General features: G+C 49.5%; 49 protein-coding genes and 1 other RNA gene (1 of these 50 running past the window's edge). 43 read left to right on the plus strand and 7 right to left on the minus strand.

Annotation, left to right across the window (positions count from 1 at the left end):
- Window positions 1-108 (plus strand): IS3 family transposase (locus AACQ95_RS20695; RefSeq protein ID WP_139703210.1); only part of this gene is annotated, 108 nt, incomplete at its 5' end.
- Here AACQ95_RS20695 and AACQ95_RS20700 read toward each other — a convergent pair.
- From AACQ95_RS20700 to smpB, 3 genes are all read right to left on the minus strand, one after another.
- Complete coding sequence (locus AACQ95_RS20700; protein ID WP_241279907.1) at window positions 95-1,303, minus strand: integrase domain-containing protein; 1,209 nt, start codon at window positions 1,301-1,303, stop codon at window positions 95-97. The two genes, AACQ95_RS20695 and AACQ95_RS20700, sit on opposite strands and share 14 nt — an antisense overlap.
- 172 nt (window positions 1,304-1,475) lie before the next feature.
- Window positions 1,476-1,835, minus strand: a transfer-messenger RNA (tmRNA) gene (gene ssrA, locus AACQ95_RS20705).
- 122 nt (window positions 1,836-1,957) lie between these two features.
- Window positions 1,958-2,446, minus strand: a complete 489-nt coding sequence (smpB, locus tag AACQ95_RS20710) for an SsrA-binding protein SmpB (protein WP_042036966.1) — start codon at window positions 2,444-2,446, stop codon at window positions 1,958-1,960.
- A gap of 157 nt (window positions 2,447-2,603) precedes the next feature.
- On the opposite strand from smpB, the gene AACQ95_RS20715 reads away from it, so the two are divergent.
- The 3 genes from AACQ95_RS20715 to tesB all read left to right on the plus strand — a co-directional run bounded on the left by AACQ95_RS20715 (window position 2,604) and on the right by tesB (window position 4,405).
- The gene (locus AACQ95_RS20715) at window positions 2,604-3,038 is read left to right on the plus strand and encodes an SRPBCC family protein (protein WP_042873080.1); all 435 of its coding nucleotides are present in this window, start codon (window positions 2,604-2,606) and stop codon (window positions 3,036-3,038) included.
- Complete coding sequence (locus tag AACQ95_RS20720) at window positions 3,031-3,369, plus strand: RnfH family protein (protein WP_241279696.1); 339 nt, start codon at window positions 3,031-3,033, stop codon at window positions 3,367-3,369. Before AACQ95_RS20715 ends, AACQ95_RS20720 begins: the two co-directional genes overlap by 8 nt.
- Before the next feature lie 172 nt (window positions 3,370-3,541).
- A complete protein-coding gene (gene tesB, locus AACQ95_RS20725) occupies window positions 3,542-4,405 on the plus strand; it encodes an acyl-CoA thioesterase II (RefSeq protein WP_043134214.1) in 864 nt (287 codons plus the stop codon).
- 66 nt (window positions 4,406-4,471) lie between these two features.
- Here the strand turns inward: tesB and AACQ95_RS20730 are convergent, their stop codons facing one another.
- The 3 genes from AACQ95_RS20730 to AACQ95_RS20740 all read right to left on the minus strand — a co-directional run bounded on the left by AACQ95_RS20730 (window position 4,472) and on the right by AACQ95_RS20740 (window position 7,323).
- Window positions 4,472-5,650 (minus strand): dicarboxylate/amino acid:cation symporter, encoded by a 1,179-nt coding sequence (locus AACQ95_RS20730; protein WP_241279699.1) that lies wholly within the window; start codon window positions 5,648-5,650, stop codon window positions 4,472-4,474.
- A 117-nt stretch (window positions 5,651-5,767) separates the two neighbouring features.
- Window positions 5,768-6,340, minus strand: a complete 573-nt coding sequence (locus AACQ95_RS20735; RefSeq protein WP_435301923.1) for a class I SAM-dependent methyltransferase — start codon at window positions 6,338-6,340, stop codon at window positions 5,768-5,770.
- Window positions 6,341-6,681: 341 nt separating this feature from the next.
- The gene (locus AACQ95_RS20740; protein WP_241279703.1) at window positions 6,682-7,323 is read right to left on the minus strand and encodes a TetR family transcriptional regulator; all 642 of its coding nucleotides are present in this window, start codon (window positions 7,321-7,323) and stop codon (window positions 6,682-6,684) included.
- Between the two features lie 143 nt (window positions 7,324-7,466).
- Here AACQ95_RS20740 and AACQ95_RS20745 point away from each other — a divergent pair, with 143 nt between their 5' ends.
- From AACQ95_RS20745 to AACQ95_RS20755, 3 genes are read left to right on the plus strand one after another with little or no spacing between them, the layout of a single operon-like run.
- The gene (locus AACQ95_RS20745; protein ID WP_043134209.1) at window positions 7,467-8,648 is read left to right on the plus strand and encodes an efflux RND transporter periplasmic adaptor subunit; all 1,182 of its coding nucleotides are present in this window, start codon (window positions 7,467-7,469) and stop codon (window positions 8,646-8,648) included.
- 17 nt (window positions 8,649-8,665) lie between these two features.
- A complete protein-coding gene (locus AACQ95_RS20750; RefSeq protein ID WP_042870633.1) occupies window positions 8,666-11,815 on the plus strand; it encodes an efflux RND transporter permease subunit in 3,150 nt (1,049 codons plus the stop codon).
- Window positions 11,808-13,226 (plus strand): efflux transporter outer membrane subunit, encoded by a 1,419-nt coding sequence (locus tag AACQ95_RS20755; RefSeq protein WP_241279705.1) that lies wholly within the window; start codon window positions 11,808-11,810, stop codon window positions 13,224-13,226. The genes AACQ95_RS20750 and AACQ95_RS20755 overlap by 8 nt, the downstream gene beginning before the upstream one ends.
- A gap of 3 nt (window positions 13,227-13,229) precedes the next feature.
- On the opposite strand, the gene AACQ95_RS20760 is transcribed toward AACQ95_RS20755, so the two are convergent.
- Window positions 13,230-13,493, minus strand: coding sequence for a hypothetical protein (locus AACQ95_RS20760; protein WP_241279706.1), 264 nt, complete (start codon window positions 13,491-13,493; stop codon window positions 13,230-13,232).
- 506 nt (window positions 13,494-13,999) lie between these two features.
- On the opposite strand from AACQ95_RS20760, the gene rfbB reads away from it, so the two are divergent.
- From rfbB to AACQ95_RS20940, 36 genes are all read left to right on the plus strand, one after another.
- Window positions 14,000-15,085: a dTDP-glucose 4,6-dehydratase gene (gene rfbB, locus AACQ95_RS20765; protein WP_241279708.1), complete on the plus strand. Its 1,086-nt coding sequence runs from the start codon at window positions 14,000-14,002 to the stop codon at window positions 15,083-15,085.
- Window positions 15,085-15,972, plus strand: coding sequence for a dTDP-4-dehydrorhamnose reductase (gene rfbD / locus AACQ95_RS20770; RefSeq protein WP_241279711.1), 888 nt, complete (start codon window positions 15,085-15,087; stop codon window positions 15,970-15,972). Before rfbB ends, rfbD begins: the two co-directional genes overlap by 1 nt.
- Before the next feature lie 113 nt (window positions 15,973-16,085).
- Window positions 16,086-16,964, plus strand: a complete 879-nt coding sequence (gene rfbA / locus AACQ95_RS20775; protein WP_241279713.1) for a glucose-1-phosphate thymidylyltransferase RfbA — start codon at window positions 16,086-16,088, stop codon at window positions 16,962-16,964.
- Between the two features lie 62 nt (window positions 16,965-17,026).
- Complete coding sequence (gene rfbC, locus AACQ95_RS20780) at window positions 17,027-17,572, plus strand: dTDP-4-dehydrorhamnose 3,5-epimerase (protein WP_241279715.1); 546 nt, start codon at window positions 17,027-17,029, stop codon at window positions 17,570-17,572.
- Between the two features lie 71 nt (window positions 17,573-17,643).
- Entirely contained in the window at window positions 17,644-18,471 is an 828-nt protein-coding gene (locus tag AACQ95_RS20785; RefSeq protein WP_241279716.1) for an ABC transporter permease, read from the plus strand.
- A gap of 40 nt (window positions 18,472-18,511) precedes the next feature.
- Window positions 18,512-19,759 (plus strand): ABC transporter ATP-binding protein, encoded by a 1,248-nt coding sequence (locus AACQ95_RS20790; protein ID WP_241279718.1) that lies wholly within the window; start codon window positions 18,512-18,514, stop codon window positions 19,757-19,759.
- Window positions 19,760-19,776: 17 nt separating this feature from the next.
- On the plus strand, window positions 19,777-21,198 hold the full coding sequence (locus AACQ95_RS20795; RefSeq protein ID WP_241279721.1) for a glycosyltransferase: 1,422 nt from the start codon (window positions 19,777-19,779) through the stop codon (window positions 21,196-21,198).
- Between the two features lie 46 nt (window positions 21,199-21,244).
- Window positions 21,245-23,254 carry a glycosyltransferase gene (locus AACQ95_RS20800; RefSeq protein ID WP_241279723.1) on the plus strand — a complete coding sequence of 670 codons (2,010 nt, stop codon included), beginning with the start codon at window positions 21,245-21,247 and terminating at the stop codon, window positions 23,252-23,254.
- 4 nt (window positions 23,255-23,258) lie between these two features.
- Entirely contained in the window at window positions 23,259-24,368 is a 1,110-nt protein-coding gene (wecB, locus tag AACQ95_RS20805) for a non-hydrolyzing UDP-N-acetylglucosamine 2-epimerase (RefSeq protein ID WP_241279725.1), read from the plus strand.
- Complete coding sequence (locus AACQ95_RS20810; protein WP_241279728.1) at window positions 24,365-25,450, plus strand: glycosyl transferase; 1,086 nt, start codon at window positions 24,365-24,367, stop codon at window positions 25,448-25,450. Before wecB ends, AACQ95_RS20810 begins: the two co-directional genes overlap by 4 nt.
- Window positions 25,441-26,250 (plus strand): glycosyltransferase family 2 protein, encoded by an 810-nt coding sequence (locus AACQ95_RS20815; protein WP_241279729.1) that lies wholly within the window; start codon window positions 25,441-25,443, stop codon window positions 26,248-26,250. Before AACQ95_RS20810 ends, AACQ95_RS20815 begins: the two co-directional genes overlap by 10 nt.
- Complete coding sequence (locus AACQ95_RS20820; protein ID WP_241279731.1) at window positions 26,250-27,206, plus strand: NAD-dependent epimerase/dehydratase family protein; 957 nt, start codon at window positions 26,250-26,252, stop codon at window positions 27,204-27,206. The genes AACQ95_RS20815 and AACQ95_RS20820 overlap by 1 nt, the downstream gene beginning before the upstream one ends.
- Window positions 27,206-28,231: an MraY family glycosyltransferase gene (locus AACQ95_RS20825; RefSeq protein WP_241279733.1), complete on the plus strand. Its 1,026-nt coding sequence runs from the start codon at window positions 27,206-27,208 to the stop codon at window positions 28,229-28,231. The genes AACQ95_RS20820 and AACQ95_RS20825 overlap by 1 nt, the downstream gene beginning before the upstream one ends.
- Complete coding sequence (locus AACQ95_RS20830) at window positions 28,228-30,213, plus strand: nucleoside-diphosphate sugar epimerase/dehydratase (RefSeq protein WP_241279735.1); 1,986 nt, start codon at window positions 28,228-28,230, stop codon at window positions 30,211-30,213. Before AACQ95_RS20825 ends, AACQ95_RS20830 begins: the two co-directional genes overlap by 4 nt.
- An 881-nt stretch (window positions 30,214-31,094) precedes the next feature.
- Window positions 31,095-32,165 (plus strand): UDP-N-acetylglucosamine--undecaprenyl-phosphate N-acetylglucosaminephosphotransferase, encoded by a 1,071-nt coding sequence (wecA, locus tag AACQ95_RS20835; RefSeq protein WP_339357917.1) that lies wholly within the window; start codon window positions 31,095-31,097, stop codon window positions 32,163-32,165.
- 186 nt (window positions 32,166-32,351) lie between these two features.
- Window positions 32,352-33,668 (plus strand): flippase, encoded by a 1,317-nt coding sequence (locus AACQ95_RS20840; RefSeq protein ID WP_241279740.1) that lies wholly within the window; start codon window positions 32,352-32,354, stop codon window positions 33,666-33,668.
- Window positions 33,658-35,988: a polysaccharide pyruvyl transferase family protein gene (locus tag AACQ95_RS20845; RefSeq protein ID WP_241279741.1), complete on the plus strand. Its 2,331-nt coding sequence runs from the start codon at window positions 33,658-33,660 to the stop codon at window positions 35,986-35,988. Before AACQ95_RS20840 ends, AACQ95_RS20845 begins: the two co-directional genes overlap by 11 nt.
- Window positions 35,985-37,208: a glycosyltransferase gene (locus AACQ95_RS20850; protein WP_241279743.1), complete on the plus strand. Its 1,224-nt coding sequence runs from the start codon at window positions 35,985-35,987 to the stop codon at window positions 37,206-37,208. Before AACQ95_RS20845 ends, AACQ95_RS20850 begins: the two co-directional genes overlap by 4 nt.
- On the plus strand, window positions 37,205-37,978 hold the full coding sequence (locus AACQ95_RS20855; RefSeq protein WP_241279745.1) for a glycosyltransferase family 2 protein: 774 nt from the start codon (window positions 37,205-37,207) through the stop codon (window positions 37,976-37,978). The genes AACQ95_RS20850 and AACQ95_RS20855 overlap by 4 nt, the downstream gene beginning before the upstream one ends.
- Window positions 37,975-39,078, plus strand: a complete 1,104-nt coding sequence (locus tag AACQ95_RS20860; protein ID WP_241279747.1) for a glycosyltransferase — start codon at window positions 37,975-37,977, stop codon at window positions 39,076-39,078. Before AACQ95_RS20855 ends, AACQ95_RS20860 begins: the two co-directional genes overlap by 4 nt.
- Window positions 39,079-39,602: 524 nt before the next feature.
- The gene (locus AACQ95_RS20865) at window positions 39,603-40,439 is read left to right on the plus strand and encodes a hypothetical protein (protein ID WP_241279749.1); all 837 of its coding nucleotides are present in this window, start codon (window positions 39,603-39,605) and stop codon (window positions 40,437-40,439) included.
- A 38-nt stretch (window positions 40,440-40,477) separates the two neighbouring features.
- Window positions 40,478-41,452, plus strand: a complete 975-nt coding sequence (locus AACQ95_RS20870; protein WP_241279750.1) for a glycosyltransferase family 4 protein — start codon at window positions 40,478-40,480, stop codon at window positions 41,450-41,452.
- 26 nt (window positions 41,453-41,478) lie between these two features.
- A complete protein-coding gene (gene gmd / locus AACQ95_RS20875; protein WP_241279752.1) occupies window positions 41,479-42,603 on the plus strand; it encodes a GDP-mannose 4,6-dehydratase in 1,125 nt (374 codons plus the stop codon).
- Window positions 42,604-42,606: 3 nt separating this feature from the next.
- Window positions 42,607-43,587, plus strand: coding sequence for a GDP-L-fucose synthase (gene fcl, locus AACQ95_RS20880; RefSeq protein ID WP_241279754.1), 981 nt, complete (start codon window positions 42,607-42,609; stop codon window positions 43,585-43,587).
- Window positions 43,571-44,053, plus strand: a complete 483-nt coding sequence (locus AACQ95_RS20885; protein WP_241279756.1) for a GDP-mannose mannosyl hydrolase — start codon at window positions 43,571-43,573, stop codon at window positions 44,051-44,053. The genes fcl and AACQ95_RS20885 overlap by 17 nt, the downstream gene beginning before the upstream one ends.
- A gap of 4 nt (window positions 44,054-44,057) precedes the next feature.
- Window positions 44,058-45,464, plus strand: coding sequence for a mannose-1-phosphate guanylyltransferase/mannose-6-phosphate isomerase (locus AACQ95_RS20890; protein WP_241279759.1), 1,407 nt, complete (start codon window positions 44,058-44,060; stop codon window positions 45,462-45,464).
- Window positions 45,464-46,216, plus strand: a complete 753-nt coding sequence (locus AACQ95_RS20895) for a glycosyltransferase family 2 protein (RefSeq protein ID WP_241279760.1) — start codon at window positions 45,464-45,466, stop codon at window positions 46,214-46,216. The genes AACQ95_RS20890 and AACQ95_RS20895 overlap by 1 nt, the downstream gene beginning before the upstream one ends.
- Window positions 46,213-47,631 carry a phosphomannomutase gene (locus AACQ95_RS20900; protein WP_241279762.1) on the plus strand — a complete coding sequence of 473 codons (1,419 nt, stop codon included), beginning with the start codon at window positions 46,213-46,215 and terminating at the stop codon, window positions 47,629-47,631. The genes AACQ95_RS20895 and AACQ95_RS20900 overlap by 4 nt, the downstream gene beginning before the upstream one ends.
- Before the next feature lie 357 nt (window positions 47,632-47,988).
- Window positions 47,989-50,613, plus strand: coding sequence for an SLBB domain-containing protein (locus tag AACQ95_RS20905; RefSeq protein ID WP_241279764.1), 2,625 nt, complete (start codon window positions 47,989-47,991; stop codon window positions 50,611-50,613).
- Window positions 50,614-50,686: 73 nt separating this feature from the next.
- On the plus strand, window positions 50,687-51,652 hold the full coding sequence (locus AACQ95_RS20910) for a Wzz/FepE/Etk N-terminal domain-containing protein (RefSeq protein ID WP_241279766.1): 966 nt from the start codon (window positions 50,687-50,689) through the stop codon (window positions 51,650-51,652).
- Between the two features lie 96 nt (window positions 51,653-51,748).
- Window positions 51,749-51,985 (plus strand): hypothetical protein, encoded by a 237-nt coding sequence (locus tag AACQ95_RS20915; protein WP_241279768.1) that lies wholly within the window; start codon window positions 51,749-51,751, stop codon window positions 51,983-51,985.
- A 90-nt stretch (window positions 51,986-52,075) separates the two neighbouring features.
- Window positions 52,076-52,747, plus strand: a complete 672-nt coding sequence (locus AACQ95_RS20920; protein ID WP_241279769.1) for a YjbF family lipoprotein — start codon at window positions 52,076-52,078, stop codon at window positions 52,745-52,747.
- 11 nt (window positions 52,748-52,758) lie between these two features.
- Complete coding sequence (locus AACQ95_RS20925; protein ID WP_241279771.1) at window positions 52,759-53,490, plus strand: capsule biosynthesis GfcC family protein; 732 nt, start codon at window positions 52,759-52,761, stop codon at window positions 53,488-53,490.
- Window positions 53,490-55,565 carry a YjbH domain-containing protein gene (locus AACQ95_RS20930; protein WP_241279773.1) on the plus strand — a complete coding sequence of 692 codons (2,076 nt, stop codon included), beginning with the start codon at window positions 53,490-53,492 and terminating at the stop codon, window positions 55,563-55,565. Before AACQ95_RS20925 ends, AACQ95_RS20930 begins: the two co-directional genes overlap by 1 nt.
- Window positions 55,566-55,690: 125 nt before the next feature.
- On the plus strand, window positions 55,691-57,412 hold the full coding sequence (locus AACQ95_RS20935; RefSeq protein WP_241279775.1) for a PglL family O-oligosaccharyltransferase: 1,722 nt from the start codon (window positions 55,691-55,693) through the stop codon (window positions 57,410-57,412).
- 145 nt (window positions 57,413-57,557) lie between these two features.
- Window positions 57,558-57,671 carry the beginning of a YceH family protein gene (locus tag AACQ95_RS20940; RefSeq protein ID WP_241279778.1) on the plus strand. The gene runs 540 nt beyond the window's last position, so 114 of the gene's 654 nt are visible here — the first part of the coding sequence; the start codon lies at window positions 57,558-57,560; its stop codon lies beyond the right edge, outside the window.

Genomic DNA, 57,671 nt, shown 5'->3' on the forward strand with positions numbered 1-57,671 from the left:
GATTACATTGAAATGTTTTACAACCCCAAGCGCCGGCACAGTTTCAACAATGGGCTATCGCCAGTAGAGTGTGAAAAGCAATATTTCGAACGGCTCAAAAGTGTCTAGAGAAGCCGGGGCGATTCACCCGCTGCTCGAAGTAGTCCGAGCGGTTGTAAGCGCGGCGGATCTCGTTCTCGTCGGCGTGGGATAACGCCGCCTCGATGGCATCAGGGTTGAAGCCCTGCTCATTGAGAGTGGTACTCCCCAGCGAGCGCAAGCCATGGGCCACCAGTCGCCCACCATAGCCAAGCCGTTTCAAGGCTGCATTGGCGGTTTGATCGTTGATATGACTCAGGGGATCGCGGCGGCCAGGGAACACAAAGGGACGGTGACCGCTAATCGGTTTCATACGCTCCAACAGGGAGATAGCTTGCGGGGTGAGTGGGATACTGTGGGGGCGATCCATCTTCATGCGATCTGCTGGGATCTTCCACACCTTGTCTTCCAGATCGATTTCATCCCAACGAGTACCCGCTGATTCACCGGGGCGCACCAGGGTGTGTAGGCTCCATTCAATCAGGCAGCGGGTGGTGTGTTCCAAACGACCGTTGGCAATGTCTGCCATCAACAAAGGCAACTCATCTGGCTTGAGGGTGGGCATGTGTTTCTTGGTGGGCTTCCTGAACACTTTGCGAATGGCCGAGCAAGGGTTGGCCGCGAGCAATCCGTGATTCACGCTGTAGTCCAGAATCTCGTTTATTCGCTGGCAGAGGCGGCGAACGGTCTCATGCTTGCCGTCTGCCTCCAATGGACGCAGTAACTCGATCACCTTGGGGGCGCGGATTTTATCGATGGGCATGGAGCCGATGAATGGCAGCACATACATCTCAAGGGATCGCCACGAATCTGTAGCATATTCCTCGCTCACGCTATGGCGTTTGAGATCCAGCCACTTGGCGGCCATGCGCTCGAAGGTGCTCTGGCTGGCCTCATGCTCTGCTTGGGCAATGGTTGCCTGTTCTTCTTTGTGAGCCTTGGGATCAATCCCTTGGGCAAGCAGGGCGCGAGCCTCCCTACGTCGCTCTCTAGCTATGGCCAGCGTGACTTCTGGATAAGTGCCAAAGCCTATATTGGTGCGTTTTTTGTCGGCAGGGCTTTGGTACTTGAACACCCACCGTTTCTTGTCCTTTGACTTGACTCTCAGCTCGAGCCCCTGGCCGTCTGACAAGGTGTACTCCTTGCCATCGTCGTTGGCCTTGGCATCCTTCACTGTTGTGGGGGACAGCCAGTCTGATCCTGTTCTGCGTGGCTTTCTATCCATAACGTCCATTTGTACCACCAAAAATTAGTACCACAGCCTTGTGGTACATCTGATGGTACTAAACAAGCTGGATTTTGGCGACTATCTCGGATTGCTACGGACAACAAAAAACCCGCAAGACGTTGAATCTTGCGGGTTTCTGTACTTCTTCGTTCCCGGCCGGAACATTGTTTGGTGGAGCTGGGGGGATTTGAACCCCCGTCCAAAATTACTACATCCTCGGTACTACATGCTTAGTCACTCTTTACATTCGCCAACCCGCTGCGGAGAGACACGCCACGAATTGACTAGCTCGATTGGTTTTAATGCTTCCGCCCCGAGCAGGACTTCCACACGATCCTGTGAAGGATGACCTTCCGATTCCCTAGGACACAGGCAAGCTAGGGTAGAAGGGCTCAGCGCAGGTTATTAAGCTGCGAGTGCGTAGTTTTCGTCGTTTGCGACTATTTTTTTGCGGTTTGTTAACGAGGCCTACCGCACCTCGGCATGCACCTTGGGTTTCGTGAATCTTGTCGAATCCAGAATCAGCCCCAAGTTGTCAAAGCCGATTGTACGCAAAAATCCTGTCATGGCAAGGCGTTGATGGCAATCGACCGGCCTTGGCCGGTCGATTGCTGGTTTATTGGACGCCGCACGGCTGCATGCGGCGCACAATCAGCCGCGATGCTTGTTCTTCATGATGCGGGCTTTCTCCCGATCCCATTCGCGGGCCTTGGTGTCTTCCCGTTTGTCGTGCTCTTTCTTGCCTTTGACCAGACCGATCTCGACCTTGACCCAGCACTCTTTCCAGTAGAGTGCCAGCGGCACTATGGTGTAACCCTGACGGGCGGTCAGGCTCTCCAGCTTGTCGAGTTCACGGCGGCTCAGCAGGAGCTTGCGGGTGCGGGTCGGATCACACACCACGTGGCTGGAGGCGGCGTTCAGTGGCAGGAAAGTGGAGCCGAACAGGAAGGCTTCGCCCTGCAAGAAGATGACATAGGCTTCGCTGATGTTGGCCTTGCCCGCCCGCAGGGATTTGACTTCCCACCCTTGCAGGGACAGACCGGCTTCCACGCGCTCTTCGATGAAGTACTCGTGACGGGCGGTTCTGTTGAGTGCAATGGTGCTGGACCCGGCTTTGTTTTTACTGTTCTTTTTGCTCATGACGGGCGCCTTTGGCAATGATTAGGAAGGCGCATTATACGTGGGTGGCGGCGGCTGTAAAACGCGCAACTGCTCGAGTGGCGGCTTTGTGAGCGGTTTTGGGGATGATCTTGGCTGACAAGGTGATAAAATCGGCCCGATTGGATGAGGAAAGCCCATGCCCCGTATTACTCGCAGTGCCCTGGTGATGTTCAGCGCAGAACAAATGTTCAGGCTGGTCAATGATGTTCACGCTTATCCGGAGTTTCTGCCCGGTTGTGTCGGCAGCCGTGTCCATGAGACAGGCGATGACTATATGACTGCCTCGGTCGATGTGGCCAAGGCGGGGATTGCCAAGACGTTTACCACCCGCAACCTGCTCGATGCCAACCGGCAGATCAAGATGGAGCTGGTGGAGGGGCCCTTCAGCAAGCTGGCCGGCTGGTGGACCTTTACGCCGCTGGATGTGGATGCCTGCAAGGTCGAATTCGACCTCGATTTCGAGTTCACCTCCAAGCTGATCGAGCTGGCGTTTGGCCAGATTTTCCGCGATCTGGTGGGCTCCATGGTGCTCGCCTTCTCCAACCGCGCCAAGGTGGTGTACGGTGTCTGATCTGCTCAATATCGAAGTCGTGTATGCCCTGCCCGAGCGCCAGACTGTGCTGCGCATCCGGGTTGCTCCCGCCACCAGCGTGCTGGCAGCCATCGAGCAGTCCGGCATAGTGCAGAAGCACCCGGAGATCGATCTGTCGGTCAACAAGTTCGGCATCTACAGCCGGCCGGTCAAGGGGACTGAACTGCTGCAGGACGGGGATCGCATCGAGATCTATCGCCCGCTCATCGCCGATCCGAAAGAGATGCGCAAGAAGCGGGCCGAGAAGGCCAAGGAGGAGGGGCGTGCCGATGTGGTGACCGGCGGCCGGCCCAATGCCAACCGCAAGTGAGGGGACACAGAGCCGGCCTGATGCCGCACTCTGGCATGAAAAAGGCGCCTTGGCGCCTTTTTCATCACCTTGCTGAATTAAACCACCCGGCGGATCCACTGCGGGGGAGGGGCAAGGTTGCTCTGCCAGAGCGGGCTTGTTAGCCTTTGCGGCACTGATACAGGAGATAATAATGAGCAAGGTACTTGATGAGCTGCTGGCACTGCTGGCGCTCGAGAAAATCGAGGAGGGCCTGTTTCGGGGCCAGAGCCAGGATCTCGGTCTGCGGGCCGTGTTTGGCGGACAGGTAATGGGGCAGGCCTTGTCAGCCGCCAAACAGACGGTGGCCGCCGATCGTCAGGTGCACAGTTTCCACTCCTACTTCCTGCGCCCCGGTGATGCCAATCGTCCCATCATCTACGACGTGGAGAATATCCGTGACGGCCAGACCGTCTCCACCCGCCGGGTCAAGGCCATTCAGGGCGGCAAGCCCATCTTCTATCTCAACGCCTCCTTCCAGGTCGAGGCCGAGGGGTTCGAGCATCAGATCGCCATGCCGGCGGGGATCACCCCGCCCGAGCAGCTCAAGAGCGAGCTGGAGCTGGTGCGCCCCTACGAGCAGCAGATCCCGTCCGCCCTGCGCGACAAGATCATGTGCGAGAAGCCCATCGAAATTCGCCCCGTGACCCTGGTCGATCCGATCCGCCCGGATGTGCACGAGCCGCTGCGCCACGTCTGGTTCAGGGCCAACGGCCAGATGCCGGACGATCAGCGGGTCCACAAGTACCTGCTGGCCTATGCCTCCGATTTCCACTTCCTGTTTACCGCCCTGCAGCCCCATGGCGTCTCGTACTGGGAGCCGGACATGCAGGTGGCCACCATAGATCACTCCATGTGGTTCCACCGGGACTTCCGGTTGGATGACTGGCTGCTCTACGTGGTGGACAGCCCGAGCGCCAGCGCAGGTCGTGGTCTGGTGCGCGGCCAGTTCTTCACCCGCGAGGGTGTGCTGGTGGCGAGCACGGCGCAGGAGGGGGTGATCCGCCGGCGCGGTTGACCTCGGATGCCAGCCATAAAAAAAGGGAGCCACTGGCTCCCTTTTTTTATGTGCTTGCTTGCCGTATCAGGCTGCGTCCTGCTCGGCGCCGAGCGCAGTCTCGCCGCGCTGGGCGAAGCGGTCGGCCCACAGGGCGATGACGCCGTCACCTGTGACGTTGCAGGCGGTGCCGAAGCTGTCCTGCGCCAGGTAGAGGGCGATCATCAGGGCGATGGAGGCCTCACCGAAGCCGAGCATGGAGGTGAGCAGGCCCAGGGCGGACATGACGCCGCCACCCGGGGCACCCGGCGCGGCTATCATGATGACGCCCAGCATCATGATGAAGGGCAGCATGGTGTCCAGTCCCGGAATGGCCAGGTGCTCGGAGAGGAACATCACCGCGGTGGCACAGGTCACCAGGGTGATGGTGGAGCCACACAGGTGAATGGTGGCACACAGCGGCACGGTGAAGTTGGCGATGCCGTCGCTCACGCCGTTGTTCTTGCTGGCCTGCAGGGCGACCGGGATGGTGGCGGCGCTGGACATGGTGCCGAGGGCGGTGAAGTAGGCGGGCAGCATGTTCTTGATGAGCATGACGGGTGAGCGACCCAGCGCCAGCCCGGTGCCGACGAACAGCACGGAGAGCCAGAGCCAGTGCATGACGATGGCCATCACCAGCACCACGCCGAAGGTCTTCAGGGTGGCGAAGACGGTGCCCTCGACCGTCATCTCGACGAAGACGCCGGCGATGTAGAAGGGCAGCAGCGGGATGATCACCTTGGCCAGCAGGCGGTCTATGATGTCGCGGCCCTGATCGGCGACCCGGCGCAGATCTGTGGCCTGGGTGGCGCTGATGCCGATGCCGAACACGAAGGCGGCGGCCAGGGCCGACATGACCCCGAACAGCGGCGGTATCTCCAGATTGACGTAGGAAGTGAGCTTGATGGCGGCGGCGGCCGTGGGCTCGGCGGCTGTGGTCAGGCGCGGGATCAGGTTGCTGGCCACGGCAAAGGCGAACAGGCCCGCCAGTATGGTGGAGCAGTAGGAGAGGGCGACCGTCTTGCCCAGCAGCTTGCCGGAGTTCTTCGGCAGGCTGGCGATGCCGCTCATGATGAAGAACAGGATGATGAGCGGAATGGTGAAGGTGATCAGCTGACCTATGACTGTCTTGGCCGTAAACAGCACGCGTGCGACCCATTCGGGGGCGTAGAGACCGAGCAAGAGACCGGCCAGGATGCCGGCAACCAGTTTGAGGACAAGTTTCATAAGTAAATCCAGGTGTTAGTGTCTGATTTGTTATTTAATTTTGATTTTAATGCCGCTTTTTAACACAAACGCCGCATCTTGTCTGCCATCACCTGGTTAACTCCGAGTTAAATATTGTTATCTGGATGATGGATCACGGGGAATGGGTCCCTTGAAGCGACGGCGGCGATATTGATGCAGGGTGGGAGCGAGCTCGGGGAGTCGGATCAGCAGGGCATGCAGCCAGCGGCCGTGCACGGCATCCTCGCTGCACCAGCTCTGATGCAGGGCAAACGGCAGGGGGGCGATCAGTTGTTGCAGGCGGGCCTCATCGAGCCGGGTCTGCAGCGGATATTCGTCTTGTGAGGAGGCCACGGCGCAGCTGTGCTCGCCCTCGCCATAAGGGAAGGAGCAGTAGAGCGGTGCCCGGGGTTTGAGCAGGCCGGCGAGATGCATCAGGGCGGGGGCAAGCTCTCCCTCGGCCAGGCAGGGCAGCGAGCCGCTGGCCCAGATGCCGTCAAAGGGCAAGGCGCTGTGCATCTGCTCGAGGCGGCAGACCCGCACCGGTTGGCCGCTGCGGCGCGAGGCGAGCCTGGCCTGGGCCAGGCTGGCATCAAAGGCGGTGACCATGAGGCCTTGTTGCCGGAAAAAGAGCAGATCCTCGCCCGCTCCGCAGCCCGCCTCCAGCAGATGGGCCCCGCTTGCCAGCAATATCAGAAAGCGCTGACGGGCAGACAGGGTGTCGGCATCCGCCACAGATGGCAGACTGGGGGAGGCATTGTGACCGGGCAGCGGCGATGCAGATGATTGACTGATGGAGGCATCATGACTGGGCTGTGGCGATGCAGATGGTTGACTGGGAGAGGCATCGTGGTCGGGCAGTGGAGATATGGACATGGCAGGCACCTTCTTTCGGGGGCGCTACTCTAGCAAATTTGGCGACGGGCTACCAAAGCGTCGTGCCGTGAATCTGTACTGCCAGGCAGGAGAGCGGTTCTGTGGTGGCGTGCAGGAGCAAGGAGCGGGGCCAGCGGCGGGCTGGCCCTCGGCTATCAGGTGCGGCGGGCGGCCGGGCCGGTTGGCAGGGCTATCAGGGCAAACAGGCTGTCGAGCAGGAAGTCGGCCTCCCGGGTCAGATCGATGCGCTCCGGGAAGTGCAGCCAGTTGATGATGTAGCCATCCAGGGTGCAGTGCAGCAGGGTGGCGGCCCGCTGCAGATCCAGTCCCTGGGGCAGTTGGCCGAGGCGCACCGCATTGGCCAGGGTGGTCTCCAGATCCCGGAAGAAGTTGGCGGACTGGCTGCGCATGTGCTCGCGCAGCGAGATGGCTTCCCCTTCCAGCGACTCGAGATTGAACATGATGGTGAACATCTGCTGGTGGGCAGGATTGGTGCTGATCTTCACCAGCACCTCCTTGAGGAAGCTGCGCAGCTTGCCGAGGGGGTCCGGCTCCTGTTCGGCGACACAGGCGTCGAGCTGATGGGAGAGCGGTTGACACAGCTCCTCCCACAGGGAGACGAACAGCTCCTCCTTGTTCTTGAAGTGCCAATAGATGGCGCCACGGGTCAGATCGGCGGCCCTGGCAATATCGGTCAGGCTGGTCTTGGCCAATCCTTGCGAACAGAACAGATTCAGGGCCGTACTCATGATGTGGCAGCGGGTCTGCTGCGCCTCTTCTTTGGTTCTTCTGGCCATCGACATCTGCGCCTTGTAAAAGTAAAAAAAGTCACTTACATACATTTATGAATGTATGTATATTGCCTCATCTTTCCGATTTTACCAACAGGGTCATACAAAACCTGTGGTTATTCATTGATTGACAGAGGCTCAGGTTCTTCATGCATAAACATATTCTCGCACGTTCGGTCGGCCTTGCCCTGCTGGCAAGCGGTCTGCTGACAGCTTGTGGCGAACAGGGCAGTGCCCAGCAAGGGCCGGGTGAGATGCCACCCGCCGCCGTGGATGTCGTCACCCTGCACACAATGCCGTTGCAGCTCACCTCGGAGCTGACCGGCCGCAGTGCCCCGCTGCGGGTCGCCGAGGTGCGTCCCCAGGTGAGCGGCATCATTCTCAAGCGCCTCTTTACGGAAGGCAGCGACGTCAAGGCCGGCCAACTGCTGTACCAGATAGACCCCGCCGTCTATCAGGCCAGCGTGGCCAGTGCCAAGGCCAATCTGGCCAAGGCGCAGGCCAACGAGCAGAGCGCCCGCCTCAAGGCCAAGCGTTATGCCGAGCTGGTGAAAGTGAAGGCCATCAGCAGCCAGGAGTACGACGATGCCGACGCCGCCTGGAAGCAGCAGCTGGCCGAGATAGGGGCCGCCAAGGCCGCCGTGCAGAGCGCCAACATCAATCTGGCCTATACCCGCATCACGGCCCCCATCAGCGGTCGCATCGGCAAGTCTGCGGTGACCGAGGGTGCCCTGGTGACGGCCCAGCAGGCCGACAGCCTCACCTCCATCCAGCAGCTCGACCCCATGTATGTGGATGTGCGTCAGTCCACCGCCGATCTGCTGCGCCTCAAGCGTCAGGTCGCCGCCGGCAAGCTGACCCAGGGCCAGCAGGATGGCGCCAAGGTGCGCTTCCAGCTGGAAGATGGCAGCAGCTACAGCGAAGAGGGCTCGTTGCAGTTCTCCGACGTGACCGTGGATGAGACCACCGGCATGGTGACCCTGCGGGTGATAGTCCCCAACCCTCACCAGCTGCTGCTGCCCGGCATGTTCATGCGCGCCACCCTGCAAGAGGGCGAGCGGGCCGAGGGGCTGCTGGTGCCGCAAACCGCCGTGACCCGCACCCCGAAAGGCGGTGCCACCGTCATGGTGGTGACCGCGGACAACAAGGTCGAGCTGCGGGAAGTGCAGTTGAGCCGCATCGTCGGCAGTGACTGGGTGGTGGAATCCGGTCTCAAGACGGGCGAGCGGGTGATCGTCGCCGGTCTGCAAAAGGTAAAACCCGGGGTTGTCGTGGCGCCCACTGAACAGGCTGCCACCGAGCTGTCTGCCCAGACCCCGGCCAACAAGTAGGATGGAGTAGTCGCCTCATGGCACGATTTTTCATAGACAGACCCATTTTCGCCTGGGTGATCGCCCTGGTGATCATGCTGGCGGGGAGCCTGGCCATCATAGGCCTGCCGATCGCCCAGTATCCCAGCATAGCGCCACCCGCCGTCGGCATCTCCGCCAGCTATCCGGGCGCCTCCGCCAAGACGGTGGAAGACTCGGTGACCCAGATCATCGAGCAGAACATGACGGGGCTGGATCACCTGCTCTACATGTCTTCCCAGTCTGATTCGTCCGGCAATGTGTCGGTGACCCTCACCTTCCAGGCCGGTACCGATCCCGATATCGCCCAGGTACAGGTGCAGAACAAGCTGCAGCAGGCGATGTCGTTGCTGCCGCAGGAAGTACAACAGCAGGGGATCCGGGTTCAGAAGACCTCCAGCAGCTTCCTGATGGTGGCGGCCTTCATCTCCAGCGATGGCTCCATGAACAACGATGACCTGGCCGACTACGTGGTGGCCAACATCAAGGAGCCGCTGAGCCGTCTGGACGGGGTCGGGGACATCACCTTGTTCGGCAGCCAGTACTCCATGCGGGTCTGGCTCGATCCCAACAAGCTCAACCGGGTACAGATGACCCCGATTGATGTGCAGACCGCCATCAAGGCGCAGAATGCCCAGGTGGCGTTCGGCAAGCTGGGCGGCACGCCTTCCGTGACCGATCAGCAGTTCACCGCCACCATCATGGGGCAGACCCGTCTCTCCAGCGTGGCCGAGTTCAACAATATCTTGCTGCGGGTGAATCAGGACGGCTCCAAGGTACGGCTGCAGGATGTAGCCCGGGTTGAGCTGGCGGGCGAAAACTACGACGCCGATGCGCTCTATAACGGCCAGTCCACCGCGGCTGTCGCCATCAAGCTGGCGACCGGTGCCAACGCGCTGGATACCGCCGAGAAGATCCGCGGCAAGCTGGATGAGCTCTCCGCCTATTTCCCGGCCAACATGGAAATCGTCTATCCGTACGACACCACGCCGTTCGTGAAGATCTCCATCGAGGAGGTGGCGCAGACCCTGATCGAGGCGATCTTCCTGGTGTTCTGCGTCATGTATCTGTTCCTGCAGAACTTCCGCGCCACCCTGATCCCGACCATAGCCGTGCCCGTGGTGCTGCTGGGGACCTTCGGCGTCATGTCGGCGTTCGGTTTCTCCATCAACACCCTGACCATGTTCGGTCTGGTGCTGGCCATAGGCCTGCTGGTGGATGATGCCATCGTCGTGGTGGAGAACGTGGAGCGGCTGATGAGCGAGGAGGATCTCTCCCCGCTGGAAGCGACCCGCAAGTCCATGACCCAGATCACGGGTGCCCTGGTGGGTATCGCCCTGGTGCTGTCCGCCGTGTTCGTGCCGATGGCCTTCTTCGGCGGCTCGACGGGTGCCATTTATCGCCAGTTCTCCCTGACCATAGTCTCGGCCATGGTGCTGTCGGTGCTGGTGGCGCTGATCCTGACCCCGGCGCTCTGTGCCACCCTGCTCAAGCCGATCAAGCACGGCGAGTTCGGTGCCCAGCGCGGCTTCTTCGGCTGGTTCAACCGGGCCTTCGATGCCGGAGCCAACCGTTACCAGAACGGCGTGCGCAAGGTGGTCAAGCAGGGGGTGCGTTACGGTATCATTTATGCCGCCATGCTTGCGGTGCTGGCCATCCTGTTCATGCGCATGCCCACCTCCTTCCTGCCGGAAGAGGATCAGGGGGTCATCATGTCCATGGTGCAACTGCCGGTCGGTGCTACCAAGCAGCGAACCGAGGTGGTGCTGGCGGACATGCGCGACTACTTCCTGAAGAACGAGAAGGATAACGTCGAGGCCGTGCTGACGGTGGCGGGCTTCAGCTTCGCCGGTAGCGGTCAGAATAGCGGCATGGCGTTTATCAAGCTGAAAGACTGGAAAGAGCGCGACACGCCGGAGCGCAGTGCCAATGCCATCATAGGCCGCGCCATGGGCTATCTGTTCAGCATCAAGGAAGCCCAGGTGTTTGCCTTCAACCTGCCTCCCATTCCTGAGCTCGGGACGGCCACCGGTTTTGACTTCTACCTGCAGGATCGCGGCGGGCTGGGGCACGAGAAGCTGATGGCGGCGCGCAACCAGCTGCTCGGCATGGCGGCGCAGGATCCCAACCTGGTGCGGGTGCGCCCGAACGGGATGGAAGACACACCGCAGCTCGACGTCAAGATTGACTACGAGAAGGCGCTGGCGCAGGGGCTCTCCATCAGCGACATCAACAACACGCTGGCGGCGGCCTGGGGCTCTTCCTACGTGAACGACTTCGTCGATCGCGGTCGGGTCAAGAAGGTCTACCTGCAGGCGGATGCGCCGTTCCGGATGAACCCGGAAGATCTCAAGCTCTGGTATGTGCGCAACAGCGCGGGCCAGATGGTGCCCTTCTCCGCCTTTGCCAGCACGGAGTGGAGCTTTGGCTCGCCCCGTCTGGAGCGCTACAACGGTGTCTCCGCCATGGAGATAGTGGGTGAAGCGGCGCCCGGCAAGAGTACCGGTGATGCCATGGCGGCCATAGAGCAGATGGTGAAACAGCTGCCGGAAGGCATCGGCATCGAGTGGACAGGTCTCTCCCTGCAGGAGCGCCAGGCGGGCTCCCAGGCGCCAGCCTTGTACGCCATCTCCCTGCTGGTGGTATTCCTCTGTCTGGCTGCCCTGTACGAGAGCTGGAGCATTCCCTTCTCGGTGATGCTGGTAGTGCCGCTCGGGGTGTTGGGCGCCATTCTGGCGGCGACCATGCGCGGGCTGGAGAACGACGTCTACTTCCAGGTGGGCTTGCTCACCACCATAGGGCTGTCGGCCAAGAACGCGATCCTGATCGTCGAATTTGCCAAGGAGCTGTATGACAAGGGGATGGGTGTCAGCGAAGCCGTGGTGGAGGCAGCCCGGTTGCGGTTGCGTCCGATCCTGATGACCTCGCTCGCCTTCATCCTCGGCGTGCTGCCGCTGGCCATCAGCTCGGGCGCGGGTGCCAGCAGCCGCAACGCCATAGGTACCGGTGTGATGGGAGGCATGATCAGCGCGACCGTGCTGGCCATCTTCTTCGTGCCGCTGTTCTTCGTGCTGGTGACGCGCTACTTCACCAAACACAGTACACGGGAAGAGCGGGCCGCCCTTGCCAAGGAGACTCATCATGACTAAGACGATCGTCGCCTTGAGCGTGACACTGCTGCTGGGGGGCTGTTCCATGGCCCCTGACTATCAAAGACCCGCGCTGCCGCAAGGCGCCTCCTGGCAGAGCAATCAGGCGGAAGGGGAGGCGGTTGCCTCCCCCTGGCAGCAGCAGTTCCTTGATCCTGCCCTGCAGAAACTGATCGCCACTGCGCTGGAGAACAACCGGGATCTGCGTATCGCGGCCCTCAACGTCGAGGCCTATGAGGCCAGATACCGCATCCAGCGGGCGGCCCAGCTGCCGACCCTGGCGGCGAATGGCTCAGGCACCCGCCAGCAGGGATCGGACGATCTCAGCAGCACGGGGCAGGGGACTATCAGCAGCCAGTACGATGCCAACATCGGCATCACAGCCTATGAGCTGGACCTGTTCGGCCGGATCCAGAGCCTGAAGGATCAGGCGCTGGAGACCTATCTTGGTCAGATCGAGACCCAGCGCAGCACCCAGATTGCGCTGGTCGCCTCGGTGGCCAACGCCTATCTCACCCTGCTGGCGGATCAGGAGTTGCTGGCGCTGAGCGAGGCAACCCTGTCGACCGAGCAAGAGAGCTATGGCCTGACCGAGCACAAGTATCGCCTGGGCGTGGCCTCAGAGATGGAGCTGGCGCAGGGGCGTACCGCGCTGGAGAGTGCCCGGGTCAGCCTGGCCCAGTACCAGCGCCAGGTGAAGCAGGATCGCAACGGTCTGGCCCTGCTGCTTGGCAGCCAGGTACCGGCACTGGACGGTCAGCCAGCGACCCTGGCCGAGGTGCAACTGGCGGCCATCCCGGTCGGCGCACCTTCCAGCCTGCTGCAGCAGCGCCCGGATATTCTGGCCGCCGAGCACAGTCTGAAGGCGGCCAATGCCAATATAGGTGCGGCGCGCGCGGCCTTCTTCCCGACCATCTCGCTGACCGCGACGGCGGGCACTGCCAGCAATCAGCTGAGTGGCCTGTTTGATGGCGGGACCGGGACCTGGTCGTTTATCCCCCAGATCAACCTGCCCATCTTCGATGGCGGCAAGCGTATTGCCGATCTCGATGTGGCCGAGGTGAGCACCAGGCAGGCGGTGGCCAGCTATGAGAAGAGCATCCAGACCGCCTTCAAGGAGGTTGCGGATACGCTCGGCACCCAGGCTGATTACCAGCAGCAGTTGCAGGCGCAGCAGGCACTGGTCGAGGCCAACCAGACCTACTTCAAGCTGGCGGAGTTCCGCTATGAGCAAGGTGTGGACAGCTATCTGACCCGGCTCGATGCCCAGCGTTCGTTGTTCAGTGCCAAGCAGGGGCTGATCAGCACCCGTCTGGCCCAGCTGACCAACCAGGTGGCGCTTTACAAGGCCGTGGGTGGTGGTTGGCAAGCCCCCGGGGCGAGCGCGACGGCGAGTGTTCAGCAGCAGTAGCCATCACCTCCCAGCTTGCGTTATCGTATAGCCACAGGGCGAACCATCCGGTTCGCCCTGTTTGTTTTCATACACATATGAAACCTTGATGACATAATACGTCGTGCGGGTGTTGCCGCTGCCAAGTGCCGAGTGGGCAGGAACGCCGGCAAGCAAGGTAAATGGACCTGTAGTCGTTACTGTAAAAACGATGGCACACTTGCCATAAACCACCGAGGTGCGGATCGACATCATGACCTGAATTAGTGCTAACGTTCTGTTTGCCACACCTTTTACTTCAGTATTGATGGGACCAAGGCTAAGGTGGGTAACTTATGAATCCGATCTGTAGGCTGAAGCAGGACATTTCCTGCCAGGTTTTACCCTGGTGGATTAATGAACAGATGGCAGATCCGACACTTTTAGGAGTGTTGTTTTGACTGTTCAAGCTGCCGGGAAAGGCGCTAGAATCCAGACTTTGCCTTTGTGGTACTGTGATATTGCATGGCTGCTTCTGGCAAGACCGCCAGATTGAATTTGTAAAACAAGTCGAGATCTTGTCATCAGGGACGGTGGCAGACTTATCCCACGCTGGAGGGCATCATGGCCAACAGCAGACACAATCTGGTTAAAAGCAGCAAACTGGGGGCTGTAACTCAGGGGCGGTAGCTAATGTGGTTCTCCTGATTAGAGTGAGATATCTGCTTGTCAGCGACATTCAATCTCAATGTTTCCGCCATTTTAATTATTTTTATCTAAAAAATAACTTTTCTATTAATTTCAATGGCATGCCTATGAAAACTCTTGTCACTGGTGGCGCTGGCTTTATCGGGTCGGCGGTTGTTCGTCACATCATTGGGCATACCCAGGATTCAGTCATCAACCTCGATAAACTCACTTATGCAGGTAACCTGGAATCGCTGGCCGACGTGGCAACCAGTACTCGCTATGCCTTTGAACAGGTGGATATCTGCAACCGTGGTGAACTGGACCGGGTGTTTGCCCTGCATCAACCGGATGCCGTGATGCACCTAGCGGCAGAAAGCCACGTCGATCGCTCTATCACAGGGCCCGCTGATTTCATCGAGACCAATATCGTCGGCACCTATGTGTTGCTGGAAGCCGCCCGCGCTTACTGGAACGATCTGGATGAGGTCCGCAAGGCGGCCTTCCGTTTCCACCATATCTCCACCGACGAGGTGTATGGCGACCTGCCCCATCTGGATGAGGTGAGCGCAGGTGAGGCGCTGCCGCTGTTTACCGAAACCACTCCTTACGCCCCCAGCAGCCCCTATTCTGCTTCCAAGGCTTCCAGCGACCATCTGGTGCGCGCCTGGCGCCGTACTTACGGTCTGCCGACCATGGTCACCAACTGCTCCAATAACTACGGCCCTTATCATTTCCCCGAAAAGTTGATCCCGCTGGTGATCCTGAATGCGCTGGATGGCAAGCCGCTGCCGGTGTATGGCAAGGGCGATCAAATCCGCGACTGGCTCTATGTGGAAGACCATGCTCGCGCGCTCTACAAGGTGGTGACCACTGGTGTGGTGGGGGAGACCTACAACATTGGCGGTCACAACGAGAAGCAGAATCTGGATGTGGTCTACACCATCTGCGATTTGCTCGATGATATGGTGCCCAAGGCTGGTTCTTACCGCGATCAAATCACCTATGTGGCGGATCGCCCCGGCCATGATCGCCGCTATGCCATCGACGCCAGCAAGATGAGCGTCGAGCTGAACTGGCAACCGCAAGAGACTTTCGAGTCGGGCATTCGCAAGACAGTGCAGTGGTATCTGGATAACCAGCAGTGGGTGAACAACGTCAAGAGTGGTGCTTACCAATCCTGGATTGAACTGAACTACGGGGAACGTGCCTGATGCATATCCTGCTGTTTGGTAAAAATGGCCAAGTAGGTTGGGAGCTGCAGCGTGCACTGGCTCCGCTAGGGCATATTACTGCCGTCGATTTTGATTCTGCGGACTATTGTGGCGATTTCAGCAATCCGGCGGGCGTGGCTGAAACGGTACGGCTGGTCAAGCCGGATGTGATTGTCAATGCGGCTGCCCATACGGCAGTCGACAAGGCGGAGAGCGAGCGGGAGTTTGCCGAACTGCTCAACGCTACCAGCGTGGCGTCGATCGCTAATGAGGCGGAAGCCTTGGGCGCCTGGCTGGTGCACTACTCGACCGACTACGTATTCGACGGTAGCGGCGAACGCCCCTGGGTCGAGAGCGATCAGACCGCCCCGCTCAACGTCTACGGCGAAACCAAGCTGGCAGGGGAACAAGGCGCAGCCCTCTGCTCTCGTCACCTGATCTTCCGCACCAGCTGGGTCTACGCCGCCCGTGGGGCAAACTTTGCCAAGACCATGTTGCGTTTTGGCACAGAGCGTAGCGAGATGTCAATCATCAATGACCAGTTCGGCGCCCCGACCGGTGCCGAGTTGCTGGCCGATTGCACGGCCCATGCGATCCGTGTAGCGCAGCACAAACCTGAAGTTGCCGGGCTATACCATCTGATCGCCTCTGGGACTACCACCTGGTTTGACTACGCCCAGCTGGTGTTTACCAAAGCCAGAGAGGCCGGCGTTGAACTGGCGGTTACGCAACTCAATGCGGTGCCGACCAGCGCCTTCCCGACTCCGGCCAAACGCCCCCATAACTCCCGCCTTGATACCAGCAAATTCCAGCGCACCTTCGATCTGGTGCTGCCGGACTGGACGATCGGTGTAGAGCGGATGTTGACCGAGATCTTGGGCAAGTAAATCACTGGCCAGGGATGTATTCAATGCATCCCTGGCTGGCAGGGATAAAACAGAAAGTTGTGGCCTCAAGCTACCCTTTTCTTTTGAAGTTTAAAAAGTAAGAAACAAGCATCATGACCAAACGTAAAGGTATTATTCTGGCCGGTGGCTCTGGCACCCGTCTCTATCCGGTCACCATGGCGGTGAGCAAGCAGCTGCTGCCCATCTATGACAAGCCGATGATCTACTACCCGTTGAGCACCCAGATGCTGGCCGGTATTCGCGATATTTTGATCATCAGCACGCCGCAAGATACCCCCCGCTTTGAGCAATTGCTGGGTGATGGCAGTCAGTGGGGCCTGAACCTGCAATATAAAGTACAGCCAAGCCCGGACGGGTTGGCACAAGCCTTTATTCTGGGTGAAGAGTTCATCGGTTCAGACCCTTGTGCGCTGGTGCTGGGTGACAACATATTCTACGGTCACGATTTGCAGAAACAGCTGGAGGCGGCTGCGGCCAAAGAGAGCGGCGCCACCGTCTTTGCCTATCACGTGAATAACCCTGAGCGTTATGGGGTGGTGGAATTTGATAAGCAGGGCATCGCTATTTCACTGGAGGAGAAGCCGTTGGAGCCCAAGAGCAATTATGCAGTGACGGGCCTCTATTTCTACGACAACAGCGTGGTGGAGATCGCCAAGGGCCTGAAGCCGTCGCCGCGTGGTGAACTGGAAATCACCGATGTGAACCGTATCTACCTGGAGCAAGGCAATCTGTCGGTGGCGATGATGGGCCGTGGTTATGCCTGGCTTGATACCGGCACCCATGAAAGCATGATTGAAGCGAGTAACTTTATTCAGACTATTGAGACACGTCAGGGGTTGAAAGTCGCGTGTCCAGAAGAGATTGCCTATCGCCAGAAGTTTATCAATGCCGACCAGGTCCGTGAACTTGCCGCACCGTTGGCAAAGAATGCATATGGGCAATATTTGTTAAGAATGGTTGCCAAAGCCTGATGTTATATGGGGGGAGGGAATATGCTCCCCTAATCAAGATTGAATTTGGTGTGGATACACAGATGAATGTAATCAAGACCGCTATTCCTGACGTGCTTATCTTTGAGCCAAATGTATTTGGCGACGAGCGTGGTTTTTTCTTTGAAAGTTTCAATCATAAACTATTTGAAGAGGCGGTAGGATATCTGGTGACTTTCGTGCAGGATAATCACTCTAAGTCTTCAAAAGGGGTATTACGTGGCTTGCACTATCAGTTGCCTCCCCATGCTCAGGGTAAGCTGGTTCGCTGTGTTGTGGGTGAAGTGTTTGATGTAGCGGTAGATATTCGCAAAAGCTCGTCGACCTTTGGGCAATGGGTTGGCGTTACTCTATCAGCTGATAACAAACGACAGCTATGGATCCCAGAAGGATTTGCACATGGCTTTCTTACAATGAGCGAAATAGCCGAGGTGCTTTATAAGGTCACTAATTATTATTCATCTCAATCAGAGCGTATAGTAAGTTGGTGTGATGAAAAAATTTCTATTAGCTGGCCTGAACTGAAGAATGTTAGTTCTTATATAATGTCAGAAAAGGATGCCAATCCAATTTATTACAATAGTCAATAAAGGTGTTAAAATGTTTTCAGTAAGTGAAAAATGCGACAATATATTTCCTATAGTGGAGTTTGATAAGAGTTATGAATAATAGGAAAAAAGAAAATTATAATTTATTTGATTTCTTTCATATTATATATAAATACAGAGAGCTTTTTTTTAATTTAGCAAAAAGGGATGTGTTTTCTAAGTACCAAGGGTCAATTATAGGTATTCTCTGGTCATTAATAACTCCTATTGTGATGTTAGCTGTATATACCTTCGTATTTAGTGTTGTTTTTAAGGCCAGGTGGCCTGGGGGGAGTGATTCAAAGACAGAGTTTGCTCTAGTATTATTTTCCGGACTTATTGTTTATAACCTTTTTTCAGAATGTGTAAATCGAGCTCCTGGGCTAATAGTCTCCAATGCTAACTTTGTCAAGAAAGTTATATTCCCATTAGAACTTTTACCACCAGTAGTGTTGTTATCATCTTTGTTTAATTTTTGTGCAAGCTTGGTGGTTTGGATTACGTTTTATGTTATGGTATTTGGGTATGTAAACCCGTCAATATTATTGGTTCCTATCGCAATAGTTCCCTTGATATTCATTACATTGGGTATTTCATTTTTTCTAGCCTCACTAGGGACGTATCTGAGAGATATAGGCCAAGTGGTTGTATTAATCACAACAATGATGATGTTTTTGTCTCCAATTTTTTATCCTGTATCATCTTTACCTATTGACTATCAATTTGTTATGAAGATGAATCCATTGACATTTATTGTTGAGCAGGTAAGGGCCCTGATGATTGTTGGGGTTGGCATTGACTGGATCGCATGGTTTGGATGGCTGTGTTTTTCACTATTTCTGTTTTACTTAGGATATTTTTGGTTTAAAAAAACAAGAGACGGTTTTGCTGATGTCATATAATCCATCCATAGTTGTTTCAAGTATCTCAAAATGTTATGAGATGTATACCAATCCGAAAGATCGGCTGAAGCAGATCTTTTCTCGTTCGGGGAAAAAATACTATAATGAGTTTTGGGCATTAAAAGATGTTTCATTTGAGCTCCAAAAAGGAGAAACTGTTGGGATTTTAGGACGAAATGGAAGTGGTAAAAGCACACTGCTGCAAATAATAACCGGGACACTGCAACCCTCTTTAGGGCATGTGCAAACCAACGGTATTGTTGCTGCGCTTTTAGAATTAGGATCTGGCTTTAATCCGGAGTTTTCAGGGCGAGAAAATATATATTTAAATGGCTCAATATTAGGTATCTCCCGTGAAAAAATGGAACGTAAACTGCCCGAAATAATAGAGTTTGCTGATATAGGGGAACATCTAGAGCAACCAGTAAAGACGTATTCAAGTGGTATGGCTGTCAGACTTGCCTTTGCTGTTCAAGCATGCATTGAACCAGAAATACTGATAGTTGATGAAGCCCTTGCTGTCGGAGATGAGAAGTTCCAGAGAAAATGTTATGACTATATAGAAAGGCTACGTCTCAATGGTTGTAGCATATTGCTTGTGACTCATTCGACCGCAACTATAGAAAAATTCTGTCAAAGAGCAATATTGTTACATAAAGGCGTTGTTCATGGTATTGGGCAGACGAAAGATATAATAGATCAATACCATGCATTGCTCTATTCAGATGAAAGTACTTATTTAAGGTTTTTGAACCAATCCAACAGTTCCGAATATGGAAAATTAGAATCCTATTCTGAGGATAAAGTAATACAGCAAGAGCATATTAATGACTCTTGTCCTTCAGAGCTTAAAGTTGTATCAGCTGCATATATAAGAGATTTTTCAATAAAGGACCTCAGTGGACAAGTAAAAGAATTTTTCTATACTGGTAATAGAGTGTTTTTTGATGTTTTTTTTGAGGTGCTAACACCGATTAATGAAATTCAGGTCGGCATCTTAATTCGAACTGTAGAGGGGGTCAGTGTCTTTGGTACCAGTACGATGTATCATAGTAAGAATATTACTAAAGCACAACCGGGTGAAAAATATAAAGTTACTTTTAATATAAAAGTTGACTTATGTCCAGGGACATATTTTGTGACATTTGCAATAGCGGAAAAATTGCTGAATTTAGAAATGTCCTATCTTGATAGGAGAACGGATGCGTTGATATTTAAAGTTGTACAACCAGAGTTAAAAAGTAGTGGCATTGCATCTTTAGATACAGAGGTGACTATCAATAGCTAATTGTAGGTGTTACTTATATGAAAATATTGATTATTACAGATAAATTTATATTAGGAGGCTTGGAAAGCCAAATTATCGGTTATGTAAATCATCTCTCATCTTTAGGGCATGAATTATATCTAGCTGTTGGTGATGGTGACCGTAATTATATTACTAATAGTGGCTTCAAAGACGTAGAGCATTTAGGTGAGTTAAGTAATAAATTAAATTCATATGAATTCATAAAAATAATTGAAAATGTTAGGCGCTGTATATCAGAATGGGAAATAGATGTGGTACATACACATCCTTTTATATCACATATTATAGGGGGGGTTGCTGCTAAGTTAGAAAAGAAGATGCATGTAATAAGTCTACATGGCCCCGCATCAATACCAAACTATTTTGGTTACATATATATACTTTTATTTAAGTATATTATACTGCCATCTGCAGAAAAAATAATATGTGTTTCGGAGGAAACGCGAGACTTATTACCATTAAGTCTTTTGAAAAAAGAGAAATTATTGATTTGCAGAAATGCCGTAGATATACACAGTTTTATACCTTCAGAGAATGCTACTCAAAAGTTATCTCTATATGGTCAGTGGGTTTTTATTAGTAGATTAGATGAAGAAAAATCTACTGGTTTGATAGATTTTGCTATAAAGGCAAAGTCAATCGGTATTACGGGGCTCACTGTTATAGGGGATGGACCATACAAAGTCGACTTAATGTTAAAGCTAAACGAGTTATCATTATCAGATTTTGTAGAACTCAAACCTGCAAGTTTAGATATAAAGAGCAACATTCACAAATATTCGGGTGTCGCTGGTATGGGGAGAGTTATTTTAGAGGCTTGTGCTTCTGGCAAACCTGCATTTTTAGTTGGCTATGATGGAGTGAAAGGTGCAGTACAGACTACTTTGCTTTTACATGCAAGAAGGGAAAATTATTCTGGACGGGGGTTAAATAACATATCTGCTGAGGAAATGCGTAGTGACTTAAACACTACCTTTCATGAAGGAAATTTAAAATATAACAGGTGCTATATATATAAATATGCAAATGAAGCTAACGTATGGGGGACTTTCATAAATGAGTTGACGAAAGCCAATATTACAGAAGATATTTTATTGGTTGATTTATTTGTTAACTTGAAAAAATCAAATGATTACTTTGAGTTATTTAATAGTAATCACCTGTTGTTAAAGTTATCTGAAGTTATATATGTACAATATGAAAGTCTTAGTTTGCAACAGCGGCAATTATTGCCATTAATTAACAGTATGTCCATTAATAATAATGATGTTTTAATTGAAGATTATAAAAAACAACTTAAACAAGCACGTGAATATATAGAGGACAAAGAGGTTTATATTGCAAAATTAAAGGCGGAGTTACAAAATATAATGTCTGTAAGGGATATAGATAGTTCTGTAATCGTCAATAATCCTTAATTTTAAAAGTTTATATCCACCGAGTCGAAAATTTAGGTAAAATACTATGTCATTTTCACGGTATGTTAAAAGTGCCAGCTATCTAGTAAAAAGAGCTATTCCTGTATATAAAAAAAGTGGCGTTAAAGGTGTAACTAGAATTGCAGCCAAGTGGATCAATAGAAGATTAAATGGGGTTGAGTATAGCCATATCACAAGCCCTATTAAAATTGTTCATGAAAGTGCTGGCACCAATATTGGTGATGATGTAGTAATTATCTCAGGCGTCCCATTTGATGATGTTGGTGGTGGACAACGTTCAGCTCAGTTAGCGCGAGCGGCGGTAAAAGCAGGCAGGAAAGTTGTTTACCTTTATATCTATAAAAAGTTTGACTTCGAAAAAGGATGTCACCTAGACTCGGAGGTAAGTATTCAAGGCATTGAGCACCTCTATATTAATAGCATAGATGCTACTACTCTTATGGAGAAAATATCGTCTACGGCAACACTTATTATTGAGCATCCTCATCCGGCTGCATTACCTTTTTTCGAAAAGTTTAATCAACGTGGTTTAAAGACAGTTTTTGAGTTAATTGATGATTGGGAGACAAGTTTAGGTGGAGACTGGTTTGATATTAATATTTATCAACGTTTCATTACTGAATCAGTGCTTGTCGTAGGGACAGCAAAAGTTCTTGTTGAGAAGTTGAAGCAAAGGGGGAGAGCAGATGCTATGTATTTACCTAATGCTGCAAATGAATACATTTTTGATAAATACAAGCGGTTCGTAAAGCCAATCGATTACCCATCAGGATTTGATTTCATTGCATTGTATTTTGGCTCTCTTTATGGGGAGTGGTTTGCATGGGATTATCTTGAACATGCTGCCATAAATAATCCTAAGACTGCCTTTATTCTTATTGGTGATAAACCACAAGATAAAAAAATAAATGACTACCATAATATAATATATCTCGGTGCAAAGAATATCGAAGAATTACCTAGTTACTTACATTACTGTGATTTCACATTATTGCCTTTTGTTCCTGGTAAAATTTCGGATGCCGTTTCTCCCATCAAAGTGTTTGAGTATCTTTTTATGGGTAAGAAAGTCGTTTCTTCATTTCTTCCTGAAATTGTTGATTATCCAGGTGTGTGCATTGCTAACGATAAGAAGGAGTTTAGTGATCTCTGTAAATCAGTATTGTTAGAAACAAATACCCTTGATGTCACTCAAGCTAATGATATTTTTATTTCTAATAATTCTTGGTTTGCTCGTCTTGACAAGCTAATGCCATCATCCAAGCCTGAGTATTCTAATGCAGTCAGTGCGGTAATATTAATTCACAACAACGCAGGAATTATTGGTAGGTGTCTTACAACTTTAATCGAGCATTGTAGTTCTTATCTTAAAGAAGTTATAGTTGTAGACAATAATAGTAGTGATGGTGGATATGAGTATGTAAGAGACAATTTCCCAACAGTGAGAATCGTTAAGAATCCTATTAATGGATGCTCATCTGGTAGAAATCTGGGGGCCTCGTTAGCAACTGCTCCATATATTGTATTTTTCGATTCTGATCAATGGTTCACTTCTTCCTCATGTTTTGAGGAAGCGTTATCACTTATGAACCGAGATGTCATGATTGGTGCAATCGGATGGGGTGCTGGGTGGTTTGATAAGCACCGCTCAGATTTGGGGGGTATGATAACAGATTATTGTCCTAATAGAGCTATGAATTCGACAGCAATCCAAGTAGGGTATCGCAGTGACATAGGATATCTTGCAACTTGTGGTATGTTTATGCCAAAATCTATTTTTTGTTCTATAGATGGATTCGATGTAAAATATGATCCTACATGTTTTGAGGATACAGATCTTTCTTTCCAGATAAAAAATATTGGATTCAAAATATGCTATAGAGATCTATCTGGTATTAGACATCAACCGCATCAAACCACGAAGGCAAATTCAGAAAGCGATTTTTATGTAAATCTTTTCAATCGTAATGCATCCTATTTTAAAAATAAATGGGGTGAAAATAGCGATTTCTTTTTGGATTATACTGGAGAATAATAATATGAAGAAAATAATGTGTGTTGTTGGGACTCGGCCTGAAGCAATTAAAATGGCTCCAGTGGTTAAAGCTTTACAGAAATCTGATGACTTTGATGTTGCCGTTCTTGCGACGGCCCAACATCGTGATCTCCTAGATCAGGCTTTTGCCCTGTTCAACATTCAAGCTGACTATGATCTTAATGTGATGACTCCGGGACAAACGTTGCCAGAACTGACATCACGTCTAATGTTGAGCATAGATAAAACACTGGATGAGGCGAAGCCCGACATGGTTATCGCGCAGGGTGATACAACAACAGTGTTTGTTACTGCTCTTGCATGTTTTTACAAAAAGATACCGTTTGCTCATTTGGAGGCAGGATTAAGAACTCACGATCTCTATTCTCCTTTCCCTGAAGAGGCAAATCGGGTACTGGCAGGTCACTTGGCATGTCTGCATTTTGCACCAACATCTGTCTCCAGAGAAAACCTACTTCGTGAGGGGATTCCACAAGAGCAGATTATTGTAACTGGAAATACAGTTATTGATGCACTGCTTGAAACAGCCAAGACTGACTTTGATCTTGGTATAGAGGTTCCCAAAGATAAGCGTATTGTATTGGTCACTTCTCATCGAAGAGAGAACTTTGGCCAACCAATAGTCAATATTTGTAATGCGATTTTGGAATTAATAGAAAAGCATGAAGATATTTATGTGCTTTTTCCTGTGCATCCAAACCCAAATGTCCGTGAGGTAACTGATCGTTATCTGCGAGGGCATGAGCGTATTCAGCTTGTATCCCCGTTTGATTATGGCCCCTTTGTAACGGCAATGAAGTCTGCTTATCTTATTCTTACTGATTCTGGTGGCGTGCAAGAGGAAGCTCCCGCGCTTGGTAAGCCCGTGCTGGTTTTGCGTCGCGACACAGAGCGTCCTGAAGCTGTAACAGAGGGCGTTGTTAGATTAATCGGTACTGAGACAGTGGACATTGTTCGTGAGGCTTCTCAGTTATTATCTGATCGAGTTGCATATGATAAGATGGCAATTGGTGCATCGCCTTATGGGGATGGAAAAGCTAGCCAGCGTATTGTAGAGATAGTAAGAAATTACTTTAACAGCAAGCCTGTATGAAACTAGTTTATATATCACCCGTACCATGGAGTAGTATAAATCAACGGCCCCACTTTTTTGCGAAAATGGCAATTACGTATGGTGTTGATGAGTTGCTATGGGTCGATCCATATCCCAGCCGATTTCCTAATTTTGGAGATCTTCTTCCGGGGCGTCATGCCCCGGAACCATCAGACTTTACAAATATAGAAAACTTGGAGGTTATTTCTGCTGGTGCTTTGCTTCCTTTAGAACCCATTAGATTATTATTTTATTTTTTCAATGGTAGTCGCATAACTAAAACTATTAACTCGATTCTTGAATTTGTCGGAACAGCACAAGCGAGTATTGTTATAGGTAAGCCATGTCGTCTTTCTCTTGCATTGCTCAAAGCAAGGCGCTGGGACTTTTCCTGTTATGATGCTATGGATGACTTTCCATCTTTTTATAATGGGTTATCAAGAAAGCATATGGCTATGATGGAAGCCAAACTGACCAAGGAAGTTGATATCATAATGTGTTCTAGTCATGAATTATATGACAAGTTTGTTCATGACAAAAAGTTGCTAGTCTTAAATGCCTGTGCTGATGGGTTAACCAAAGAAGAAGGTACTGACAAAGGTCAGGAGCATACTTTTGGTTACATTGGAACTATTGCCAGTTGGTTTGATTGGCAATGGGTGATAGAGCTTGCCAGTTTAAATCCAGCATCGTCTGTTCATCTATTTGGCCCGGTTAAGAGCAGAGTTCCGAAAACTTTGCCAAAAAATATTATTTTGAAAGGCGCAATACCTCATAGTCAAGTCATGCTAGAAATCTCTAAGTTTGATGTGGCAATAATTCCTTTTATGGTCAATGACATTACTAAGTATGTTGATCCTGTAAAATACTATGAATATGCGCTTGCAGAAATACCTATTATCTCGACTAACTTTGGTGAAATGGCATGGCATCATAGAGAGATTCGAAGTCAAAGCAATTGCCCCTATTCTGTGCCTGTCGAAGCGTTATTTTTTTCGCATGACCATATGAAATCTGGAGTCCCCAGATGGAGCAATCGTTTCGCTGTGTTATATAATGAGGTTTTTAAAACTTGCTCTTAGTCTCAATGGTTTTATTTAATCCTGAAATGGGATTGTTAAGCACCGTGTTAGATAAATTTTCTGATGCATTAGATTCAGCTAGTAGTCACAATTTATCCACGAAGTTAATCGTTGTCGATAATAGCATCAACCCATCTCAGAAAATCAAAGAATATATAGAGTCTATCCGATGCTTTAGCTCAGTACAGAATATTAGTCGTGTAGATAATCCGGGCTTTGGTATCTCACATAACCAAGCGATTCGCTATGGTGAAGGCTTGAGATATCATCTCATCCTCAACCCCGACCTTGAGGTCGATCCTGATGCACTTAAAAACGCGCTTGAATTTATGGAACGACATCCTGAATGCGGATTATTGACGCCTTTCGCTACATGGGAAGATGGTGAGGTACAACGGCTTTGCAAACGCTATCCAACCGTATTTGATTTATTGCTGCGTGGTTTTGCTCCTGCGAGTGTGAAGAAGTTATTCCAGACACGCCTGGCAAAATATGAGATGGCAGATCAGCTCAACGATCATGATGTGCTGTGGGACCCACCCATTGTCAGTGGTTGTTTTATGCTGTTTCGCACAGATGTTTTGCAACAGCTCGGAGGGTTTGACTCTCGCTTTTTCCTCTATTTTGAAGATTTTGACATCAGTTTGCGGGCAGGAAAAATCAGCCGGATTGCTTATGTTCCTCAGGTTAAGGTTGTCCATCACGGTGGTCATGCATCGCGCAAAGGCTGGCGTCATATCTGGATGTTTGGGCGTTCAATGGTGACTTTCTTCAATATTCATGGTTGGCGTTGGTGGTAATGGCAGATATCAAAAGTACAGTCTTGGTTACCGGTGCCAACGGATTTGTAGGCAAGGCGGTCTGTGAACACCTGCTTCGGTGTGGGGCGAATGTAAAAGGTGCGGTGCGCAGTAGTCCGCTCGCTTCGTACCAGGTTCAGGCTCCCCCTTTGACCGCTGATGCAAACTGGACAGCTCAATTGCAACAGGTGGATGTGGTCGTTCACTGTGCAGCCAGGGTGCATGTGATATCTGATACCGTGACAGATCCCCTGGCGGTTTTTCGAGCGGTGAATACCGAGGGTACGTTCACTCTTGCCCGGCAGGCGGCTGAGGCTGGGGTAAAGCGCTTCATCCTTATCAGCTCGATCAAAGTGAATGGCGAGCATACCGAGCCAGGTAAGCCATTTGATGAAAATGTGCTGAGTCCGCCGGAGGATCCCTATGGACGCTCGAAGTATGAGGCGGAACAGGGGCTGATGGCGCTCGCGAAAGAGTGTGATATGGCTGTTACCATCATTCGTCCTCCTCTTATTTATGGGGAAGGGGTGAAGGCTAACTTCGCCAGCATGATGACGTGGGTGCGCACAGGGATTCCGCTACCTTTTGCCCGTTTGAACAATGCGCGCAGCCTGTTGGCATTGCCAAATCTGTGTGACTTCATTGCAAATGTGATGGAACACCCTGCCGCAGTGAACCAGGTTTTTCTGGTTGCAGATCCGGTCGCGGTGTCGACATCGCAGTTGTTGGCGGCGATTGCTGATGCAGAAGGTGTTGCCTGTCGGCTGTTTTATCTCCCACCAAGAGTAATAAGAGGGCTTGGCCGTTGTTTGGGGATTGATGCCAAGCTACAACGGATTTATGGCTCTCTGGAAATGGATACCGGTAAGGCTCAGAGCAGATTACAATGGTCGGCACCCTATTCGCTCTCTCAGATCCTATCTCTGATGGCATCTTCCCATAGTGAGTCGTCTTGATGCTGGCATTTGTTTTGTTGTTGATGTTTTGTCTGTTTCTTTCAATCACCATGACCGGCCTGCTCAGGCGTTACGCCCAGACCCGCTTGCTTGACCAACCGAATCATCGCAGTTCGCATCAGGTGCCCACCCCGAGAGGCGGTGGAATGGCTATCGTGGCAACCTTTCTGCTGGCTGCCCCTTTGCTTGTTGCCCTGAACCCACTGCTATATGGCATATCCCAGAGCAGCTTCGCATTGATATGGGCTGCGGCTCTTGGGATTGCACTTGTGGGTTTTATCGATGACCACATCTCCCTCAAGCCCCGAACCCGCCTGATTGTGCAGAGCATTGCGGCAGCTTTGGTGGTATCTGCTGTTGATGGTTTGCCAGAGCTGACTTTCTTTGGCTGGCAGATGGATCTCGCCTGGTTCGGTTATCTACTGGCCTGGCTAGGGGTGATCTGGTTTATCAATCTGTACAACTTTATGGATGGCATCGATGGTTTGGCGGCAGGCGAGGCTGTTGTCGTCTGCCTATTCATGGCGTTATTTCATTATCTGGTTGGGGGTGAGTGGTCCTCTGCTGGCTTGACTCTGCTACTGGGGGTCTCGGCTGCGGGCTTTTTGTGCTGGAATTTTCCGCCAGCCAGGATCTTTATGGGGGATGGTGGTAGTGGTTTTCTTGGCTTGATGCTGGCTTCCCTGATGTTGCTGGATGCCGCTTCCGCTCCCCAGTTCTTGTGGGCATGGCTCGTCATGCTGGGGGTATTTGTGGTTGATGCTACCTGGACGTTGCTGAATCGCTATCGTCTGAAGTGTCGTCTGAGCGAGGCTCATCGGACACATGCATTCCAATATGCGGCGAGGCGTTGGCAGAGCCATCGAAACGTGACATTGGCTGTGCTTCTTATAAATAGCCTCTGGCTTGCGCCGATCGCTGTCATGATTGTATTGGGCCCGCTCGATGGCGTTATCGGTCTGGTCATTGCCTACTTGCCGTTAGCTTGTCTTGCGTATCACCTGAATGCAGGAGTACCAGAATGAGAAATGAGCTTTTACCCGGTGGTAGCTGGCTACTGACCGGCCTGGGCTCCATGTCACGTGCCAGCAAGCGTGCCGTATCTGTCGCCGTTGATATGATCCTGATCACAATGACCTATTGGGGGGCGTACTGGATCCGGCTTGAACATAGCTGGCCAATCAATAGTCCCCATCACTGGGCACTGCTGGGCGTAATTATTATCGTCAGCATTAGTGTGTTTGTGCGGCTGGGGCTATATCGCGCGGTGCTGCGATATGTCAGCTTTCGAGTGCTCTGGACAATCTTGCTGGGAGCATTTCTTTCAACCTGCTTCTTCGTTATCTCTGCGTTTTATTTCGATATCTTTCTGCCTCGAACGGTATCGGTTATCTATCTATCCTTTCTAGTGCTACTGGTAGGTGGTGTGCGGTTGTTTTTCCGGGCGCTGCTCAATACGACCCGTTTAGCGCGTATCCAAGTGTTGATCTACGGTGCGGGCTCTTCGGGACGGCAGTTGCAAATGGCCTTGTTGCAAGGCAATGAGTTTTATCCCGTCGCCTTTGTTGACGATGATCCCGCCAAGCAGGGGTGTGTGATCCAGGGATGTACCGTTTACCACAGCGTTCAGCTTCCAACCCTGATTGACCACCATGGGATACAGAAGATCTTGTTGGCCATGCCGAGCAGTACTAGGGCTCGTCGTCAGGAAGTGATCAATGCGCTTGAGCCGCTCTCTTGCGAAGTGCTCTCTATCCCGGGAATGGCCGATCTGGTCAATGGTTCTGCACGCATCGATCAGCTCAATGAGGTCTCCATCGACGATCTGTTGGGCAGAGATCCGGTAGAGCCGGTGACCAAATTGATGGAAGCCAATATCACAGGCAAAGCGGTCATGGTGACTGGTGCCGGTGGCTCCATCGGTTCTGAGCTCTGTCGCCAGATCTTGCGGTGCCGACCATCCACTCTGGTACTGTTCGAATTATCTGAATACGCCCTCTATGTCTTGCATAAGAATCTGCGTGAACAGTGTCAGCGTGAAGGAATCGAAACAGATCTTGTACCGTTATTGGGCTCAGTACAGCGCCAGCATCGCCTCAAGACGGTGATGCAGAGCTTCAGGATCCAGACTGTCTACCATACCGCTGCTTACAAACATGTTCCGCTGGTCGAGTTCAACATTATTGAAGGGGTGCGTAACAACGTATTCGGCACTCTTTATGCGGCTCAGGCGGCCATTGAGGCAGGGGTTGAAACATTCGTGCTTATCTCCACCGATAAAGCCGTGCGGCCAACCAACACCATGGGGGCCAGCAAGCGTCTGGCCGAGTTGATATTGCAAGCCTTGACTCGCGAGAAGCACAACACCCGTTTTTGTATGGTGCGCTTTGGCAATGTACTCGGATCTTCCGGCTCTGTGGTGCCATTATTCAGACAGCAGATAGATAAAGGCGGACCCATCACCCTGACTCACCCCGATATAATCCGTTACTTCATGACGATACCTGAGGCTGCCCAGTTGGTGATCCAGGCGGGTGCAATGGGGGAGGGGAGCGACGTCTTTGTGCTCGATATGGGGCAACCGGTACGGATCATGGAGCTGGCCAAACGCATGATACGCCTTAGCGGCTTGACACTGCGTGATGAGCTGCGGCCCGATGGTGATATTGCCATCGAGGTGACGGGTTTGCGGCCGGGTGAAAAGCTATACGAAGAGTTACTGATTGGTGATGATGCCAGAGGAACCGAACATCCTAGGATCATGGTGGCACAAGAGAGCTGGCTGCCTTGGTTGCGACTGCGCCCCTTGCTGGCCTCACTGGATGATGCTTGTCACCGTTTTGATCAACAGCAAGTACGCGACATTCTGATGCATGCGCCTGCCGCATTTGAACCAACGGATGGTATCTGTGATCTGGTGTGGCTGGCCAGGCAGCAGCTACCGCCAAGTGATAATGTCGTTAAACTTCCCTCTCATAACATAGATTTTTTGCTTGCCAATCACTGATTTTTTATATTAGCACTCAGTTTGTTGTGTGTGATTTTTGAACAGTTGAGCTGATTGTGGACTAGATTGGCTACTCATTTCCGCAAACTGTAGGTAGAATGCTTCCCCACGCATTTGGATTATTCCTACATTTGGGTGTGTAAAATGCGCATATGTATAGCCAATGGCTACTCTTTTTTTTCGCTATTTTTACTAATTGCTATAGAGTCACAGATTGAAAAAACTGCAGTGATTGTTGATGTTTTTCACAATGTGGGTCGGTTGTGAGCACGCTGGGAGCTGTAACTCAGGGGCGGTAGCCATTTTGTTTATTGACTGAAAGTTTACTTTTTTGCCATTGCCATTATTGTTATGGTTAACAGTAACGCAGTTAAATCAAGAAAATACAACAAGTTAACGAGCCTTTATGCCTAAAGGCGCCTTAGGGTTGTCTCCGTTAGGCTGTAAGGGCTGAGATTGCCACGCCTCTTTTTCGCACATACTCAGAACCGCCAGCGAGGCTTTATAGGCATATGCCCCTCCTGGCTCTGTCTGCCCCACTTACTGCTTACTTCTATATGGCAAAGAGCTTGTCACATTTGTGGCATATATTTAACCTGCGGTGTTTGTGACCACTCTTCTGAATGGCATCATTTGTCACTTTTATTTACTAGCGGCTTATTTCTGCCGGTTTGTGGGAGGGCGTATAGTAAGCGGTTGAATGTAACCTAACCGCTTGGGTTATTTAATGGTAAAATTTATTATTTTTTACCTATGGTGTGATTCGTTTATGGTTGATAGCTGTTTAATGGATCTGAGTGCCGACCAGATAAAATAAAAATGTGCTCAAGTCTGCAAGGATGCCGCTTTGTGTGCAAAAGAAAGGATAATACAGGGATAAAATGATGGAAATGTCGGGTCTAGTCGCCTTCGTGGGCACTGCAATGGCTATCGCATTTTTGCGTCCGCTCGCTGGCAAACTTCAATTGGTTGACCTGCCGAACAAGCGCAAACAGCATGTAGGGGCGATCCCGCTGATCGGTGGTCTATCTGTCAGCATCGGTGTATATCTCAGTGTCTTTATGACGATGCCTCTCTCCCTTCCTATGGTAATGTTGTTGCTCTGTGCTGGTGCCATGATGGTGATTGGTGCGGTTGATGACGCACTCGATATCTCGCCCAAGTTACGACTCGGACTGCAAGCGTTACTCATCGTTGTTCTATGTCTATCAACTGAAGTCGGTTTACACCACTTTGGCGATTTGATGGGACTCGGCGACATTCACTTGCCTTGGGGTGAGGTTGTTGTCGCAGTGCTGGCGGTTTGTGCTGCGATTAATGCCTTTAATATGATGGATGGCATTGATGGACTGGCCGGCTCAATGGCCGGGATCAGTTTGGTTGGGTTGGCTACGTTGTTCAGCAATACCATGCCAGAAATGGCCAATTTCTGTTTAGTGATCGCTATTGCACTAGTACCTTATCTGGCTATCAATCTCACTATCCCACCTTTTAAACGCAAGATCTTCATGGGTGATGCAGGCTCGATGTTCTTGGGTTTCATCATCGGTTTTTTGGTGATCTATGGTTCACAAGTCACTGAACAACGCCCGGCATTCAGGCCTGTGATGGCCCTATGGCTGATGGGGTTGCCCCTGATTGACATGGTCGGCATCATGATCCGGCGTATCCGCAAAGGCCAATCCCCACTGAAGGCTGATCGCAATCATCTCCATCATATCTTGTTGCATGCCGGCTTTACCCATCGCGAGGCACTGTTGTTGATGGTAGTTACAAATCTTGGCATCGTATTTATGGGGATTCTGGCCGAAAAGGCAAAATTGCCTGAATGGTCAATGATGGCTATTTATTTGCTGTTGTTTGCAGGTTATACACTCTCCCTCAATTATGCTTGGCGAGTAGGTCGCTGGATCAAGGCCTATAAGAATCAGCTGAGCAATAATAATAACTGAGTAGTACTTCCGAATTATTAAATTCGTGTATCTGAGCGCGGGCTACAGTTGTTCTCTATGACGTATGCCTGAATATTGTATTTATGAAGTTAATATATGCTTGTACTGAAGGGCATTATTATGCCTTGGTAGTCTTTAACTATTTTAGGTGAAATTGAGATGTACATTGAAGAATGATATAAAGCCATGATGAAAAACAAATTATTAAACAATACACTCTGGATGATGCTGGAAAAAGGGAGTCGTCTAGTTATAGGTGTTTTAGTTAGCGGCCTGATGGCGCGTAGTCTGGGGCCTGATGGATTTGGTCAGCTAAATTATCTTATTTCTCTTCTCACTATAGCATCTGTTCTCAGCTCATTGGGTCTTAATCGAATAATTGTTAGAGAGGTTGCTAACCACCTTGAAGATAAATTATTCTGTAACAATACCGTTGTAACTGCATTTTATCTTAGACTGATTGTTTCCTTAGTATTATGGATCACAGTAAGTGTCATTGGGTTACTATTTCTGCCCGAAGATATGTTGTTTATCACCATTATCTTTTCCTCATTGTTTTTCATTGCCTTTGATGTGTTCGATTTTTACGCTCAAGGATCCTCAGATTTTAAAGTCATCAGCCTTTGTCGGCTAGCCACTTTCTTGGTCACTTCGTTGCTCAAGATTGGTGTCATTCTGCTTGGTGGAGGACTTGACGTATTTGTCTGGCTGGTAATGATTGAGTATTTGCTGGTTGCAGTATTTTTCTACGCCTTCTTTATTCGTAAACGTCATCTTGCGCTGACCCTCGAACAGGTTAAGGTGCGACGAGGTGTCGAACTGGTTATGGAATCTTGGCCCGAAATTATTGCTGGCTTTGGTGCGATACTCTTTATGCGCCTTGATCAGATCTTCCTACAGTGGCTATCAGGTGATGCAAGTGTCGGGATCTACTCTGCTGCTACCAGGATCACCGAGGCTTGGTATTTTTTACCTTCGGTCATTATCGCTACTACGTTTCCAAAACTGTTGTCATTACGTGGTACCTCATACGAGCGCTACTTTGAAGGCATTCGAGTGTTAATGTCTTTTTTGGTAATACTTTCTGTTGCTGTTGCACTTTTTTTCAGTATTACAGCAGACTGGATTGTTGCTTTGCTATTTGGTCCGAATTATGCCGAGAGTGCCAACGTCATCGTATTGCACACTTGGGGGGGGATTTTCCTGTGTATGGGGATTACCTCTGGTTCTTGGTTAGTGGCAGAACGCAAACTGAAATTAAATTTGCAGCGTAATTTATTTGGGCTGGCGGTGAGCGCAATAACAAACTGGATGTTGATCCCTCTTTATGGTGTTACTGGCTCTGCCATTGCAACTGTTGCTGGGCTAGGCGCTGCATTTTATTTCTTTGATCTATTGCATCCTCAGCTTAGACCTATGTTCTGGCTCAAGAGCAGTGCCTTTTGGCCAACCCATCTTTATCACTTTATTCGTGACCGGAAATACTTGAATCATGAAGCTTAAATCTATTTATCAACATCTACGCCATTCGCTTTTTAGACATAGTGCCGCATTGGAAAAACCCTTAGTTATTCAGTTTCCGGTCATTGATATTTGCAATTCACGTTGCCAGATGTGCCGTATCTGGGAGAACAAAAAAAGCCATGATATTACGGTTGATAATTTGCGCAAAGGGCTGAACAGTGAGCTGTTCAGCCGTGTTGAAGGGATTGGTTTTAACGGTGGTGAACCCACCTTGCGTGATGATTTGATTGAGTTGGTTGAGGTGGTGCTCGATCAGTTGCCTAATCTTAAACAGGTATCTCTCATTACCAATGCTTACAAGTATCTGCAAGTGATCGAGCAGATCGAAAAAATGGGGCGCCTCGTCAAATCCCGTGGCAAGCATTTCGATGTAATGATATCGCTGGATGGCTTCGGGGATGTGCATGACCGTGTGCGTGGCCGCAGCGGAAATTTTGAGAATGCTAAGAAAGTATTGGCATTTCTCAGCGATTTTGATGGGGTAGACAATGTTCGAATTGGTTGCACCGTCATTCGGGAGAATGTTTTCCATCTGGCCGACTTGTTTGAATTTTGCGCCAGTCGTGACCTGTATATCAAGTATCGTCAGGGGGTTCCCCATCAGCGGCTCTATACGGAAAATCTGCTGGATCCATATGCGCTGACCGTTGAAGAAAAATACGAGTTCGTCGAGTTTCTTGAAGGCCTGATCAAGTATTACGAACCCAGCTTGTTGCAGCGTTTATTCTATCGTTCACTGATTGATCAGATCCTGTATGACAAACCGCGAGCGGCGGGATGTGACTGGCAACATCGTGGGGCCACCATTACCGCTAAAGGTGAGCTCGCTTATTGTGCGGTTAAAAGTAAAGCCCTGATGAGCAATATTGCCGATGGGGATCCCATGCAGGCGTATTTTGGCAACCAGGCCCATTTGCACGAGATCCTCGCCAATGAATGTGCCAACTGCCACCATGACTATGTGGGCTTGCCCAGTCCAGCCGTTTATCGCCGGATAATGATGGCGCGCATTGATGAGCGTATTGGCTTTAAAGACAAGTTGCGCCGGGTGCCAGGCTTTACAACACTCAATCGTTATCGCCAACGTCATGGCTACAGCAAACAGCTCCAGTATTATCAAGCTCAGAGCGATCGCCCGCAGGTCTCCACAGAAGGCAAACAAGTGCTTATCTGTGGCTGGTATGGCACCGAGACCCTGGGAGACAAAGGCATTATCGGCGGGGTGATGCATGCGCTGAGGCGTCAGCTTGGGGAAAATACCCGCTTTGTCGTCGTAGCCCTCAATCCCTATATCAGTGAGATGACTCGCCGCCAGATGCCGGAGTTTCGTAATACCCGCATAGTGACACCAGAAGAGGGGGTCGGGCTTGCCCGCCATATGGATTTTGTGGTGTTCGGTGGCGGTCCCTTGATGGCGATTGACCCACTAGCACCCATGCAAGCCATCTTTGAGCGGGCCAAGCAGGGGCGAGCTCGTACCATTGTGGCTGGGTGTGGTGTAGGACCACTTGGGGATACCTGGCACAATGACAGCATTGCCACCATTCTGCGATTGGCTGATATCAGGGTTTACCGGGATGCACGTTCACGCGACTATGCGCAGCAAATTGGTGTCGATGCAGCGCAGGATCCGGTGGCAGAAGATCCCGCCTTTACCTGGTTGGCGAGCATCGCCGAACAACTGCCCAGCAAGACGTCAGACCCCGAGCGCCAAGTCCTGTTGCTGGGGCTACGTGACTTCCCCTATCAGGAATATGCCCGTCATATCTCGCTTGTCCAAGCGTTGGCCATCCGTGACAATTACGAGCGGGTCGTGGTGGATGCCCTGATCCAGCTGGCCGCCAAACGGCCGAATCTGGTGATCCGGCCACTGCCCATGTGCACCAATCACTTCGGGTCGGACGATCGTTGGTTCTACCGCCGCTTGTTCCGTCAGCAGTCTGCGCTTGAGGCTGCCCTCGACTACTCATTGCTGGGGCCAGAGATGGCGCCATTGCCCTATTGTGAGGCATTCAGAGCCGCCGATGCGTTGCTGGCCATGCGCTTCCACTCTTTGGTGTTTGGCCTGGGACTGGGGGTCAACTCGGTTGGCATGGACTACACCCTGGGCAAAGGCAAGGTCCGTTCGTTGGCTGAGCGCTTTGGTGCGCCCCTGCTGGGTATGACAGATCTCAAGGTTGATGAATTGGTGGCTGCGCTAGAAAGTGCTCTCGATGCACCTCCCGCCACTCCCATTACCATGGAACAGCTCAGTTTTGTCCCTGCGTTGTTGGCGAAATTGCAGGAGGCTGAAGCATGAGGATCCTGCATGTTTGCTATAGCGATCTGGATGGTGGCGCCGCACGCGCCGCCTTTCGCTTGCATCAAGCCCAGCGCAGCCAGGGGCTCGATAGTCAAATGCTGGTGATCAATAAATGCTCGGATGATCCCTTCGTACACAGGGTCTCTGGCTTGCGTCAATTGCGTATCAAGCTGGCCGCTGCATTGAGCCGCTTGCTTTTGCGCTGGCAGAAAAGCTCTAACCCGGTTCATCACTCACTCAACCTGCTTCCATCCGGCTTGCTACGTGAAATAGACAAGCTGGCCCCCGATGTGGTCAACCTGCACTGGCTGGGTGGAGAGATGCTGTCGGTGGGGGAGATTGGCCGCATAAGTCAGCCCGTGGTCTGGACGCTGCACGATATGTGGGCTTTTAGCGGGGCCGAGCACTACGACGATGATAAGCCGTCGGAGCGTTATCGGATGGGATATAGCCGCGACAGCCGCCATCAGCAACATAGTGGGCTGGATCTCGATCGCTGGACATTTCGGCGCAAGCAAAAGGCATGGGCAGGTAAGTCATTTCAGATTGTGACACCCAGCAACTGGCTGGCCGACTGCGTCCGGCAGAGTAGCCTGTTTGCCGGCTTGCCTGTGTCGGTGATCAGCAACTGTATCGATCACAACCTCTATCGCCCGCTGCCTCGGGAGCTGGCCCGTGAAGCGCTGGGGTTACCACAAGGCAAACAACTGTTGCTGTTTGGCGCCATGTCGAGCACCTCGGATCCGCGCAAAGGTTACCACCTGCTGATCCCGGCGCTGCAGCAGCTTAGTGCCGAGGGCAAGGCGAAGCAGATTGAACTGGTCGTGTTTGGCGCCAGTCGAGGAGATGCCGAACAAGTCACGGGGATCAAGACCCACTATATGGGACGCCTGCACGACGATATCAGCCTCTGTCTGCTCTATAACGCGGCCGATCTCTTTGTTGCCCCTTCGCTGCAGGATAACCTGCCCAATACGCTAGTGGAGTCTCTTGCATGTGGCACTCCATGTGTAAGTTTTAACATTGGTGGGATGGCTGATTTAATTAGCAGTTATGATATGGGATTAATTTTAAACGTCGTGTCAGCTGAGAGCTTAGCTGAGGGGATCTACACGATGCTAGAGTTAAAATATGATAAAACTACAATTGTAGAGAATTCAATTCAGCGAAGAAATGAAGATGTTATTGTACAGAAATACTCTGGATTATATAAATGAAAAATAGTGAAAAAATTATTTCTATTATTACTATCGCCTATAATGCATATGAAGACGGGTTGGAAATAACCTTAAATAGTGTGATATCTCAAAAGAGGTTCGATGTTGAGTATTTGGTTATTGATGGGGGGTCAAACGACCAGTCTAATAACATATACAATAAATATGCATCATCGATTGATTTTATTGTTTCTGAGAGAGATTTAGGTATTAGTGATGCTTTTAATAAAGGTGTTCGCAATGCTACCGGTAAATTTATTTGGTTTGTCAATGCAGGCGATTACTTGCAGAACGGGGCAATACAAGAGGTTATTGATTTCATAAATGGCAATGGCAATGGCAATGATATCATTTATGGCGATATGGTATGGGTTGATGGAGGTGATGAGAAAGTTTTGCAACCTTCATCTAACTATAAACAGAAGATTCGTTATGCTATGCCCTTTCTTCATCCATCTACAATTATGAGTTCTGAAGTATTTTCTCGTATTGGCCTCTTTGACCTTAGGTTAAAAAGAGCAATGGATTATGATTTAGCATTGCGAGCATTTCTTGCAGGATTTAATGCAGTTAAAATAAATCGTGTGCTTGCATACATGACTGCGGGGGGGGTTCATGACATAAACTATATGGCAACATTAAAGGAGGTTTTTAAAATATCATGCTTCAGTGGTGGTCGTTTTTATATTGCATTCGCGATGCTTTTATATACTTATTTAAATAAAAAATCAAAATTATTTTTGGCTTTTAAAAAAGTAGTATTTAGATGAAAGCGATCTATCTCCTCAGTCGATCTGATCTTTACTCTGGTGCGGAAAGAATGTTGGCGGTGCTGTGTCAAGCACTGAAAGAAATAAATACTGACCGAGGACTATATTTATTAGGTGCATCTCCGCAGCTACTAAATAAATGTGCACCGTATGCAAACTGCATTAAAGTGCCGCCGTTGGAAAAGGTGTCATCGAACCCTCTGCGTTTATTATGGTTTTTTTTATCTGGGTTGCGATATATAAATGCTTTCTTTAAGAATAAAAAACAAGATATATATATTTTTAATGACCTTGAGTCACTAGTTGCGGCTTGGCCCTATGCCTTATGTCAAAGGTCGTTTTTTTATCTTCACGATAGCCACAACTTGGAGCGAATGAAGGGGGTACTTGTCTGTAAGTTGATATCTATATTGGTGGATAAAATAATTGTTATTACAAATGGTAGAAAGAAAAAACTTTCCCATGCTGGTATTAACAATACGTTTTTCTTAGCCAATTGCATTGATCCTGACAGTTACTTAAATACTTTTGAAAGAAAAACTATAAAAAATGAAATACATTGTGTTTGTATCTCTCAGATTACTGCATGGAAGCGTCTTGATAAAACTATCTCTGTTTTTAAATCGTTAGCAGAACATGCACATGGCTTCTCTTGTTTTTTGCATATCTATGGACGCGCTAACCCTGATGATAAACAAGGTATGGACATCCTTGATAATATAATGAATGAAAGTATTAGCGATCCTCGAATCACTTATCATGGGTATACAAATAACAGTGGTGAAGTCTACAACAACGCCAGTATAATCATTAACATGTCTTATAATGAGCCATTTGGGTTAGTTCTTGTGGAGGCATTAAATTCGGGGTGTTATATTATCTCCTCAATGGGGGAGGGGCCAAATGAAATTATCACTAACCAACATGTTGGAATGTGTATTGAAGAAGGTGAAAATATAGATTCATGGTTTGATAATAATTTGCCAGTAATCATGAGTGAAATCATGAAATCTGCAGAGTATAGAATGATGTATGGTAGGAATTTCTCTTTTGAAAATTACAAGCTGAAGTTGAAATCAACAGAGCTTATAAAGCTATGATAAAATATTATTGGTTTATAATCGCTGTAATTTTCGCCTTCCTTAGTTCTATCAGATTTTCAATACTCCCTGAATTTCAGGTTATGCTTATATTAATAGTGTTGTGTTTTGTTAAAGATAAGCAAACCATAATTTGTACTTTGATATGTGTATTATGTACGCATACATATGCGATACCTGACATTATATATAGGGGAATGCCTGAAACATATCCAAGTATATATACTAAGAGTATCATTCTTTCTATAAAGTCGATTGACATTATTTCCATTGCCGTTGCCATATATTCCTTTCCAAAGATTTTTTTCATTAAAAGCATTAAAGGAATATCGTTATTAGCCATTCTTTTTATTGTTTCTGTTTTTGCAACAATAATGAATTTTATATTTGGCGTTAGTGATTGGTCATATGCACTGTTTTATATAAGAAGTTTTATTCTAGTGATAGGGTTGTTTGGTATTGTTTGCACCCTAGATAAGCCATTAATTATAGATTCATTATTCTATTCTATGTGGTGCTGGATAATGAAAATGATATTTATGATATTGTTCCCATCTGACAATGTTATTCTTAGGGAAATATTTGGTTTTAACTGGAAGATTTTTTTTGCTGGAGATGAATATCTATCCTTTGGTATGATGTCTGCATGCATACTTTTACTCGCATATACTTCGAACTTCTCTAGTGAGGAATTTTTTAAAGTTAGAAACAAATGTTTTTTATTTTGCTTTATTGCATTGATTCTTGCACTTATTTCACAGAGGAAAGGGTCGATACCATATTTCACTCTCGTCTTTATAATGATTTATTTGTCTGCATCATATAAAAAGCATAGGTTTTTATCTGTTCTCTATAATATGATGTTGATATTTTCCGCTTCATCTTTCTTTATACTTTTCTATTTCTTATATGATTTCTTACCGGATATAATCAAGCTTGCTTTAAACGAATACTACATATTGTATGTGTCTGCGATAGATAGTGTTCGCTTTATGTTAGATAATAATCCTCTAGGAGCTGTCCTAGGTGTGGGTGTAGCAGGTTTGTATAGAGTCATGTCTTTACCTGAATATGCTGACCATGTTTTTTCGTTCGGAAGTGAGGTTGGTAAAGAATATCGATACGCAATATGGAATTTACCTCTTGGACGGCTATCTATAAATTCAGGTATTATCGGTGTGATCATTTCATTAGTCTTCCTTTTAAGACGGATTATAATAAGTCCGTTCTCGTTTTATTTGCTTTTTGGTATTATTCCATTTTTTGCGATGTATGGTGTGACGCCTATATCTGCAATTTATGTTGGTTTTTCTCTAGGCGCCCTATATAAATGTTCTGTATCTATTAATACAGCAAAGTAAATTTATTGTTATTGTGTCCTGTAGCTCAGGAGTAAGTAGTGATATTATTCGATAATATAATAAGCAAGTTACAAAGTGGCGGTGGTGTAACTGTCTACTTTAATAATCTACTTCATGGATGTAAGAAAAATAACATTGAATATTTAGTGGCTAGTGATAGTAGTGAGTGTCATCGGTTATTTGAGCGTTATCGAAACTGTATTATTGATAGAAAAGAAGGTGTATTTCACTCCAGCTATTATCGTCTACCAAGCCAACGCAGCCCTAAAGTCGTGACAACGGTACATGATTTCACCTACGAGAAATTTGTGACGGGACCTGCACAATGGGTTCATACTTGGCAGAAAAACAGAGCAATTCGCAACAGCGACCTTATCATTTGTGTATCGCACAATACAGCTAGAGATCTGATGCAATACTGCCCAGTAGATGAGTCAAGAATTAGAGTAATTCACAATGGGGTATCTGACTCCTATCGTCAATTACCAATCAGGTCTGACTTTAATTATAATAGTGTATTGTTTGTTGGTGCCCGAGGGGGATATAAGAACTTCCATCTTGCGATTGACGCGGTTGCTGCGGTCGTGGATCTTGAGTTGCATATTGTTGGCGGTGGGGCACTGTCATCAGATGAAGTGGCTCAACTGGAGAAAAAATTACCGGGTCGATATCGTTGGCTAGGCAGGCTCAGTGATGAAGAGTTGAACGTAGCTTATAACCAAGCTTATGCTTTGCTCTATCCCTCTAGCTACGAAGGGTTTGGTATACCTGTGATTGAAGCCATGCGTGCTGGCTGTCCGGTTATTGCTGTTAATGTTTCTTCGATTCCTGAAGTCGCTGGCGAAGCGGCAATCCTGGTTGACTCACCCTCGAGTTTTGCTCTGCGAGATGCATTAAACGCCGTTTCAGAACGTCGTCAACAGTTGGTTGTTGCTGGTTTAGCCCAAGCGGCTAAGTTTTCATGGGATCGTTGTTTTGACGAAACCTTGGCTGTGTATAACGAATTACTTTAAATTACTTGATAAGTGCGGAATAAAAAATGAGCAAGAAAGTTGCATTGATTACAGGCGTTACAGGTCAAGATGGGTCTTATCTGGCCGAGTTGTTGTTAGAAAAAGGATATGAGGTGCATGGTATTAAACGTAGAGCATCTCTATTTAACACTGGGCGAGTAGATCACATCTATCAGGATCGCCATGAGCAGAATCCGAACTTCTTCCTGCATTATGGTGATTTGGCTGATAGCTCGAATTTGATCCGCTTGGTAAAAGAGATCCAACCGGATGAACTTTATAATCTGGCAGCCATGTCTCACGTCGCGGTCTCCTTTGAATCACCGGAATATACCGCCGATGTCGATGCGCTGGGGACGCTGCGTCTGCTGGAGGCGATCCGCATCAATGGGCTGGAAAAGAAGACTCGCTTCTATCAGGCCTCTACTTCTGAGCTTTATGGTCTGGTGCAAGAGATCCCGCAGCGGGAGACAACGCCTTTCTATCCCCGCTCTCCCTATGCTGTGGCCAAGATGTATGCCTACTGGATCACCGTTAACTACCGCGAGTCCTATGGCATGTATGCCTGTAACGGCATCCTCTTTAACCATGAGTCCCCCCGTCGTGGTGAGACCTTTGTGACCCGCAAGATCACTCGTGCCATTGCCAATATTGCCCAGGGCATAGAGCAGTGCCTTTACTTGGGCAATATGGACTCGTTGCGCGATTGGGGCCATGCCAAGGATTATGTGCGGATGCAGTGGATGATGCTGCAACAGGCGTCGGCGGAAGATTTTGTTATTGCCACCGGCAAGCAGATCTCCGTTCGCGAGTTTGTCCGGATGTCAGCCAAAGAGGCCGGGATTGAACTTGAGTTCAGCGGTGAAGGCATCGATGAGATTGCGACCGTGTCGGCGGTCATTGGCACCAATGCGCCCGCTGTCAACGTTGGGGATGTGATAGTGCGTATTGATCCGCGTTATTTCCGCCCGGCAGAAGTAGAAACCTTGCTGGGAGATCCTGCCAAGGCCAAGGCTAAATTGGGCTGGGTACCCGAGATCACCGTTGAAGAGATGTGTGCCGAAATGGTGGCCAATGACCTGCAACAAGCCAAACAACATGCTTTGCTCAAGGCCAATGGTTTTGATGTGGCGATTTCACTGGAGAACTGATCTATGACCGAGAAGAGCACCACTAAAAAACGGGTGTTTGTGGCAGGTCATCGGGGGATGGTCGGTTCGGCCATCTGCCGTCAGCTGATCCTTCGTGACGATGTGGAGCTTGTTGTACGCACCCGCCGTGAGTTGGATTTGACTCGCCAGGAGGCGGTCGAGCATTTCTTTGCGAATGAAGCGATCGATGAGGTCTACTTGGCAGCGGCCAAGGTGGGCGGCATCCATGCCAATAACAGTTATCCAGCCGAGTTTATTTTTGAGAACTTGGTGATGGAGTGCAATATCATCAATGCGGCTCACCAGAGTGGTGTGCAGAAGTTATTATTTTTGGGCTCATCTTGTATATATCCCAAGCTGGCTGAACAGCCGATGACAGAGGCTTCACTGCTCACTGGAACTCTTGAGGAAACAAACGAGCCTTATGCTATTGCCAAGATCGCAGGCATCAAACTGTGTGAATCTTTTAATCGCCAGTATGGCCGAGATTATCGCAGTGTCATGCCTACCAACTTGTATGGCGAAAACGACAATTTCCACCCGGAAAACTCCCATGTAATCCCGGCATTGCTGCGCCGTTTCCATGAAGCCAAACTGCGTGGTGATAGTGAAGTTGTGGTATGGGGCAGTGGTACCCCAATGCGTGAGTTCTTGCATGTTGACGATATGGCTGCCGCCAGTATTCATGTGATGGAGCTGACTGACGAGGTGTATCAAGCCAATACCCAGCCGATGCTCTCCCACATCAATGTGGGTACTGGTGTTGATTGCACTATCCGCGAGTTGGCAGAAACCATGGCCAAGGTGGTGGGTTTTGCCGGTGAGGTGGTATTCGATGTCACTAAACCTGATGGTACCCCGCGCAAGTTAATGGATGTGAGCCGCTTGGCGAATTTGGGCTGGCGTTATACCCATTCGCTGGAAGCCGGCTTGACCTTGACTTATCAATGGTTCCTGGAGCACCAAGATGAGTTTCGTAAATAACCCAAATCACTGGTTAGATAAGGCACAATTTCAACAGATAGTGGCGGCGACGCCACTTATCTCCATTGACTTGATTGTGCGTAATCAGCAGCGATTGGTGTTGCTTGGTCGGCGATTGAATCGTCCAGCACAGGGCTTTTGGTTCGTGCCCGGTGGCCGGGTGCGTAAAGACGAGCGGCTTGATACTGCTTTTATGCGTCTAACCCAAGAGGAGTTGGGGGGAGCAATCAGTCGTGGCAGTGCCAGTTTCCTCGGCCCTTATGAACACTTTTATGCCGATAACTTCTCGGGCGAAGATTTTTCAACTCACTACATCGTGTTGGGATATGAATTGGCGTGGCAAGGGCAGCAAGACGCACTGCCGGTGAGCCAGCACGATCAATATCGCTGGTTTGCTGTGGATGAGTTACTACAAGACCCTAGCGTGCATCAGCACACCAAAGATTATTTTTTAGAAAGGACATGATGTCATGTTATTGCCAGTTGTAATGGCCGGGGGCTCGGGCACCCGCCTGTGGCCCTTGTCGCGCACTCTGTTCCCCAAGCAGTTTTTATCGCTCACTAGCGCTGCCACCATGTTGCAAGAGACCTTGCTGCGTCTTACTCCTTTGGCTCATCAGCCTGCATTTATCATATGCAATCAGGAGCATCGCTTTATCGTCGCCGAGCAGTTGCGCAAGGCTAAGTTGACGCATGGCGGCATTGCGTTAGAACCGGTTGGTCGTAATACCGCTCCCGCTGTGGCAATTGCCGCGTTGCATGCCCGTGCCAAAGGTGAGGATCCTTTGTTGTTGGTATTGGCAGCCGATCATGTAATTGCGCAGCCAGCAGTATTTTGCCAGGCCGTTCAAGCGGCCATGCCACTGGCAGAACAAGGCAAGTTGGTGACCTTTGGCATTGTCCCTACGACGGCAGAGACCGGTTATGGCTATATCCGTCAAGGTGATGCTGCTGGGCTGGTGGCCAGTACGGTGGCAGCTTTTGTGGAAAAACCCAACCTTGAGTTAGCACAGCAATATCTGGCCGATGGACGCTATTTGTGGAACAGTGGCATGTTTTTGTTTAAAGCCTCTGTTTATTTGCAAGAGCTGGCACGACACCACCCACAAATGGTTGAGCAGTGTCAGCTGGCATTGCAGCTGGCGCAGGATGATCTTGATTTTATTCGTCTCGATCAAACCGCCTTTGCTGATTGTCCGGATGATTCAATTGATTATGCTGTCATGGAAAAAACCACCAATGCGGTGGTGATGCCACTTGATGCCAGTTGGAGTGATGTGGGTTCTTGGTCTGCCTTGTGGGAAGTGAGCGAGAAAGACGCACAGGGCAATGCGCTGCATGGCGATGTGTTAACTGAGCAGACCAATAACAGCTTTATTTATTCCCAGCATCGCCTGATAGCCACTGTGGGGGTGGACGATGTTGTGGTGGTAGAAACCAAAGATGCCGTGTTGGTTGCTCATAAAGGCAGGGTGCAAGATATCAAGGGTATTGTTAGCCAGTTAAAAGAGGCTAATCGCACGGAGCAACTTCAGCATCGTGAGGTATTCCGTCCTTGGGGTAGCCACGACGCTATTGCTGATGGTCAGCGTTATCACGTTAAACAAGTGATGGTCAAACCCGGTCAAAAAACTGCATTGCAAATCCATTATCACCGAGCCGAGCATTGGGTGATCGTCTCTGGATCCGCGCGTGTTACCCGTGGCGATGAGTCCTTTATCATTTCTGAAAATGAATCGACCTATATTCCGGTCGGTGTTGCACACTCAATTGAAAATCCTGGCAAGATCCCTTTGGAGATGATTGAAGTGAGAACCGGAGTTTATCTTGAAGAAGATGATGTTGTGCGTATTCCATCAACTGGGGTCGGTTATTGATGAAAGTCAGCATTATTACCGCTACTTATAACAGTGCTGCAACTATTGTTGATACCTTAGCCTCGTTAGATAGCCAAACTTATCCTGATATTGAGTATATCATTGTCGATGGGGCATCAACAGATAATACGCTTGAGATTATCAAGACCCACTGCGCACGTGTGAGCAAGGTAATTTCTGAGCCCGATCGTGGCATTTACGATGCTCTTAATAAAGGAATTTCCGCTGCAACTGGTGATGTTATTGGGTTTTTGCACTCGGATGATTTTTTTGCTTACCCACAAGCGATCCAGGATATGATAAATGTCTTTAAGTCGGATAACTGTGATGCAGTATATGCAGATCTCGAGTATGTGCAGCAAAACAATGTAAATAGAGTTGTTCGTCTTTGGCAAAGCGGTACATATAATAAGAATAAATTAAAGTATGGCTGGATGCCGGCACATCCGACATTTTATATGAAGCGTAGTTGCTATCAGAAATTTAATGATTTCAATCTGAATTATAAAATTGCAGCTGATTATGACTCTATTTTACGTTACTTATGGCGTGAGAATGTCAGTGCTAGTTACTTGCCAAAAGTGTTAATCAAGATGCGTGTAGGGGGAGTCAGTAATCGCTCGCTGGCGACCATATTACGAAAGACCAGCGAAGATATACAAGCCATGCGTAATAATGGTTTGTTCTGGCCATTGACAATTGTGTTGAAAAATTTATCAAAAATCCCGCAGTTTCTGGTTAAAAAATCATGAATAATACGCAATCTATTATTTCTCATAGTGGTATCGCCTTTGGCACCAGTGGCGCTCGTGGCTTGGTGGTTGATTTTACCCCCGAGGTGTGTAGTGCCTTTACCCATGCATTTGTTGCGGTACTACGGAAGGAGTTTGCTCCCAGGCAACTGGCATTGGCTATCGATAATCGCCCCAGTAGTTATGCAATGGCACAAGCCTGTGCCGCTGCTTTACTGCAGGCAGACATTGAGCCAATCTATTATGGGGTGGTTCCTACGCCAGCATTAGCCTATCAAGCGATGCAGGACAATATGCCATGTATCATGGTGACCGGTAGTCATATTCCTTTTGAACGCAACGGTTTAAAATTCTATCGACCCGATGGTGAAATAACCAAAGCTGACGAGTTGGCTATACTGGCGGCAGAGGTTGAATTTGACGCCTTGCCTGCCTTGCCGCAATTAGTAGCTAGTCCCCGAGCGGCAGAAAATTATTGCAAACGTTATTCCTCCTTGTTTTCTAGCAATATGTTGACTGGCAAATGCATTGGTATTTATGAGCATTCCAGTGCAGGGCGCGAACTCTATGCTCCATTGTTTGAATCTTTGGGCGCAGACGTTATTCGTATCGAACGAAGTGATCACTTTGTGCCGATTGATACTGAAGCTGTGGGGGAAGAGGATAAAGAAAAAGCGCGTCGCTGGTCTACCGAGTATAAACTTGATGCAATTTTCTCTACCGATGGCGATGGGGATCGGCCACTGGTTGCCGATGAAAATGGAGAGTGGTTGCGAGGTGATATTTTAGGTCTGCTTTGTGCCGACCAGTTAAATATTGAAGCGTTAGCGATTCCTGTGAATAGCAATACCGTGATCGCCAGCTGCGGGAGATTTACCAAGGTATTATTAACTAAAATCGGTTCACCTTATGTAATCGCGCAATTTGCTGAACTAACCAAGGAATTTAAGCGAGTCGCCGGATTCGAAGCCAATGGTGGCTTCTTGTTAGGCAGTGATATTGAACTTGATGGTAAACCGCTTGCTGCTTTACCGACCCGTGATGCGGTATTGCCATTCTTGATGCTGTTGGCTGCCGCTGGTAAAGGGGCTATATCCCCCTTAGTGGCTGCATTGCCTGCACGGTATACCTATTCCGATCGGATCAAAAACTTTGCTAGCTCTCGTAGCCAGGAAATATTAACCCAGGGGATTTCCAATCCACAAGCCTTGCTGATGCGTTTCGGTTTGGTGGATAATCAAGTAAATGGGATTGATACGACAGATGGTCTTCGCATGAAGCTTGATGGTGGTTGTGTTATACACCTGCGCCCTTCTGGCAATGCTCCGGAATTACGGTGTTATGCAGAAGCGAGTGATATGAATCATGCTCAGTTACTTGTAAATAGCATATTGGCAAAGGTTTTGGATAACTGACAATCAAGTAATCACCCTTGACTCCTACCTGGGTATTTTTTACTTTGTTGTGTGACTGGGGCTAGAGACTACCGGCTGTATTAGCCCCTTATTATTCCTTTAATATTACCTACTGCCAGCTAACATAGTTTCTGAGCTATTTATTATGCTGCTTGCACCAGCCTTCCTCATCGCTTCAGAAGTAGGCTAAACAACATCCATCCCATCGATAGTTGCAAAATGTCGTGCGGCATATGAAAGCAACCAAGTTACTCACTTGAACATGAGTAACATCGATGCTTTGTGATATCATGCCACAGTTTTGCTCGTGGGTATCATGGCATTAGTTTTTTATTGGTTTTGGTGGAATAAATAAAAATGAAACAGAAGGGATTGCTGCTCTCGTTGGTATTGTTCGGGTTGCCAGTCTTGGCTGCACCGCAAGTGACGCCAGAGATGATGGCTAAATTTAAGCAGCTATCTCCTGCCCAGCAGCAGGCTCTGGCTGCTCAATATGGTATTGACCCATCCCAGTTTGGGGGGGCTGTCGGGGAAAGCCGTGTGACACCGGTTAATACAGCCCCAGTGGCTGCCCCGCGTGAAGTGGATTATAGCCAAGCATCTCAGCGGCCTTTAGTCGCGGGTGTGGCGCAAGAGGGCGCGTTGCAGCCCTTTGGCTATAGCGTGTTTGCCGGTGAACCTCTCACTGATGCTCCCGTTGTGGATATGCCGGTTGCCGATGATTATGTGATGGGCCCGGGCGACGAAATCCGGGTGCAGCTCTATGGCAAGGAAAATGCGAGTTATAGCCTTGCGATCGGTCGTGAGGGGTTTATCGATTTTCCATCCCTTGGCCCTATTGCAGCCAGTGGCCAGACCTTCCAGCAACTGCGTACTGAACTGGAAAACCGGATCAAAGAGCAAAAAATTGGTGTAGAAGCATTTATCAGCTTTGGTGCTCTGCGCACCATGCAGGTTTTTGTGATGGGCGATGCCTATCGCCCCGGCGCCTACAACGTCAATGGCATGGCAACTGTTACTCAGGCCCTGCAAGCCGCGGGTGGTATCGATACGGTGGGGTCGCTGCGCAAGATACAGGTTAAGCGGGCAGGGCAGAAAGTCATCGATGTTGACCTCTACAAGATGTTGGTATGGGGTGATACCAGTCAGGATATCCGCCTGCGTTCCGGTGATACCGTGTTTATCCCTGCCAAAGGCAGTGAAGTGAGCATCGATGGTCTGGTTAAACGCCCAGCCATTTATGAACTGAGTGGTCCTGCGGCCTTGGTCAATGTACTGGGACTGGCCGGTGGAATGAAAGCCGCCGCGTTGAAAGAAGTGTCAGTTACCCGTTATGGCGAAACCGGGATGCGGGTATTCAACCTGAATCTGTCAAATCAACATGATCGTCAGTTTGTCGTGCGCGATGGTGACAAAATCACGGTCAAACCGAGTAGTACTGAATATAGTCAAGCGATCGTGGTAAAAGGTGCAGTCGTTCGTGAAGGAGTCTTCAGCTTCCAGCCGGGGATGCGGATCAGTCGTGTGCTGCAAAGTGCTGATCGAGATCTGACATCGGTCACTGACTTGAACTATGCCTTGATTGTACGTGAGGTGGATGCCCAACGTAATATCGAGGTGCTGCAATTCAATCTGGGGCGTGCGTTGCAAATGCCGGGTGGGGAAGATGACATTCGCCTACAGCCGCGAGATCAAGTATTGATCTTTAGCAATGATACGAAAGATCGTTTACAACAACTTGCGGATGAGCAGATTAATTATAAAGATATCAACAATATGGCTCGGCAGCGTATTCAGCAGCAAGGAGATGCAATTGATTCTAGTACCGGGGCCGATGTCAGTCGTGCTGAGCTGAATAAAGACGCAAAGATGACCTTAAACAAGGTCTCTGGTACCACTGAGGTTGACGCTGCTGTGGGGGCGTCTCGTCAGGCGCTACTTGCTCCAGTTATTGAGCGCTTGAAGTCACAAGCAGCACAGGGCAGGCCGGTACAGATAGCTGAAGTTCGCGGTGAGGTGAAGTATCCGGGGGTCTATCCTTTGACCTCCTATAGCCGTACCCATGATTTGATCATGGCTGCGGGTGGTTTTAACGAACAAGCAAATGTGATCGAGCTTTCCCGTATTAGTGAACGAGGGGATGATATTGCAATTGAAAATCAGCGCCTGGATTTGGCAACTGCAAATCGGGTAACCGGTTCGCCGTTGGTGCAATCAAAAGACAGCTTGAATGTCTTGCCACACCCTCAGTGGCGTGAAGAGGCAACCGTTCAGGTATTTGGTGAGGTTAAGTATCCGGGCACCTATACGGTTCGTCGTGGTGAGAGTCTTCAAGAGTTGATTCAGAGAGTGGGTGGTATTACTGCTTATGCTAATCCGAACGGTGCAGTTTTTGCCCGTGAGGCGCTGCGCAAGCAGGAAGCAGAACGGATTGCTTTGCTGCGTGATGAGCTAAAGCAAGAGATAGCGACGATGACACTGAGGCGTCAGTCAAGCATTGCCAACTATACCAGCTCTCCTGCCGAGGCGATGACGGTGGTTAATCAGCTGGAAAACAGCAAGGCTGTCGGTCGGATGACCATCGATATGCCGGCGATCTTGTCTGGAGATAAGCAGGTTGATGTGATGCTGCAAGATGGCGACAAGCTTTATGTGCCAGCGTTGCAAAATGTGGTCTCTATTCAGGGAATGGTGCAGTTCCCCTCTTCCCACGTTTACGATGGCAACTTGAGTGTTAATGATTACTTGAGTCGTGCCGGAGGAACCAAGAAACAGGCTGATACTGACCGTATCTATGTGATCAAGGCCAATGGTAGTGTGATGCTGCCAGGCGATAGTTGGTTTGGTGGTCGCAAGAGCCTGGAGCCGGGTGATACCATCGTGGTACCAGTTGATTCTGATTATCTGGATAACCTGAGTATTATGACCTCTGCAACCCAGATCCTTTACCAACTGGGTGTCGCGTGGAGTGCAATCAAGTAATGGTATCGTTCATTTGACAACCCATTCAGTCAGGTGGTGAAGGCCGCCTGACTCTTCTGAGATCCGGTTTGTTATGACACAAGTAAAAGAACATCCTCCCTTACCATTGGCAATGAACGGGGGGGGGGAAGATGAAATAGATCTGCGTGAATTATTCGCGGCGCTTTGGCGTGGTAAGTGGTGGATAGTCTCCAATATCTTTGTTGGTGCGGTAATAGCTGTCATGGCAGCAATATCAATGCCAAATATTTATCGCTCCGAAGCTTTGCTTGCACCTTCTGCTGAGCAGCAAGGAGGGGGGCTTGCTGCCATGGCTGCCCAGTTTGGTGGTCTTGCCAGCTTGGCTGGCGTAAATCTTAGTGGTGGCGGTGGTCCGGACAAGACGGCTATTGCGGTCGAGATCGGGAAATCCCGTCAGTTTCTCAGTCACTTTATTCGTCAACATCAGCTGGAAGTGCCGTTGATGGCCGTCGTCAAAGCAGACAAGGCGACAGGTGAACTGGTAATTGATGAAGACATCTACGATGTCGTCAGCAAAAAGTGGGTGCGTGAAGTTCCTTCTGGAAAGTCTGTTGAACCAACGGATTGGGAGCTGATTAAGGTATTTCGCGATGTTGCCAGTATCCGTCAGGATGCCAAATCAGGGTTGGTCACTGTGGCGGTGGAGTATTACTCTCCTGGGCTCGCCAAGCAGTGGGTTGACTGGTTGGTGGCCGATCTCAATGAAGCTATGAAGCTGCGTGATCAAACTGATGCGACACGCAACATTACCTATCTCAAGGCACAGCTTGAGAAAACCCCGGTCGCAGATATGCAGAAGGTGTTCTATCAACTGATCGAGGATCAGACCAAAACCTTGATGTTGACTGAAGTGAATCAAGAATACGTGTTTAAAACCCTTGATCCTGCTGTGGTAGCTGAGGAAAAAGCGAAACCAAAACGGGCGTTGATCGCTGTATTGGGGACTCTGCTTGGCGGCATGCTAGGTGTTATGATTGTGCTGGTGCGCCATGCAATCGGTCGTCCACATCGTCACTGATGAGAGGGCTCATCTGGGCGACTCACTCTGGTCAATTGGTCTGTTTCAAGATATCCTATTAGTACTTTAAGTCATGTTTAAATAAGGAAATTAGTAATGAAAAAATCAGCGTTGACTCTGGCTGCTTTGTTGGTTCTCTCTTCAAATGCATTTGCTGCTGAAGAAGCGACAGGAGCTGCTGCTGGTTCTACCAGCGTAGCTGGTACTGCGGCTGTTGGCACAACTACTCTGGTTGCTGTGGGTGTCGGTGCTGCCGCACTGGCTGCGGTTGTTGTTTCTAATGCAAATGACGACTCCACCAGTACTAGCACTACAACTTCTACCAAGAAGTAAGTTTTTCTACGTTGCAATAAGGCTGCCATATTGGCGGCCTTATTTTTGTCACTTTGCAATTATTTTCCAATTCCACTGAGTGACCCGTCTATGTTTTCTCTTCGTTTTTTTATACTTTTGGGGTTGTTACTCTTGAGTGGCTGTTCCAGCATCAGTTCTGATACCTATGCAACGCTCCGCTATGCCTTTTGGGGGGTTGATGATGTGGAGGTAACGACTGAAAAAGTGCGTGAGTTGCCTTATGCCAGCGCCTATCTGCAGGTGGGGGATAACCCACAGGCATTGGTAGTGCTTGCGTTTGCAGACCCTGATGGTTCATTGAGCTGGGTGAGTTCGGATAATAAGATTTTTGTTACCAAGTCAGGTCGGCTGTACAAGACGGTGGGTTTGGAAAATGATCTGTATTTAGTGGCATCATATTGGCCTGATCCATTGCAAAAAATGGCAGATGCACCTGATGATGTTTTGAATCCCGATGCTATGCGTTGGCAATATAATGCCGAATGGGAAAAGGACTATGTGAGTGGATATAAAATGCAGACTAAGTTTATATCCGCTGTACCGGAAAAATTGTTAATCCTTGATAAATCACATGATGTTATGTTGATTGACGAGCTGGTCAGTGTTGGACAGAGTCAGAACTCTTGGCATAACTACTATTGGTTTGAGCGTAGTACTGGCAGAATATTAAAAAGCCAGCAGCAATTGGGGCCGAATTTGCCGGTGATTGAAATGACCATATTAAAGCCGTACGCATTATGAAAAGATACCTGATGATCGGTCTAATACCATTTTTTGCTTTGGCCCAAGCTGATGTAAACGTGATTTTTGAACGTCATTCTACAGCGAAGATTGAGTTTCACGATGGAGCCAGACTTGCAGACCTGTTATTTAATGTTCAATTGCCTAAGGATATCTATTGGCGTACTGCACAAATAGCTAATGAAAAGACAATAACAGCGTTCCAGACGACTAAAGAGAATTTGCTCAAGGATCTTAAAACACTCCAAGTATTTTGGATGCGAGAGGGTGACAAAGGCGCATTGATCCAGTCAACTCAGCAGTTACTACAAGAGCTGGATAAAATTCCTGTCAGTGGCCGTTTGTCAATAGAATTAGACCCAGCTAAGTCCAGAATTGATCCGAATGGTGATCCACTGTTAAAAGGACAATACACCCTTTTTGTTGCTTCAAGACCCGACTTTATCTACTTCGTGGGACTGATTAACGGTCGCAGTAAACAGCCTCTTCAATCTGGTGCTAGTTTGGCAAGCTATTGGCAGGATTATCGCTTATTAGCAGGTGCTACGCAGAATGAAGCATTCCTGATACAGCCTGATGGATCTATCAGCCTGGTTCCTGTAGCTAATTGGAACAAACTGCATCGTGAACCCATGGCGGGTGCTACGCTGTTTGTCGGTTTTGATCCCCAGCTCCTGCCTGAGCAGTATAGAGATATCAACATTCGCATTGCCAATCTGCTTGCTAATCGAGTACCAGAATAATGTTGCCTAAATTGAAATATATTGCGATCTTTGTTTCAGGGGCTGTTTGTGCTGCAGAGTCTGTTATTGATCCTTATGGTCCCTCACAAGGGGATTTCGGCGGGGTGGGTTTGCTTCAAATGCCTACTGCACGAATGGCCAAAACAGGTGAATTCAGTGCCAACTATGTTGATAATGACCAATATCGTCGATGGTCTATCTCTGCGCAGCCATTTGATTGGTTTGAAGCGACACTAAGATACACTGACGTAAGAACAAAAAAATACAGTCCGTACGAAGATTTTAGTGGTGATCAAACCTATAAAGACAAAGGGATGGATTTCAAGTTCCGTCTTTGGCAAGAATCTCACTATTTGCCACAAGTGTCAGTGGGCTTTAGAGACCTAATGGGGACAGGCCTATTTGACAGTGAGTTTTTGACGGCTAGCAAACGGTATGGCCCATTTGATTTTACTATCGGTATCGGCTGGGGAAATATGGCCGAAAGCGGCAATATTAAAAACCCATTTTGTGAGTACAAAGATAGCTGGTGTCAAAGGGATGCTGGCTATTCCGGTAGTGGCGGTAAGTTTGAAGTTGATAGCTTATTTCATGGGCCAGCAGCACTCTTCGGTGGTGTTGAGTATCAAACGCCATGGCAGCCACTTAGGCTGAAGCTGGAATATGATGGAAATGATTATAGCAAAGAGTTTGCAGGCTATATTTCTCAAGACTCACCTTGGAATGTAGGAGCTGTGTATCGCGTTTTCGAGAATCTAGATAGTCATCTCAGCTGGCAAAGAGGAAACACCTTGATGTGGGGGGTGACTTTTCGGACTAACTTTAATGATCTGAAACCGGCCCATATTGACCAGCCGAGACCCATTTATCAGCCAGACCTGGTTCCTGCCACCATGACTGACGTGAAGTGGCAAGCGTTAACCGCAGATTTGAAAGAGAATGCTGGTTGGCAAGATGTAGAGTTTTACACAACTACCGATTCCGTGACTGTCATCGGTACACAGAGCAAGTATCGTGATGAGAGTGAGGCGATGAAGAGAGCCTCTTTGTTAGCCGCAAATTATTTGCCTAGTACAGTCGATGAGCTGAATGTCGTTGAACGTAATGCGAACTTCCAGTTGCAAGAAACCCGCATCGATCTCCCATCTGTTCGTCGTGCAAATGTGGTACAGGTATTGGGAGAAGAGCAGCATGAAAAATCGACGGTACAGGCTGCAGGAAGAATTCATGGGAAACCCCTCTATGCGTCTGATCGAAAAGCTTTTTCATACTCTTTTGATCCAGATCTAACTCAATCATTTGGTGGCGCCGAATCTTTCTATATGTATCAGTTAGGCATTAATACCAATGCTGATTGGCGTATAAATGAAAACAACAGTTTACAAGGTACGCTGTTTGTCAATCTGGTGAATAACTACGATGAGTTCAATTATAAATCCCCTCCTCCAGATGGTGATGCTTTGCCGCGAGTTCGGACGTGGATTCGTGAGTATGTAGATTCATCCAATGTATTACTCAACAACCTGCAGTTAACCCATATGCAACCATTTTCTCAAGATTGGTACGGGCAAGCTTATGGTGGATATTTGGAGATGATGTATGCCGGCGTCGGGAGTGAGGTGCTCTATCGTCCATATGGTCAGACTTGGGCTGTTGGCGTTGATGCAAATTGGGTGAAACAGCGAGACTGGAACAACACCCTGAAAATGGCTGATTACGATGTGATGACCGGACATGTTACTGCTTATTGGCAGTTACCATTCATGAGTAATGTCACAGCCAAAGTCGCCGTGGGTCAGTATTTGGCTGGTGACAAAGGCGCTACATTAGACTTCTCCAAACGGTTTGATTCGGGCGTTATCTTGGGGGGATATGCAACATTTACAGATGTCTCTGCGGACGAGTATGGTGAAGGTAGCTTTACTAAAGGAATTTATGTCACGATACCCTTTGATTTGATGCTGCTCAAACCAACAACCGCGAAAGGAAGCATTGGGTGGGTTCCTTTGACACGGGATGGAGGCCAGATGTTGAGCCGCAAGAGTGGTCTTTACGGCTTGACAGAGTTGCAGTAATCGAAAATTGCCATAGGGCTTAGAACTTTTTTCATAAAACAGAGCGAGCAGTTGTAAGCTGCTCGCTCTTTTATTATCTACCCAATATATAGGGCAATCTGAAGAAATTATGCTAGGAATGCATGATGATTAAATACATAAATGGTGTGTTTGGCGTACTTTTTATCGCTTATTGGTTGCTGGGCATGCACTTTTTCATGCACAACCCCGGCGGGGCCGGGCTCTATTTGCCGTTCAATGCCTGGGGCTGGATCTTCGCCAGCCTCGTCATAGGCCTGGGGTTGTGGCAGGTGACGCTGCAACAGCGGCTGGTGTTCTCGCCATTGCAGGCCTGGCTATGGTTTGGTGGATGCTTGCTGTTGCTGCCCATGACTTATCCCGGTTTCGAATTCAAAGACTATGCCATTCCCCGGTTGCTGGGGTTGTTTGCCGGTCTGCTGTTTCTGTTTTGTCTGTACCAATGGCAACTGGCTCGTCAGGCCCGTGACAAGCTGCTCTATTTGCTGCTGGGGGCTGTGGCCATAGAGGCGCTGCTTGGTTTGGTGCAGTACTACCTGCTGACCCCCGGCAACTGGCTCGGTTATGACACCCGGGCCAATCGCCCCTACGGCATCTTTCAGCAACCCAATGTGATGGCAACCTTCATGGCGACCGGGCTTGCGCTGGCCAGCTGGCTGGAGCTGCGCGGCAATGCCAATGCCTGGCTACGAGGGCTGCGTTATGGGGTGATCCTGGCGGCCAGCCTGCTGCTGGTGGTGTTGCAATCCCGGGTAGGACAGCTGGGTGGTTTGCTGGCCCTGCTGCTGCTCGCGCCACAACTTTATCGCCAGCAGCAACTGCGCAGGGTTCTGGGGCTGGTTGGGTTGGGCATCGCCTTGGGGCTGATATCTCAATACGGGATCAGCGGTGTCAAACGTGGGCTCGAGGCCTATCAATCCGGTGGCATGCGCTCAATCTACTGGCCCTATGCCGCCAAGCTGATTGCCCAGTCTCCCTGGGTTGGCTGGGGCTACGGCAGCTTTGAAACCACCTTTTTGCACCACTATATGGCCGACAAGGCGCTGAACCCGGCCATGGTACAGATTGAATACAACCTCGATCACCCCCACAACGAGTTTCTCTACTGGGCGGTGGAAGGGGGATTGGCCCCCATGATCGGCATGGCGCTGATGGGCGGCGCTTTGTTGTGGCGAGTGGCCAAAGCCGGTTGGGTCAAGGGGCCGGCGCTGCTGGCGCTGGTGACCCCCATACTGCTGCACACCCAGACCGAGTATCCGCTCTATCATGCCATCGCCCTCTGGTGGGCCCTGCTGCTGCTGATCCATGTGCTGGATGCGGAGGTGGAGGAGGGGCTGCAGGCCTCGGGCCGTGCCAGCTGGCGCGAATATATCTATCGCCCCTGGCTGTTGTTGCGCTTCGTGGCCATCACGATTCCTCTGCTGGTCGTGCCCTTCATGCTCACCGCCATTCATACCGCCTGGGTGGTGACCAAGTATGAGCGTGGCGGCTACAAGGAGCCGACCCTGTTACTCGACATCGTCAATCCCATGGCCTGGTTGACCCGGGTGGAGTTTGACGTGAACTCGGTGCGACTCATGGTGGGCTTGCAGGCCGACAACAAGGCGGAGCTTGAAGCCTATCTCGACTGGGGCCAGGCCTTTGTGCGCCACACCCCCAGATCCAATATCTACGCGAACATGGTGCTCGCGCTCGGCGCGCTGGGGCGGCAGGAGGAGGCAAGGGCGCTGCGAGCGCAAGCCCTGATGCTCTATCCGGGTGATCCCTTGCTGACCGGCTCGGCCGCCAGCTCAGTGGCCACGGCGCTTGAGCGCAAGCGCTCCTCTTGATGTTGGCTGTCGCGGGTAGGCCAGGTTGTGCGATGTTTCATCAACCGCCTCACGGCTTCGCAAAAATGGTTGCCTCTGCTGGACGGCAGAGGCGCCATGGCTAAGATAGTGGCCTCAACGTCTTGTTTTAGAAAGGGAGTATGAAATGGAGTTAGTGCTAGGCCCATTGGAGGCCCGAGTGATCGGCGCTCTGATCGAGAAAGAGATCTGCACGCCGGATCAATACCCCCTCTCCCTCAATGCCCTGGTCAATGCCTGC

The organism is Aeromonas sp. MR19 (genome assembly GCF_963899305.1).
Taxonomy (GTDB): Bacteria; Pseudomonadota; Gammaproteobacteria; order Enterobacterales; family Aeromonadaceae; genus Aeromonas; species Aeromonas bestiarum.

What these genes read in the sequence shown, in the direction of transcription:
- AACQ95_RS20830 (WP_241279735.1), top strand. Translation starts at nt 28,228, where the DNA reads ATGAGAAATGAGCTTTTACCCGGTGGTAGCTGGCTACTGACCGGCCTG.
- AACQ95_RS20795 (WP_241279721.1), top strand. Translation starts at nt 19,777, where the DNA reads ATGAAAATATTGATTATTACAGATAAATTTATATTAGGAGGCTTGGAA.
- tesB (WP_043134214.1), top strand. Translation starts at nt 3,542, where the DNA reads ATGAGCAAGGTACTTGATGAGCTGCTGGCACTGCTGGCGCTCGAGAAA.
- AACQ95_RS20910 (WP_241279766.1), top strand. Translation starts at nt 50,687, where the DNA reads ATGACACAAGTAAAAGAACATCCTCCCTTACCATTGGCAATGAACGGG.
- AACQ95_RS20755 (WP_241279705.1), top strand. Translation starts at nt 11,808, where the DNA reads ATGACTAAGACGATCGTCGCCTTGAGCGTGACACTGCTGCTGGGGGGC.
- AACQ95_RS20820 (WP_241279731.1), top strand. Translation starts at nt 26,250, where the DNA reads ATGGCAGATATCAAAAGTACAGTCTTGGTTACCGGTGCCAACGGATTT.
- AACQ95_RS20730 (WP_241279699.1), bottom strand. Translation starts at nt 5,650, where the DNA reads ATGAAACTTGTCCTCAAACTGGTTGCCGGCATCCTGGCCGGTCTCTTG.
- AACQ95_RS20895 (WP_241279760.1), top strand. Translation starts at nt 45,464, where the DNA reads ATGAAAGTCAGCATTATTACCGCTACTTATAACAGTGCTGCAACTATT.
- AACQ95_RS20810 (WP_241279728.1), top strand. Translation starts at nt 24,365, where the DNA reads ATGAAACTAGTTTATATATCACCCGTACCATGGAGTAGTATAAATCAA.
- AACQ95_RS20930 (WP_241279773.1), top strand. Translation starts at nt 53,490, where the DNA reads ATGTTGCCTAAATTGAAATATATTGCGATCTTTGTTTCAGGGGCTGTT.
- AACQ95_RS20850 (WP_241279743.1), top strand. Translation starts at nt 35,985, where the DNA reads ATGAGGATCCTGCATGTTTGCTATAGCGATCTGGATGGTGGCGCCGCA.
- rfbD (WP_241279711.1), top strand. Translation starts at nt 15,085, where the DNA reads ATGCATATCCTGCTGTTTGGTAAAAATGGCCAAGTAGGTTGGGAGCTG.
- AACQ95_RS20855 (WP_241279745.1), top strand. Translation starts at nt 37,205, where the DNA reads ATGAAAAATAGTGAAAAAATTATTTCTATTATTACTATCGCCTATAAT.
- wecA (WP_339357917.1), top strand. Translation starts at nt 31,095, where the DNA reads ATGATGGAAATGTCGGGTCTAGTCGCCTTCGTGGGCACTGCAATGGCT.
- AACQ95_RS20905 (WP_241279764.1), top strand. Translation starts at nt 47,989, where the DNA reads ATGAAACAGAAGGGATTGCTGCTCTCGTTGGTATTGTTCGGGTTGCCA.
- AACQ95_RS20825 (WP_241279733.1), top strand. Translation starts at nt 27,206, where the DNA reads ATGCTGGCATTTGTTTTGTTGTTGATGTTTTGTCTGTTTCTTTCAATC.
- AACQ95_RS20915 (WP_241279768.1), top strand. Translation starts at nt 51,749, where the DNA reads ATGAAAAAATCAGCGTTGACTCTGGCTGCTTTGTTGGTTCTCTCTTCA.
- rfbC (WP_241279715.1), top strand. Translation starts at nt 17,027, where the DNA reads ATGAATGTAATCAAGACCGCTATTCCTGACGTGCTTATCTTTGAGCCA.
- AACQ95_RS20935 (WP_241279775.1), top strand. Translation starts at nt 55,691, where the DNA reads ATGATTAAATACATAAATGGTGTGTTTGGCGTACTTTTTATCGCTTAT.
- smpB (WP_042036966.1), bottom strand. Translation starts at nt 2,446, where the DNA reads ATGAGCAAAAAGAACAGTAAAAACAAAGCCGGGTCCAGCACCATTGCA.
- AACQ95_RS20800 (WP_241279723.1), top strand. Translation starts at nt 21,245, where the DNA reads ATGTCATTTTCACGGTATGTTAAAAGTGCCAGCTATCTAGTAAAAAGA.
- AACQ95_RS20840 (WP_241279740.1), top strand. Translation starts at nt 32,352, where the DNA reads ATGATGAAAAACAAATTATTAAACAATACACTCTGGATGATGCTGGAA.
- fcl (WP_241279754.1), top strand. Translation starts at nt 42,607, where the DNA reads ATGACCGAGAAGAGCACCACTAAAAAACGGGTGTTTGTGGCAGGTCAT.
- AACQ95_RS20750 (WP_042870633.1), top strand. Translation starts at nt 8,666, where the DNA reads ATGGCACGATTTTTCATAGACAGACCCATTTTCGCCTGGGTGATCGCC.
- wecB (WP_241279725.1), top strand. Translation starts at nt 23,259, where the DNA reads ATGAAGAAAATAATGTGTGTTGTTGGGACTCGGCCTGAAGCAATTAAA.
- gmd (WP_241279752.1), top strand. Translation starts at nt 41,479, where the DNA reads ATGAGCAAGAAAGTTGCATTGATTACAGGCGTTACAGGTCAAGATGGG.
- AACQ95_RS20700 (WP_241279907.1), bottom strand. Translation starts at nt 1,303, where the DNA reads ATGGATAGAAAGCCACGCAGAACAGGATCAGACTGGCTGTCCCCCACA.
- AACQ95_RS20715 (WP_042873080.1), top strand. Translation starts at nt 2,604, where the DNA reads ATGCCCCGTATTACTCGCAGTGCCCTGGTGATGTTCAGCGCAGAACAA.
- AACQ95_RS20920 (WP_241279769.1), top strand. Translation starts at nt 52,076, where the DNA reads ATGTTTTCTCTTCGTTTTTTTATACTTTTGGGGTTGTTACTCTTGAGT.
- AACQ95_RS20745 (WP_043134209.1), top strand. Translation starts at nt 7,467, where the DNA reads ATGCATAAACATATTCTCGCACGTTCGGTCGGCCTTGCCCTGCTGGCA.
- AACQ95_RS20865 (WP_241279749.1), top strand. Translation starts at nt 39,603, where the DNA reads ATGAAAATGATATTTATGATATTGTTCCCATCTGACAATGTTATTCTT.
- rfbA (WP_241279713.1), top strand. Translation starts at nt 16,086, where the DNA reads ATGACCAAACGTAAAGGTATTATTCTGGCCGGTGGCTCTGGCACCCGT.
- AACQ95_RS20790 (WP_241279718.1), top strand. Translation starts at nt 18,512, where the DNA reads ATGTATACCAATCCGAAAGATCGGCTGAAGCAGATCTTTTCTCGTTCG.
- AACQ95_RS20845 (WP_241279741.1), top strand. Translation starts at nt 33,658, where the DNA reads ATGAAGCTTAAATCTATTTATCAACATCTACGCCATTCGCTTTTTAGA.
- AACQ95_RS20740 (WP_241279703.1), bottom strand. Translation starts at nt 7,323, where the DNA reads ATGGCCAGAAGAACCAAAGAAGAGGCGCAGCAGACCCGCTGCCACATC.
- AACQ95_RS20785 (WP_241279716.1), top strand. Translation starts at nt 17,644, where the DNA reads ATGAATAATAGGAAAAAAGAAAATTATAATTTATTTGATTTCTTTCAT.
- AACQ95_RS20885 (WP_241279756.1), top strand. Translation starts at nt 43,571, where the DNA reads ATGAGTTTCGTAAATAACCCAAATCACTGGTTAGATAAGGCACAATTT.
- AACQ95_RS20860 (WP_241279747.1), top strand. Translation starts at nt 37,975, where the DNA reads ATGAAAGCGATCTATCTCCTCAGTCGATCTGATCTTTACTCTGGTGCG.
- AACQ95_RS20900 (WP_241279762.1), top strand. Translation starts at nt 46,213, where the DNA reads ATGAATAATACGCAATCTATTATTTCTCATAGTGGTATCGCCTTTGGC.
- rfbB (WP_241279708.1), top strand. Translation starts at nt 14,000, where the DNA reads ATGAAAACTCTTGTCACTGGTGGCGCTGGCTTTATCGGGTCGGCGGTT.
- AACQ95_RS20890 (WP_241279759.1), top strand. Translation starts at nt 44,058, where the DNA reads ATGTTATTGCCAGTTGTAATGGCCGGGGGCTCGGGCACCCGCCTGTGG.
- AACQ95_RS20925 (WP_241279771.1), top strand. Translation starts at nt 52,759, where the DNA reads ATGATCGGTCTAATACCATTTTTTGCTTTGGCCCAAGCTGATGTAAAC.